The 57,671-nt window shown below is 63.5% G+C and carries 49 protein-coding genes (1 of these 49 cut by a window edge); 18 read left to right on the top strand and 31 right to left on the bottom strand.

The annotated features are described in order from the left end of the window. Positions 1 to 59: 59 nt before the first annotated feature. The 6 genes from DV709_RS16850 (at position 60) to DV709_RS16825 (ending at position 9,114) form a co-directional block, all read left to right on the top strand. Positions 60 to 2,939: a bacterio-opsin activator domain-containing protein gene (locus tag DV709_RS16850; RefSeq protein WP_117595602.1), complete on the top strand. Its 2,880-nt coding sequence runs from the start codon at positions 60 to 62 to the stop codon at positions 2,937 to 2,939. 109 nt (positions 2,940 to 3,048) lie between these two features. Further along, positions 3,049 to 3,192 (top strand): rubrerythrin-like domain-containing protein, encoded by a 144-nt coding sequence (locus tag DV709_RS16845; protein WP_117595634.1) that lies wholly within the window; start codon positions 3,049 to 3,051, stop codon positions 3,190 to 3,192. 2 nt (positions 3,193 to 3,194) lie between these two features. Beyond that, on the top strand, positions 3,195 to 4,496 hold the full coding sequence (gene gdhB / locus DV709_RS16840) for a glutamate dehydrogenase GdhB (RefSeq protein ID WP_117595601.1): 1,302 nt from the start codon (positions 3,195 to 3,197) through the stop codon (positions 4,494 to 4,496). A gap of 224 nt (positions 4,497 to 4,720) precedes the next feature. Then, the gene (locus DV709_RS16835) at positions 4,721 to 6,802 is read left to right on the top strand and encodes a hypothetical protein (RefSeq protein ID WP_117595600.1); all 2,082 of its coding nucleotides are present in this window, start codon (positions 4,721 to 4,723) and stop codon (positions 6,800 to 6,802) included. Between the two features lie 162 nt (positions 6,803 to 6,964). Then, complete coding sequence (locus tag DV709_RS16830; protein ID WP_117595599.1) at positions 6,965 to 8,113, top strand: multicopper oxidase domain-containing protein; 1,149 nt, start codon at positions 6,965 to 6,967, stop codon at positions 8,111 to 8,113. Between the two features lie 5 nt (positions 8,114 to 8,118). Then, on the top strand, positions 8,119 to 9,114 hold the full coding sequence (locus DV709_RS16825; protein WP_117595598.1) for a halocyanin domain-containing protein: 996 nt from the start codon (positions 8,119 to 8,121) through the stop codon (positions 9,112 to 9,114). Positions 9,115 to 9,131: 17 nt separating this feature from the next. On the opposite strand, the gene DV709_RS16820 is transcribed toward DV709_RS16825, so the two are convergent. The 5 genes from DV709_RS16820 to DV709_RS16800 form a co-directional block, all read right to left on the bottom strand. Beyond that, entirely contained in the window at positions 9,132 to 9,596 is a 465-nt protein-coding gene (locus DV709_RS16820; RefSeq protein WP_117595597.1) for a nucleoside deaminase, read from the bottom strand. A 538-nt stretch (positions 9,597 to 10,134) separates the two neighbouring features. Then, positions 10,135 to 11,391: an orc1/cdc6 family replication initiation protein gene (locus tag DV709_RS16815; RefSeq protein WP_117595596.1), complete on the bottom strand. Its 1,257-nt coding sequence runs from the start codon at positions 11,389 to 11,391 to the stop codon at positions 10,135 to 10,137. Positions 11,392 to 12,283: 892 nt separating this feature from the next. Then, positions 12,284 to 12,691, bottom strand: a complete 408-nt coding sequence (locus tag DV709_RS16810) for a hypothetical protein (protein ID WP_117595595.1) — start codon at positions 12,689 to 12,691, stop codon at positions 12,284 to 12,286. Continuing rightward, the gene (locus tag DV709_RS16805) at positions 12,688 to 13,563 is read right to left on the bottom strand and encodes a ParA family protein (protein ID WP_117595594.1); all 876 of its coding nucleotides are present in this window, start codon (positions 13,561 to 13,563) and stop codon (positions 12,688 to 12,690) included. The genes DV709_RS16810 and DV709_RS16805 overlap by 4 nt, the downstream gene beginning before the upstream one ends. 649 nt (positions 13,564 to 14,212) lie before the next feature. Further along, positions 14,213 to 15,505 (bottom strand): tyrosine-type recombinase/integrase, encoded by a 1,293-nt coding sequence (locus DV709_RS16800; protein WP_117595593.1) that lies wholly within the window; start codon positions 15,503 to 15,505, stop codon positions 14,213 to 14,215. A gap of 335 nt (positions 15,506 to 15,840) precedes the next feature. On the opposite strand from DV709_RS16800, the gene DV709_RS16795 reads away from it, so the two are divergent. The 3 genes from DV709_RS16795 to DV709_RS16785 all read left to right on the top strand — a co-directional run bounded on the left by DV709_RS16795 (position 15,841) and on the right by DV709_RS16785 (position 18,255). Beyond that, on the top strand, positions 15,841 to 16,143 hold the full coding sequence (locus DV709_RS16795; protein WP_117595592.1) for a hypothetical protein: 303 nt from the start codon (positions 15,841 to 15,843) through the stop codon (positions 16,141 to 16,143). Then, positions 16,144 to 16,656 (top strand): hypothetical protein, encoded by a 513-nt coding sequence (locus DV709_RS16790; RefSeq protein ID WP_117595591.1) that lies wholly within the window; start codon positions 16,144 to 16,146, stop codon positions 16,654 to 16,656. Positions 16,657 to 16,869: 213 nt separating this feature from the next. After that, on the top strand, positions 16,870 to 18,255 hold the full coding sequence (locus tag DV709_RS16785) for a M20/M25/M40 family metallo-hydrolase (RefSeq protein WP_117595590.1): 1,386 nt from the start codon (positions 16,870 to 16,872) through the stop codon (positions 18,253 to 18,255). Between the two features lie 525 nt (positions 18,256 to 18,780). Here the strand turns inward: DV709_RS16785 and DV709_RS16780 are convergent. Next, complete coding sequence (locus DV709_RS16780; protein WP_117595589.1) at positions 18,781 to 19,575, bottom strand: cyclase family protein; 795 nt, start codon at positions 19,573 to 19,575, stop codon at positions 18,781 to 18,783. Next, entirely contained in the window at positions 19,572 to 20,450 is an 879-nt protein-coding gene (locus DV709_RS16775; RefSeq protein WP_157972770.1) for an NAD(P)-dependent oxidoreductase, read from the bottom strand. The genes DV709_RS16780 and DV709_RS16775 overlap by 4 nt, the downstream gene beginning before the upstream one ends. Positions 20,451 to 20,554: 104 nt before the next feature. Between DV709_RS16775 and DV709_RS16770 the strand changes: the two genes are divergently transcribed. Then, entirely contained in the window at positions 20,555 to 21,541 is a 987-nt protein-coding gene (locus DV709_RS16770) for an NAD(P)-dependent oxidoreductase (RefSeq protein ID WP_394338699.1), read from the top strand. 40 nt (positions 21,542 to 21,581) lie between these two features. Then, positions 21,582 to 22,469, top strand: a complete 888-nt coding sequence (locus tag DV709_RS16765; protein ID WP_117595586.1) for a dihydrodipicolinate synthase family protein — start codon at positions 21,582 to 21,584, stop codon at positions 22,467 to 22,469. 258 nt (positions 22,470 to 22,727) lie between these two features. Here DV709_RS16765 and DV709_RS16760 read toward each other — a convergent pair whose 3' ends face one another. From DV709_RS16760 to DV709_RS16720, 9 genes are all read right to left on the bottom strand, one after another. After that, the gene (locus tag DV709_RS16760) at positions 22,728 to 23,336 is read right to left on the bottom strand and encodes a DJ-1/PfpI family protein (protein ID WP_117595585.1); all 609 of its coding nucleotides are present in this window, start codon (positions 23,334 to 23,336) and stop codon (positions 22,728 to 22,730) included. A gap of 84 nt (positions 23,337 to 23,420) precedes the next feature. After that, positions 23,421 to 25,448 carry a TRAP transporter permease gene (locus DV709_RS16755; protein WP_117595633.1) on the bottom strand — a complete coding sequence of 676 codons (2,028 nt, stop codon included), beginning with the start codon at positions 25,446 to 25,448 and terminating at the stop codon, positions 23,421 to 23,423. Positions 25,449 to 25,665: 217 nt separating this feature from the next. Then, positions 25,666 to 26,760: a TAXI family TRAP transporter solute-binding subunit gene (locus DV709_RS16750; protein ID WP_117595584.1), complete on the bottom strand. Its 1,095-nt coding sequence runs from the start codon at positions 26,758 to 26,760 to the stop codon at positions 25,666 to 25,668. A gap of 118 nt (positions 26,761 to 26,878) precedes the next feature. Further along, positions 26,879 to 28,366, bottom strand: coding sequence for an acetyl-CoA hydrolase/transferase C-terminal domain-containing protein (locus DV709_RS16745; RefSeq protein WP_117595583.1), 1,488 nt, complete (start codon positions 28,364 to 28,366; stop codon positions 26,879 to 26,881). Continuing rightward, positions 28,359 to 28,943: a MaoC family dehydratase gene (locus DV709_RS16740; RefSeq protein ID WP_117595582.1), complete on the bottom strand. Its 585-nt coding sequence runs from the start codon at positions 28,941 to 28,943 to the stop codon at positions 28,359 to 28,361. The genes DV709_RS16745 and DV709_RS16740 overlap by 8 nt, the downstream gene beginning before the upstream one ends. A gap of 69 nt (positions 28,944 to 29,012) precedes the next feature. Beyond that, positions 29,013 to 30,215: an acyl-CoA dehydrogenase family protein gene (locus DV709_RS16735; RefSeq protein WP_117595581.1), complete on the bottom strand. Its 1,203-nt coding sequence runs from the start codon at positions 30,213 to 30,215 to the stop codon at positions 29,013 to 29,015. A 109-nt stretch (positions 30,216 to 30,324) separates the two neighbouring features. Continuing rightward, positions 30,325 to 31,131: an SDR family oxidoreductase gene (locus DV709_RS16730; RefSeq protein ID WP_117595580.1), complete on the bottom strand. Its 807-nt coding sequence runs from the start codon at positions 31,129 to 31,131 to the stop codon at positions 30,325 to 30,327. A 2-nt stretch (positions 31,132 to 31,133) separates the two neighbouring features. Then, entirely contained in the window at positions 31,134 to 31,568 is a 435-nt protein-coding gene (locus tag DV709_RS16725; protein ID WP_117595579.1) for a universal stress protein, read from the bottom strand. Positions 31,569 to 31,726: 158 nt separating this feature from the next. Then, the gene (locus DV709_RS16720) at positions 31,727 to 33,067 is read right to left on the bottom strand and encodes an MmgE/PrpD family protein (protein WP_157972769.1); all 1,341 of its coding nucleotides are present in this window, start codon (positions 33,065 to 33,067) and stop codon (positions 31,727 to 31,729) included. 107 nt (positions 33,068 to 33,174) lie between these two features. Between DV709_RS16720 and DV709_RS16715 the strand changes: the two genes are divergently transcribed. Beyond that, entirely contained in the window at positions 33,175 to 33,942 is a 768-nt protein-coding gene (locus tag DV709_RS16715) for an IclR family transcriptional regulator (RefSeq protein WP_117595577.1), read from the top strand. 771 nt (positions 33,943 to 34,713) lie between these two features. Here DV709_RS16715 and purB read toward each other — a convergent pair. The 3 genes from purB to DV709_RS16700 all read right to left on the bottom strand — a co-directional run bounded on the left by purB (position 34,714) and on the right by DV709_RS16700 (position 38,198). After that, entirely contained in the window at positions 34,714 to 36,048 is a 1,335-nt protein-coding gene (gene purB / locus DV709_RS16710; protein ID WP_117595576.1) for an adenylosuccinate lyase, read from the bottom strand. A gap of 475 nt (positions 36,049 to 36,523) precedes the next feature. Further along, positions 36,524 to 37,699 carry an aminotransferase class I/II-fold pyridoxal phosphate-dependent enzyme gene (locus tag DV709_RS16705; protein ID WP_117595575.1) on the bottom strand — a complete coding sequence of 392 codons (1,176 nt, stop codon included), beginning with the start codon at positions 37,697 to 37,699 and terminating at the stop codon, positions 36,524 to 36,526. A gap of 52 nt (positions 37,700 to 37,751) precedes the next feature. Beyond that, complete coding sequence (locus DV709_RS16700; protein WP_117595574.1) at positions 37,752 to 38,198, bottom strand: universal stress protein; 447 nt, start codon at positions 38,196 to 38,198, stop codon at positions 37,752 to 37,754. 111 nt (positions 38,199 to 38,309) lie between these two features. Between DV709_RS16700 and DV709_RS16695 the strand changes: the two genes are divergently transcribed. Beyond that, complete coding sequence (locus DV709_RS16695; protein ID WP_117595573.1) at positions 38,310 to 39,281, top strand: asparaginase; 972 nt, start codon at positions 38,310 to 38,312, stop codon at positions 39,279 to 39,281. 70 nt (positions 39,282 to 39,351) lie between these two features. Continuing rightward, entirely contained in the window at positions 39,352 to 40,035 is a 684-nt protein-coding gene (locus tag DV709_RS16690; protein WP_117595572.1) for a 4-carboxy-4-hydroxy-2-oxoadipate aldolase/oxaloacetate decarboxylase, read from the top strand. Positions 40,036 to 40,140: 105 nt separating this feature from the next. Here the strand turns inward: DV709_RS16690 and DV709_RS16685 are convergent, their stop codons facing one another. From DV709_RS16685 to DV709_RS16645, 9 genes are all read right to left on the bottom strand, one after another. Further along, positions 40,141 to 40,914 carry a fumarylacetoacetate hydrolase family protein gene (locus DV709_RS16685; RefSeq protein WP_117595571.1) on the bottom strand — a complete coding sequence of 258 codons (774 nt, stop codon included), beginning with the start codon at positions 40,912 to 40,914 and terminating at the stop codon, positions 40,141 to 40,143. A gap of 243 nt (positions 40,915 to 41,157) precedes the next feature. After that, positions 41,158 to 42,948, bottom strand: coding sequence for an ABC transporter substrate-binding protein (locus DV709_RS16680; protein WP_157972768.1), 1,791 nt, complete (start codon positions 42,946 to 42,948; stop codon positions 41,158 to 41,160). A gap of 151 nt (positions 42,949 to 43,099) precedes the next feature. Next, positions 43,100 to 44,098, bottom strand: coding sequence for an ABC transporter permease (locus DV709_RS16675; RefSeq protein WP_117595569.1), 999 nt, complete (start codon positions 44,096 to 44,098; stop codon positions 43,100 to 43,102). Positions 44,099 to 44,201: 103 nt separating this feature from the next. Then, positions 44,202 to 45,224 carry an ABC transporter ATP-binding protein gene (locus tag DV709_RS16670; RefSeq protein WP_117595568.1) on the bottom strand — a complete coding sequence of 341 codons (1,023 nt, stop codon included), beginning with the start codon at positions 45,222 to 45,224 and terminating at the stop codon, positions 44,202 to 44,204. Beyond that, positions 45,217 to 46,263: an ABC transporter ATP-binding protein gene (locus DV709_RS16665; protein ID WP_117595567.1), complete on the bottom strand. Its 1,047-nt coding sequence runs from the start codon at positions 46,261 to 46,263 to the stop codon at positions 45,217 to 45,219. The genes DV709_RS16670 and DV709_RS16665 overlap by 8 nt, the downstream gene beginning before the upstream one ends. A gap of 1 nt (position 46,264) precedes the next feature. Further along, positions 46,265 to 47,170: an ABC transporter permease gene (locus DV709_RS16660; RefSeq protein ID WP_117595566.1), complete on the bottom strand. Its 906-nt coding sequence runs from the start codon at positions 47,168 to 47,170 to the stop codon at positions 46,265 to 46,267. Between the two features lie 280 nt (positions 47,171 to 47,450). Continuing rightward, on the bottom strand, positions 47,451 to 48,116 hold the full coding sequence (locus tag DV709_RS16655; RefSeq protein ID WP_117595565.1) for a thioredoxin family protein: 666 nt from the start codon (positions 48,114 to 48,116) through the stop codon (positions 47,451 to 47,453). Positions 48,117 to 48,245: 129 nt separating this feature from the next. Beyond that, positions 48,246 to 49,040, bottom strand: a complete 795-nt coding sequence (locus DV709_RS16650; protein ID WP_117595564.1) for a fumarylacetoacetate hydrolase family protein — start codon at positions 49,038 to 49,040, stop codon at positions 48,246 to 48,248. A gap of 79 nt (positions 49,041 to 49,119) precedes the next feature. Next, positions 49,120 to 50,046 carry a bile acid:sodium symporter gene (locus tag DV709_RS16645; RefSeq protein WP_157972767.1) on the bottom strand — a complete coding sequence of 309 codons (927 nt, stop codon included), beginning with the start codon at positions 50,044 to 50,046 and terminating at the stop codon, positions 49,120 to 49,122. Between the two features lie 378 nt (positions 50,047 to 50,424). Between DV709_RS16645 and DV709_RS16640 the strand changes: the two genes are divergently transcribed. From DV709_RS16640 to DV709_RS16625, 4 genes are all read left to right on the top strand, one after another. Then, on the top strand, positions 50,425 to 51,168 hold the full coding sequence (locus DV709_RS16640; protein WP_117595562.1) for an IclR family transcriptional regulator: 744 nt from the start codon (positions 50,425 to 50,427) through the stop codon (positions 51,166 to 51,168). 540 nt (positions 51,169 to 51,708) lie between these two features. After that, positions 51,709 to 52,440 carry a sugar phosphate isomerase/epimerase family protein gene (locus DV709_RS16635; protein ID WP_117595561.1) on the top strand — a complete coding sequence of 244 codons (732 nt, stop codon included), beginning with the start codon at positions 51,709 to 51,711 and terminating at the stop codon, positions 52,438 to 52,440. Positions 52,441 to 52,553: 113 nt separating this feature from the next. Continuing rightward, positions 52,554 to 53,306, top strand: coding sequence for a ThuA domain-containing protein (locus DV709_RS16630; protein ID WP_117595560.1), 753 nt, complete (start codon positions 52,554 to 52,556; stop codon positions 53,304 to 53,306). A gap of 255 nt (positions 53,307 to 53,561) precedes the next feature. Beyond that, complete coding sequence (locus DV709_RS16625; RefSeq protein ID WP_117595559.1) at positions 53,562 to 55,502, top strand: archaea-specific SMC-related protein; 1,941 nt, start codon at positions 53,562 to 53,564, stop codon at positions 55,500 to 55,502. A gap of 78 nt (positions 55,503 to 55,580) precedes the next feature. On the opposite strand, the gene rdfA is transcribed toward DV709_RS16625, so the two are convergent. From rdfA to DV709_RS16610, 3 genes are all read right to left on the bottom strand, one after another. After that, positions 55,581 to 56,222 carry a rod-determining factor RdfA gene (gene rdfA / locus DV709_RS16620; RefSeq protein WP_117595558.1) on the bottom strand — a complete coding sequence of 214 codons (642 nt, stop codon included), beginning with the start codon at positions 56,220 to 56,222 and terminating at the stop codon, positions 55,581 to 55,583. Positions 56,223 to 56,554: 332 nt separating this feature from the next. Continuing rightward, positions 56,555 to 57,319, bottom strand: a complete 765-nt coding sequence (locus tag DV709_RS16615; RefSeq protein ID WP_198665762.1) for an IclR family transcriptional regulator — start codon at positions 57,317 to 57,319, stop codon at positions 56,555 to 56,557. Positions 57,320 to 57,522: 203 nt separating this feature from the next. Beyond that, positions 57,523 to 57,671 carry the 3' end of an SDR family NAD(P)-dependent oxidoreductase gene (locus DV709_RS16610; protein ID WP_117595556.1) on the bottom strand. The gene runs 694 nt beyond the window's last position, so the window shows 149 of its 843 coding nt (coding positions 695–843); its start codon lies off the right edge, out of view; it ends in the stop codon at positions 57,523 to 57,525.

Raw genomic sequence — 57,671 nt, 5'->3', positions numbered from 1 at the left:
CCAGCACGGCAGCGAACCCGGAGCGACAGCGGAGTCCACCGGCGCTCAGAGGTCTCCTGATGGAACCATCAGCGACTGTCCTCGACTCTTCGACCGTGCTGCTCGTCGGGGCGAGCGAGTGGACGACGCGATTCGCCGCGGTGTTGGGGAACCGGACCGATGCGACCGTCCGGAGGACAGAGACCGGAGCGGCAGCGCTCGACGCTTTCCGAGACGAGCCCGCCGACTGCATCGTCACCGAGTACGAACTCGACGGGACGACCGGCATCGAGTTACTCAGGGCGATTCGTGACGAGACCGCTGCGCTCCCCGTGTTGATCGCGACGGACGCCGGAAGCGAGGCCGTCGCCAGCGAAGCCATCGGGGCCGGAGCGAGCGATTACGTCGCCCTGGAGGAACCGACCGAACGGACGCTGGACGAACTGCTGGAGCGCACCGAGCGAACGGTTCGGTCCGCACAGCGGACGTCGACCCACCGAGAGCGCGCCAGGCAGTTCGACGCGATCTTCAACGACTCGCGGACCGCGACGTGGGTGCTCGATCCGGCGGGGTCGCTCACCCGAGCGAACCGGACGGCGCGCGAGATGGTCGACGAAGACGTCGACTCCCTCGTCGGCGAACCGTTCTGGACGCTCCCGTGGTGGTCGCGGTCCAGCGAAACGGAGACGGAGGTGCGACAGATCGTCGGAAAGGCGCTCGAAGGGACGTTCGGCAACGCCGTCGTCCCGCAGCCGTCGCACATCGAGAACCCGCGGGTCGTCGACCTCTCGGTGCGCCCGGTCGAGAACGAGCGCGGTGAGCTCGTCTCGGTTGTCGTCGAGGGCGTCGATATCACGGAGCGGGTCGACCTCGAACAGAGCCTCCGTCAGTCCGAGGAGCTCCACCGCGTCACGCTCAACAACATGACCGACACCGTGCTCATGACGGACGAAGCCGGCGAGTACACCTACGTCTGTCCCAACGTCCACTTCATCTTCGGGTACACGGCCGCGGAGATCCGCGAGCTGGGGACTATCGACGAACTCCTCGGCGAGGACCTCTTCGACCGCGACGAGCTCGCAGAGGAGGGCGTACTCAAGAACATCGAGTGCACGGCGACCGACAAAGCCGGACGTGAACACACGCTCCTCGTAAACGTCCGTGAGGTCTCGATTCAGGACGGAACTCTCCTCTTTAGCTGCCGGGATATCACGAAACGCAAGCAGCGCGAGGAGGCGCTGGCGACGCTTCACCAGACCGCTCGGGAGTTTCTGTACGTCGAAACCCACCGGGAGATCGCCCAGCACGTCGTCGACAACACGCCCGGCGTGCTCGACCTCGACGCGAGCGCCGTCTACCTGTTCGACGCCGACAGCAACGACCTCCGGCCGGCGGCGCACTCGGCGACGATGCGGGCGCTGAACGGCCCACTCCCGACCGTCCACGCCGACGGCGAGACGCTCCCGAGTCACAGTTTCGTCGAGGACGAGGTACTGTTCTTCGACGACGTCCACGAGGCCGACCGACTCGAAAACAGAGCGACCGACCTCCGAAGTGCGGCCTACATCCCGCTCGGCGACCACGGGGTGTTCGTCGCGGGGTCGAACCAGGTCGGCGTCTTCGACGACGTGACGCGGGAACTGGCCGATCTCCTCGCGGTGACGGCCGAGGCCGCGCTCGACCGCGTCACCCGAGAGTCGCGGCTGCGCGAGCAGGACCGGACGCTCCAGGAGCAGAACGAGCAACTGACGGCCCTGAACCGCATCAACGAGACGATTCGGGAGATAGACCAGGCGCTCGTCCAGGCGGAAACGCGGGCGGAGATCGACCACACCGTCTGTGAACTGCTGACCGGTGACGACCGGCTTCGGTTCGCCTGGATCGGGTCGGTCGACCCGACGACCGAGACGGTCGAACCGCGAGCGTGGGCGGGCACCGAGCGCGGGTACCTCGACAGCCAGTCGTTCGCCGTCGCAGAGGCGGACACCGAACCGGCCGGACGGACCGCGGCCACCGGCGAGGTGACGTTGGTGGCTAACGTCGCGGCCGGCCTCCGCGACGAACCGTGGAGAAAAGACGCGCTCTCCCGTGACTACCTCTCCGTACTGAGCATCCCGCTCGTGTACAACGACCTCGTGCACGGCGTGTTGACGGTCTACGGGCCGACGCAGGACGCGTTCGACGACACCTCGAAGGCCGTGCTGGGTGAGCTCGGTGAGACCATCGCGTCCGCGCTCAGCGCCATCGAACGGAAGAACGCGCTGCTCACGACGTCGATGACGCGGGTGGAGTTCGCCGTCGACGACCCCTCGTTCGTCCTCTCCCGGCTCGCCCGAGAGGCGGACTGTACGCTCTCGTATCAGGGCGGCGTCCAGCAGTCCTCGGAGGGCAGTTACGTGTTCGTCACCGTCGAGGACGCGTCCGTAGCGGCCGTCGCGGACGCGGCATCGCAGTTGGTCGCCATCGACGACGTGCAACAGATCAGCGCCGACACCGAGGGCGGCGTCTTACGGCTACGGCTCACGCAGCCGTTTCTCGCCTTGGAGTTAGCCGACCACGGCGCGATTTTCCGAGAGGCGACCGCTGGCCCGAGCAGTACGGCGCTCGTCGTCGACATCCCGGACAGCATCGACGTTCGAACCATCACGCAGCTCGTCCGGGAGACGTTCTCGACGGTCGAACTCCGGTCCAAGCAGACGCTCGACCAGTCGATAGAGCGCGACCTCTACTCGAAGTTCCTCGAAAAGTTGACCGAGCGACAGCTCGAAGTGATACAGACGGCGTACTACAGCGGCTTCTTCGAGTCACCGCGCGAGAGTACGGGCGAGGAGGTCGCAGAGACGCTCGGAATCAGTCCACCCGCGTTCTCCAAACACGCGCGGACCGTCCAACGTAAACTGTTCGCCACGCTCTTCGAGGGGAGCGACCTCTCTGCCGCGACGTCGTCGGGGGTTAAATAACGAACCCCGGTAGTCGACGGCAGTTCGGTATTCAACTACCGCGTATTCCCTTATACAATTATTACACCCTTGTAGAGTGCCCCGGACGGTCCAGCACTCGGACCCAATCATGAGAGATGTCGAAACCCAACCCGGTCAGGAGAACTCCTACGAGTGCTTCGAGTGCGGTAACATCACCATCGCGGAGGTCAACCCCGGTAGGTGTCCCGATTGTAGCGGGTCGATGCGAAACCGACGGATGCCGGTCGAGTAGCTATGGCATCGACCCCCGACAGCAGCCACGACGGAGCCGATGACGCTCCGGTAGAGCCGTCTGAATCGGAGTCGGCGCTCGAAACGGCTCGTCGACAGCTGCATCACGCCGCCGGTCACCTGGATGTCGACCCTAACATCGTCGAACGGCTCAGATACCCGAAGAAGATTCACGAGGTGACAATCCCCATCGAACGGGACGACGGAACGGTCGAAGTGTTCACCGGCTACCGAGCACAGCACGACAGCGTCAGAGGACCGTTCAAGGGCGGTCTGCGCTACCACCCCGACGTGACCCGAGACGAGTGTGTCGGCCTCTCGATGTGGATGACCTGGAAGTGCGCCGTGATGGACCTCCCGTTCGGGGGTGCCAAGGGCGGAATCGCCGTCAACCCGAAGGGACTGAGTGCCGACGAGAAAGAGCGATTGACCCGTCGGTTCGCAGAGGAACTCCGCGACGTCATCGGGCCGAACCAGGACATTCCCGCGCCGGACATGGGGACGGACCCGCAGACGATGGCGTGGTTGATGGACGCGTACTCGATGCAGGAGGGCGAGACGACGCCCGGCGTCGTCACCGGCAAGCCGCCGGTCGTCGGCGGTAGCGAAGGCCGCGAAGAAGCGCCCGGACGAAGCGTCGCTATCGTCACGAAACTGGTCTGTGAGTACTACGACCGACCGCTCGAAGAGACGACGGTCGCGGTCCAGGGCTACGGCAGCGTCGGCGCGAACGCGGCCCGGCTGCTCGACGACTGGGGGGCGACGGTCGTCGCCGTCAGCGACGTGAACGGGGCGATGTACGACCCGTCTGGAATCGACACGGCCGCCGTGCCGTCGCACGACGAGGAACCGGAGGCCGTCACGAAGTACGCCGACACCGTCATCTCGAACGACGACTTGCTCACGCTCGACGTCGACGTGCTCGTTCCGGCGGCGCTGGGGAACGTGATAACGAGAGAGAACGCCGAAGACATCGCCGCGGAGTTCGTCGTCGAAGGGGCGAACGGGCCGACGACGTCCGCGGCCGACTCGATTCTCGAAGAGCGCGGCGTCGCGGTGATTCCCGACATCCTCGCCAACGCCGGCGGCGTCACCGTGAGCTACTTCGAGTGGCTCCAGGACATCAATCGACGAGCATGGCCGCTCGAACGGGTGAACGACGAGCTCGAAGCGGAGATGCTGAAAGCGTGGAACGCAGTTCAAACCGAATACGAACGCCGGGACGTTACCTGGCGCGACGCAGCCTACATCGTCGCACTCTCTCGCATCGCGGAAGCGCACGAGATGCGCGGACTCTGGCCGTAGTCCGAGTTTCACTTTTCCACCGTCAGACAGGACACTACGGGTAGCTTCGAATTCAACGGGAGAGACTGACCAGAGAAGTAAACGACCGCTACGACCACTCTCGAACACTCGCCTAGTCGTGCGCGACAGTCAGAGATAGGGAAGACTTATAGAGCAAATCCGCAGATGCAAAGCCATGTCCAGCGCAGGCGCGGCCGGTCGCAGTAACGAAGCGGTGAGTGTCCGTGACTGACGACCCGCGCATCAGTGTCGACCGACGGACTGTGCTCGGCGCACTCGCCGGCGTCAGTGCAGTTGGCGTCGCCGGGTGTTCGACGCTCGACCGGGAGGACGACGGTCAGACAACCGAGGTGGACCCAGAACCCGCCCGGGAGTTGGCGGAGCGGTTCGCTCCGACGGTGTACTTCGACGTGAACGAACCGTGGTTCCCGACGGACCCGCGCCCCTATGCGACCGAACGTGACGGTGAGACCATCGTCGACGGGTTCGACGCCTTCGACGGGTACCACGAGCGGTACACCGGAGAGACTCCACCGAATCCGACCGTCTTCTACAACACCGTCGAGTACGAGAGTTCGTCGCTCACGGTCGTCCAGTACTGGTTTTACTCGGCGTTCGACCAGTTCACGACGAACTTTCACTGGCACGACTGGGAGGTGCTGCACGTCTTCGTCGACACCGAAACCGACGAACCGCAACTGTACGTCGCCAGTTCTCACTCTCGGAAGGTGCCCAACAACGAGTTCCTCGACCCGGACCCGCAGGTGGTTCCACGAATCCTCTCGGAGCTCGGCTCGCACTCGAGCACGCTCTCGGTCAACGACGTTCCCGACCGGTTCCAGCGGGTCACCGTCGAGGGGTTGACCGCGGATATCACGAACGCGCCGATCGAGAGTATCGAGGACCTCGCAGACGTTACGCTCCCGCTCGCGTACGGATTACCGCGCGACGAAGGGTCGCGGTTGCCGTACGTCGTCCCGGAGTACGAGGACGCGCCGATATACGAGCACGAGCGATTGCCGTCCGTCACGGCAGACTCACTGGTCGACTCCGAGTTGACGATCCGGTCGTACGATGCGTTGACGTCGCCACCGACGGACCTGCCGACCCGGGAGACGGGTCTCGTCTTCGGACGCCGCGACCGAGACGCCGGCGCGGACGTCGAGTACGAACTCGTACCGACCTCCGAAATCGAGCACATCACGGATTTCACCGGGCCGCAGTTGAGTTTCGAGTTCGCCGTTCCCGAGGTGGTCGAGGACGCGCTCGCCGCCCACATCACGACGACGGGAGCGCCGTGGAATCAGCCCCGATACGAGAACCCGGCGACCGACATCACCGACCCCAGCCATCGGGCAGCGTTAGCTGACCGCTACGACGCTATCGGCGACCCGGCGCCCGTTCACACGGTAGCGACACGTGTCACCGAGACGGTCACGACCGCCGACGCGCCCGAGAACGAGGGACTGACGACGACGGAGACGTCGGTCGAGTCGCTCGCTCTCTTAGAGAGCGACCTCGAAGCCGTTCCGACGTTCGGTGGTGTCGCGGTGATACGAGACGTGCCGGCCGGCGAGCACCGGTTGACGGTCAACGGTGCCGGGCGGGCACCGTACAGCGAACGGGTGACCGTTTCTGACGACGAGCGAGTGACCGCAGCGGGCGTCGACGGTGAGATACCACTGATCGCACACGAGCACGCGACGAAGTTAGAAGTTCTCGGCGAGGACGCCGCCGTCGATCTCGCGACGGTGACCGTCGAAGACGACTTCGCCGGTCGGCTCTACGAGTCGTCGGTAGACGGAAACGAGGCGGTCTACGTCCACGTCGGCGGGGCGTACACGACGGAGGTTCGAGACCGAGACGACGCCGTCGGCGCATACCGTGTCAATCCGTCGTCCGACGAGACGTCGGGCGTTCGCATCGAACGCCCCGAGACGGGCAAAGCACCGCTCGCGGAGTTCGTCGCGGAGATCGCCGAGGAGACCCGAGCCGCAGTGGCGGCGCGGGGCACCGGAGAAGACGAGGAGACTGACCACGGCTCGTCGAACGCAGTGCAAGGACTCGAACGCTCGCTTATGGCCGTCGTCGAAGCCGCAGAACGGGCCGCCGAGCGAGCGCGAGCGAAGGAACGGGGAAATACGGATAGACAGCTCGAGGTCGTCGTCGAGCGGCTTCAGCGAGCAGAAACTCGGCTCGCCGAAGCGAAAGACGACCTCTCGAAACCGCTCACGAACGCCACCGAAAACAGACTCGGACAGGCGAACCGGCGCACCGAGCAGGCGCAGAACTCCGAGAAGCTGTAGGCAGCCCACGAATTCGGTCGTAGGTGACTGATAGGGGAGGTCAGCGCCTCCCGAAGCGGGGATGCGGCGATATCCGACGCGTCAGCCACCACAGTGGCCGATTCCTAACTCTTGGGAATCAGAACCTCTTATTATCTCACTTAGTTCCCAACGACTACTTGTATGTCCCAAGTAGGCGCACCAGGACGCGGCATCTCCCGTCGACAGTTTCTCGCTGCGACCGGTTCGACCGGTCTGCTCGCGACTGCCGGCTGCACGTCGATGTCGTCACCCTCTGCTTCGGTCGTCGATTCGGCCGGAGAGGGCCCTACTGCGGCCGTCTCCGACCTGCCGCAGACGGGTCGTCCGGAGGTCGTCGACCTCGACGAGCGGAACCACGAGGTCACCATCCGTTCGGTGATGGCGCAGCACGCAATCCACCCCGGCGACACGATGGGCGGGCCGGTCAACCTCCCCGTCGTCTGGGCGTTCCAGGCCGACGACGGGACCCCGAGCGTTCCCGGTCCCATCCTCCGGACGACGGAGGGCCACGACCTGAAGATCACGCTCGACAACACCGAGATGCAGGTCCCTCACACCCTGCACTTCCACGGGGTTCGAAAGACGTGGGAGAACGACGGCGTCCCGACCACGACCGGCGTCACGGTGAACCCCGGTGAGAGCCACACTTACACTATCCCCGCGAACGTTCCGGGGACTCACCTGTACCACTGTCACTACCAGACGCCGATGCACATGGACATGGGGATGTACGGCATCCTCCGCGTCGACCCCGAAGGGTACGAGGAGGCCGACAAGGAGTACTTCATGACGGCCAAGGAGTGGGACAGTCGCCTCTCGCGTCAACACGGGGGCGAGAACGCCAGCTACGACCTCACCAACCGCCGGGCGGACGCGTTCACGCTCAACGGGAAGTCCGCGCCCGCGACCTTCCATCCCGAGACGGGCTCGCCCATCATCGTCGAGGCGGGCGACACGGTGCGCATCCACTGGGTCAACGCCGGGTTCATGAGCCACCCGCTGCACACGCACAACCACCGCTTCCGCGTCGTCGAGAAAGACGGCAGTCAGATGCCCGAGCCCCTGCAGTTCGAGCAGGACGTGGTGAACATCGCGCCCGCCGAGCGCTACACCGTCGAGTTCGAAGCCGACGCCGACCCCGGCATCTACTTGATGCACTGTCACAAGGTCGACCACGTTCGCAACGGTTCGTCGTACCCCGGCGGAATGCTCAACGCTATCGTCTACAAGGAAGCGATGGACACGGACATCTTCCGGGACCTGATGGAGTACGCGGGGTACGAGGGGTGAGTGCGATGAGTACCACCACGCGCCGACGGTTCCTCGCTGCGACGGCCGGCGTGACCCTCGGTGCCGGCCTCGCCTCGTCACCCGCCGCGGCACAGAGCGACGACGAGACCGACCTCTCGTCGTGGTTCGCCAACTCGGACGGCGTCCCCGAACTCGCAGACGCTCGCGGACAGTCGTCGGTCGAAATCTCGGTCGGCGCAGAGGGTAACGGCGGCGCGTACGCGTTCGATCCCGCCGCGGTTCGCGTCGACCCCGGAACGACCGTCGTGTGGACGTGGACCGGGGCGGGCGGGACCCACAACGTCGTCGCCGAGGACGGCTCGTTCGAGTCCGAGTACTACGATTCGAGCGGGGAGACCTTCGAGACGACGCTCGATTCCGACGGCGTCGTCCGCTACGTCTGTGCGCCCCACGAGGCGATGGGAATGAAGGGAGCGCTCGTCGTCGGCGATGCGGCCGTTTCGCTCGGCGAAAGCGAGACGACCGGGACGACCGAAACGAACAGCGCGACGGAAACAGCGTCTGCACCCGGCGAGACGTACGACGGGTGGTTGGCGGACACCGACAACTACGACGGAGTAGTCGACCGACGCGGTGAGTCGGAAGTGCTCGTCGAGGTCGGCGCGCAGGGAAACGGCGGCCAGTACGCCTTCGACCCGCCCGCGATACACGTCGACCCCGGGACGACCGTCGTCTGGGAGTGGGTCGGCGACCTACGGTACGACGTCGCGGACCCGGAACTGGGCTTCGAGAGCGAACAGGTCGCCGGCTCGGGTCACCGCTTCGCCGTCGAGTTCGACGGTCACGGACTGAGCACCTACGAATGTACCGAGTACGGCGAACAGGGAATGCGAGGGGTGGTCGTCGTCGGCGCGGGCCCGACGAAGGAGCTGTCCACGCTGGGCTACACCGTCGTCGGCGGCGGAGCGCTCCTGTTCGGGGGGCCGCTCGCGTACGGCGTTCGTGAACACTTCCGGAACGCTACGACGAGCGTCGATTGACGGCCGGGAGCGGTACTCTACCAGTCGAACTCCCGATGAATCTCCCTCCCTTCGTCGTTCAACACCGGTCCGACGACCTCGGTCGTCCCATCCAGAATCTCGGCCGAGCGAACCGACGGTCCGCTCCCGGTGAACTCCGAGATCTCGTCGCCGCCGACGCTGTAAACGACGCGTCCGAATCCCGCCGATGTCATCCCGCCGGCGCACATCGGACACGGTTCCGTGCTGGTGTACATCACCATCTCGGCGCGTTCCGCGGAGTCGTACTCTCGACACGCCCGGTAGGCGAGGTGGAGCTCGGGGTGCCGGCGGATGTCGTTCTCCGTGACGACGCGGTTCGAGTCCGCCTCGACGATGTCGTCGTCGCGGACGAGCACGCTGCCGAACGGTCGGTCTCCGCGGCCTGCGGCCTCGCGAGCGAGGGCGAACGCCTCTCGAATGTGCGATTCGTGGTCGAAGTCGTCGAAGTTCGGGGAAGACACGTTCGGAGGAACGCGATGGCCCGACTAAGCTATTGTTCTTAGGGGGTAGGTTCGGGTGATATCGGGTCCGCAGAAGACGACGAACCGGAGCCGTTCGTCCCGAACCGTTCGTCCGGGGCGAAGCGCCGACGCACGTCCGAAGATGACGACCGCCCACGGCACGAACACCCCACTATTTCCGGAGCTATCGCGCTTCCTCGACGCCTTCGTGCGGCTCCGAATTCCCGCGTCTCCATCGCTCTCGTCTTTAGGTGGGTCGTCGACGGAACTCGTCGGGCCGGGAGTCTGCGACTCGCAAGTGTTGCCACTCCACCGTTTCCGAAGCTTTCCGGTCTCGTCGGGCGTCCGCCGACCCCGCCGCGTCCCCTCGGTATCTACCGACCGGTTCGAACGGGAGCTTTCCCTGTTGACCGGTGTGAACTGGAACTTCCCACTGGCCGGTGTGAACCGGAACCCCTCCCGTAGTCGGTGAGACTCCGCCGTTTCCGGAGCTTTAGCCGAGCGAGAAGTGACGTGAGGGCGTCTCGAGCGGTGTCGTTCAGTAATCTGAGATGTCGGACTGAAGCACGTTGTTCTGACTGGCGTCCGATTCGATCGATTCGGCGATCTCTTCGAACCGAGAGATAGAGAGGAGCACGTTGAGCACCGCGTCCAACGGAACGTTGAGTTCGTATTCGTGATACCGACCCGCGGAGAGTCCCTCGTTTCGTTCGTAGACGTTTATGAGGCCGAGCATGTTCAAATCCGAGAGGTGGTCGCGGACGCGTCGTCCACTCACGCTGTCGGCGTCGAGTTCGTTACAGATCGTGACGTACTGTTCGTAGAGGTCGCGGGAGCGAACCGGTACTTCGTCGCGTGCTTCGTGATACGCGAGCGTACAGAGGACGACGTGGCCCTGCGTCGTGAGTTCCTGCATCCCCTCGTAGAGTTGGTTCTTCTCGAGTTCGTCCTGTGCGCCGCGGACGTGGTCGTCTGTCACCGTGTCGACGTCTTCCGCTTGGGCGAGTTCGCCCGCTTCTCGAAGGAGACGAATCGCCTGGCGGGCAGAGCCGGTGTCCTGTGCGGAGAGCGCTGCACACAGTGGGACGACGTCGCTTTCGAGGACGCCGTCGTGGAACGCTTTCTCCGCGCGGGGTTGGAGAATCGAGCGGAGTTGATTCGCGTCGTACGGTGGAAAGAGGATTTCTTTCTCTGCCAACGTGTCTTTGACCTTCGGAGAGAGACCTTCTCTGAACTGGAAGTCGTTGCTGATACCGACGATGACCGGTTGGACGTTCTCGACGTAGCCGTTCGAGCGGGCGCGGGGGAGTCCGTAGAGGATGTCGTCGGAGTCACCGATGTTGTCGATCTCGTCGAGGACGATGACGACGGTGTCGCCGAACGAGTCGAGTTCTTCGTAGAGGATGTCGAAAACCCGCTGTTGTGAGTACCCGGTCGTGCTGATACGGTCTTTTCCCTTCTCCAATCTTAGCTCGTTCACGAGCGAGACGGCCACTTGGTACGACGAGGAGAGGTTTTCGCAACCGACCCACACCGTCGAGAGGTCGATATCGTCGTACTTCTCGGCGTCGTGTTCGAGATGCGAGAGCATGAACTTCGTCGCGACCGTCTTCCCCGTCCCCGTCTTTCCGTACAGAAAGATATTCGAGGTGGGTCGGTTGTCTATGATCGGTTGCAGTGCTCGCTGGTACTTCGCGAGCTCCTTGTCCCGCTCACGGATATCTTCCGGCTCGTACGAGTCGTCCAACGGCTCGGCGTCGGCGAACACGAGTCGGTCTCTCTCGAACATCCCCATGTGAGAACGCCACATAGGGTGACACGATAAAACCACCGCTTCCGGAGCGTCCGAAGCGTCCGGAGCCCGAGGATATTAGTACTCGAGGGCGACCACCACTTCCGGAGAGCGCGTTCTTTATATGACCCTCTCACTCCACTGTTTCCGAAGCTATCTCTATATCACGTACCCCCCCGCCGGCACGTAGTAGTGTAATTAGGGAAGAGTTAAGTCGGTCCGAAGAAAACCAAATCCGTATTGCAGTAAGAAGAATATATAAAATTTCTATTATTATCTGGAAGAGACAACTTTCGAGGAATCTCCAGCAGATTTCCGGACGAGACGCGGCAACGACTTCCGCATCCTCGAGAGGGCCCCTCTCTTTTTGTGGATAGCTTCGGAAACAGTGGAGTCAGGGTGTCGGTGACTCGGCCGCGACTGATAGCTCCGGAAATAGTGGTGTGTTACCCGCTTCGAGATGGACCGGAACGGTGTACATCCTCGTGGAGTCCTCCACAATCGGTAATATATCTTCCCCCGAACAGACCGTCTTTTCCGTAGCAAGCCAAATTCGATGATATCACGGATAGGAGTGGTACAGCGGCGAATAACTCCGGAACGAGTGGAGTGGGTAGCTCGTGTGGTAGCTCTCGACAGGACGTGAGGAGTCGAAACTCGCGGTTTCCTCCTACGTCATCAGAACGTTTTGAGGTTTGATTGCTGACCCTCGAGATCAGATTGGCTAACAAGATGGTACGCGTCCTGTTAACGGCTAAAGTCGTGGGTTTCCGCCTCACGTCTGTGTGATTCGAGCCGGCGAAGTGGCGGGAACTGTGTCGTAGGCGCGAGTAGCGAGAACTGTGTCTAGGCACATCACTCGATGTGCAACTCCACCGGTAGTTCACTGCTGCAGCTAGTCGTCGAACGTCATCCCGTAACCCCACTCTTCGAGGTGGGTTTCGGCTTCGTCGAGGTGTTCGAGTCCGACCCGCACCAGGGCTTCTCGTAGGTCGGTTAGGGAAACATCGTCGTTGAACCGTTCTTCCATCTCACGAAGTGCGTCGCGCTCGGCGTTCTTCGTCTCGGGCTGAAGGAAGAGCGGAACGCGGGTTCGGCCATCTTGGACACCGTCGCGTCGAAATTTGTACGGTATCTGGATCGTCCGCTGTCGAGACTGCTGGCGTTCGACTGTTGTTTCAGTCTCTCTTTCGGTTCCGGCCTCCTCTCTCGATATAGCGTCTGATGATTTGTCATCTCGAGATTCGGGCTCGACGTCGTCGGCGAAGGGGTCTTCGCCAGCTCCCTCTTTCATCCCCGTCATGGCAGTGGCACCTCGTGCGTGAGGTCACCCGGTTCTGGAGGGTTCGGCGCTTCGATACCCACCGTTTCCTCCAGATGGCGTGCGAGTCGGTCAAACTGCGCGAGCGTCTCCAGTTCGTACTCGCGGTGGCGGTCGCGGTGCTCACGGACGTAGGTAAACGCGGAACACTGCTGCATCCAGCAACCCTCCATCAACGACGCCCGCTCGCCGACGACCTCCGGAATCGCGTAGTCGATCTCGTCGAGAACGGTGCGCTGGTCTCGGGTATCTTTGAACGCGACTGGAACGGCGGCGAGCACACCGACGTCGATGCCGAGCTGATCTTCGAAGCCGGCGACGAGTGCTTCCAATCCTTCGACCGCCGCCCGTCCCTTCGCACTCGGTTCGACGGGGATGACGAGCGACCGAGTAGCGTGAATCGCGTTGTATAGATGCGGCCCCTCCGTCGCGGGTGGGTCGCAGATGAGAACGTCGTACTCGTCGGGAACGTTCGCCTCACTGAGAACGCGGAGCAGTTGCGCGTGTACCCCGAACGCTTCACCCATCGCCTCCGATTGGTCTTTCTCTCGCTGGAGGTACTCGGCAAGATCCGAGAGCATGTTGTGTTCGGGAACGATGTCGACACCTTCGACCGTCCGAACCAGGTCGTCGAACTCGCCTTTCGGACGACGGATCATGTGACGAACGAGGTTGTCAACCGGTTCGGTTCGTTGGTCGTCGACGCCGAAGAGTCGAGAGAGGTCACCGTCTTGGGGGTCGAGTGGGACGACGAGTGGCTTGAGTCCCGCACGCGCGTGTGCGACCGCCAAGTTCGCTGCGGTCGTGGTTTTGCCCACCCCGCCAGCCTCACTGTACGTCGAGTACGCTAACATGTACCCTTCATGAGTGGCACCCCTCTTGAAAGTACGTCAGACACACCAATGAGTGAACATCATGGATGAATGCACTGAATGTATCTAATGAACATATCTACTGAACAAACATGCCGATCTGCTCTCTGAATGGGGTGACTTGAGGGCACTTTTCGACGGTTAAAAGGAATCTATGCTCGAGACTACCCGGTTCATATTCACCACTAGAGAGCCTCTATCTGCTGTTTTGGCCGACCAACACACTGAACAGAACAAATGAATGCGGTCGTTGAATACTCTTGGTGAACACATTTGGTGAACATCTGCTCCGAACATTCTCTGAATCCACCTCACGAACGTACATCCTGTCGGCATATGATGCGAACAATGTATCTTGGTCCTGGATACTCGGGATGAACACACTTCATGAACACATTTCATGACTACACCTCCTGAACACACTTCATGAATCCATGCCTTGGGCCTGTTTTATGAATACACTCGATGGCCGCACCTCATGCCAACCACTACTACACGAACTCTGTGAATGTGTCGTATGAATCCAGCACATGAACGTACTCTACGTACCCCACGAACGACACGACTAGAGGTATCGGATGGACTCAACTCGGACCGCGAACCGACTTCGCCGGATGGCGGCCAAACTCTCTCACTGATTTTCGAACGCCGCAGCTAACTGTTCGCGCATGTACTCGCGTCGAAGGTGGCGCGTTCGGGAGTCCGAGAGGTAGTTCTGGAGGACGACTTCGGCGCTCGAACTCCCTTGCTCGGCGGCGATCTCGTCGAGACTTCCGAGCACTACGTCGAGCGATGCGGAGTAGGCGTCGTACCAGAATCGACGACCCATCTTTGGGGCGGGCGAGACGCCGTCGATTTCGTCGGGCAACCCTGCACGCTCGGCCAGATCGGTGAATCGGTTCCAGACCGTCCATCGCGAGATGTGTCTGCGAGACGCGTGTGGGGACGGGAACAAGTAGCCGTTCCAGTTTTCGCTGTCAGCTCCAGCCGCGAGACGACGGTCGAGTTCCGCTCGACCGTACAACAGCGACACCTCTCCGGGGCCGTTCTTTCGCTGTCGAAAGTCGATGTAGGGGATGTCGTCGTCGGGAACGTCCAAGACGAACTGGTCGACGTGTAGCTTAGCGACTTCGTTCGGACGGAGTCCCCACGCACAGAGAGCGAGCACGAGCAAGCGTTCTTCGTGGTCGTCGGCAGCGCTGTAGAGCGCTTTCACGTGCGCACTCGACAGACAGGGTGTGTCCGTATTCTCACCGCTGTCCGACCGTGACCAGTCGAACTCGTCGTCGAGTCCGTCCGCCGGGTTTACTTTCGCCCACTTCCGGCGGATGAGGTGTGCGTACCAGTTCGAGACGGCGAGGTGGACTCGACGCTTGGTCTGCGGACTGTCGAGTTCGGCGTGGAGTCGGTCGAACGCCGCCCAGCAGGCATCCACCGCTTTGTACACGGGAACGTCGCTCTCGCGGGCGATCGGCGTCACTAGGTCGTCAGTATCGTTTTCGGCTCGATACGCCTCGATATACCGATTGAGTCGGTAACGAAGCGTCTCGACCGACGATTCGGCGAGCCCTTTTCGCTCACGACGCGACGAGAGAAACGACTCGACGGCTTCGAGCGTTTGCTCGTCTTCTGTTGCCCACTCGTACACTGCCGTCGACGATTCGAGTCCCAGGGTTTCGGTCCAAAACTGTGTGAACGTCCTGTCGTGGTACTCTCGGAGCGCGTACAGCAGTGGTCGGAGTCCATGTGACCGAAGCCACTGATGGGTTGGTTTCTCGTGCTGCGGATCTAGCCCGTCCGCCTCCAGTAACGGGGAAACGACCGTCCAGTAAACCTCGACGAGTTCGTCGAGGTCGAGAAGCGTCCACGAGATGTCGTCGACGTCCTCCCAGTCGCGTCCGGCAGCGCTGAGACTCTCACTCACGAACGTGTTCCTCCTGTCGTTGGTGTTGAACGATCAAATTTCGGGGTAGCAGCCTCGCTGTGTCGAGGTTACGTTCTGAGACGGACATTTTCGGGTGGTACGCGTATTCAGACAACTGGCGTATATATTTTGGGAACTAACAGACTCTTACGGTCTGTGTGAACACCGATTGGATGGGCCATTTTCGATGTCTGATTCATATATCCTATGTCGCTATATTGAAATCGGGTACTGGCCTAGGCTGTGAGGTCCCGCAGTTTCGGAGGATAGCCTCGTTTCAGAACAACCCGTACACACGAAAACGACTAAGTGAGTTGGCTCACAATGTACACATCATGAGCACCGACAAGAAGCGCGTGCAGTTTCGGGCCCCAAATCGGCTTATCGACCGAGCCGACGCGCTGGCCGCAGTCCTCGGGGAAGACCGTACAGACGTCCTCGTGACCGCGCTTCGGGAGTACCTCCAAGACGCCGCTCACGACGACGCACTCACTCAGGAGATCGCCGCCGCCTACTACGACGACGAGATCACTTTCGAACAACTCAGAGCGCTCGTCGGCGCCGAAGAGGCGGCAAACTTCCGGGTGTTGAAACAGCAACTGGACGAGGCCTTCGTCGACGAGGTCGCCGACGCATAGATGTCGCGGCTCGTCGCAGACGCCTCCGCCCTCGTGAGTCTCGGAGTCGTTACTGACGACGACCCCGATCCACTCTCACTCTGTCTATCCCGGTACGAGGTCGTCGTCCCAACGGCGGTCGTCGAAGAACTCCGAGAGATCGCCTCGTACGATGACGTCCACGGACGCGCCGCGTCCGCCGTGCTCGACCGAGCCGATTCGTTCACGACACGGGTGGCCGACCTCGATGCCGAGTTTCCGCTCGATGACGGTGAAAACGCGGCCGTCACCCTCGCGAACGACCTCGATGCTACGCTCTTCCTCTGCGACGAGTTCAACCAACTCGGCTTGGTCCACGCCTCACTCGCTGATACCCGACTCGTCACGACACCGACGCTGCTCTCGGTTCTCGTTCGAACTGGACAGCTATCAGCGGCCGATGCACGGCGACTTCTCGACGAGGTGAGCGACGTCCGTAGCTGGGACGCGAACAGCTACGTGCAACGAGCGAGCTCGTTGCTCGAAGAGTCCTGACGACGAGGCTGTCGTCCCCCTGGATTCTCCTTCCCGGCGCTGGTCGATTACCGAGTGTGACCGCTTCACCCCTCCACTACCTTCGACATGCGAGTTCCCTCTGAGATGACGACGAACTGTCTCCTCTCTACGCCCCGTCGAACTGAGTCGCCACCGGCCAAGAAACTTTGATAACCCTGCTCGTTCTCCCCGGAGGTAGTGTGGTAATCTCCCATGGCTGACGCTCCCGACGACTACGTCGACGAACGGTTCGACGACTTCCTCGAAGACCTCCTCGGACTCCTCGAACAGCCCTCCATCAGTGCGACCGGCGAGGGTGTCGCAGAGTGCACCGACCTCGCGGAGCGACTCTGTCGCGAGTACGGGTTCGACGAGACCGAGACGGTCGAGACTGACGGCCAGCCTGCGATCATCGCGCACGCCGAAGCCGACGAGTCGGCGGACGACCGGCCGACTCTCCTGCTGTACGGCCACTACGACGTCCAGCCAGTGGACCCCGACGAGTGGACCTCGCCGCCGTTCGAACCGACCGTCCGCGAGGGACCGGACGGCCGCGAGCGTATCTACGCGCGGGGCGCGGGCGACAACAAGGGCCAGTGGTTCGCCCACCTCTGTGCGGTTCGAGCGCTCCGCGAGACGACCGGTCTCCCCGTAAACGTGACCCTCCTTCTCGAAGGCGAGGAGGAGAGTGGAAGCCCCCACCTCGACCAGGTCGTCGAGGAACGCGCCGACGAACTCGCCGCCGACCTGACGTACGTGGCCGACGGCCCCATCGACGCCTCGGGACGTCCGCACGTCCTGATGGGCGCCCGCGGGATGCTCTACGTCCAGCTCGACGCGACGGGGCCGAACCGCGACCTCCACTCGGGCAACTACGGCGGCCCGGTTCCGAACCCCGCCTGGGAACTCAACCGCATCCTCTCCTCGATGAAGGACGACGACGGTCGGGTCACGATCGACGGCTTCTACGACGACGTGCGACCCATCACCGACCTCGACCGCGAGGCGCTCGACGCGATGCCGTTCGACGCCGAGGCCGTCGAAGCCGACCTCGACATCGGAGGGTTCGCTAACGGTCCCGGCGACTCCTATCTCGAAAAACTGTTGTACTATCCGACGCTCAACATCGCGGGGTTCGCGAGCGGCTACGGCGGCGAGGGGACTAAGACTATCGTCCCCTCGACCGCGAAGCTGAAGATGGACATGCGACTGGTCGCCGACCAGGACCCCGACGAGGTCTACGAGAAGTTCTGCAGCCACGTCGAAAACCACGCGTCCGGGACCGTCGACGTGGAGGTGTCGAAGTTCGGAACGATGTCGCCCCAGCGGACGCCCCTCGACCATCCCGCACGGAAGCCGATTCTGGACGCGGTCGCCGAGGGCTGGAACACCGAACCCATCCTCAAGCCGACGCTCGGCGGGTCGCTTCCGACGGCGGCGTTCGCTCGCCACCTGGAGACGCCCGTCGTCGTCGTCCCGTACGCCAACAGCGACGAGAACAACCACTCACCCGACGAGAACCTCGCCCTCGACTGCTTCGAGAGCGGCGTTCGGACGACCGCGGCCCTCCTCGACAGACTCGTCGACTACGGGGTGTGACGTGCCGCGGGTCACCTGACCCGCGGACGAGTGCCGACCACCGCTCGCTCGTCAGAGGTGGTTGGCGGAGATGGCCACGGAAGCTGGGGCGCTTTCAAAGTTCGAGGGAGTCGGTTGGCGTCGTCTGTGCGGACGATGTGGAGCGCTTGGAGTAGTATAGGTCCTCGGTACCGTCACACGCACAATTATCATGTCGTCGACAATTAACGTCTATACGACACGACGAAAGAACACAGATGGCGACCGAACAGAACCGAAAACACTCACCCGACGGTCGGTTCTCGCGTCGGGGCCGTGTTCGGTGCGACCGCGGTCGCGGGCTGTCTCAGCGACGGCGGCGGAAACGGATACAGCGCGGCGATAATCTCCAGTCCCGCTGGCTTCGGGCAGTCTGGCTAGCTCCGGGCCGGTCCGACAGTCTGAGTCGCATCTCTGCGACCGATTCCGGAGCGAAACAGGAAACCTACGTCGCCACCTCGGCCGCGGAAAGGAGTTCGCCGAGGAACCCATCGCTTCGGTCGAGTGTCACCGACGCCGGGCGACGAACCGCACCGGTGCGCCGTCGCCGTCGCGAATCTTCACCGGGAACCCCTGCACTTCGAGTCGCTTCCCCACGTGAGTGTCGAGGTTAGTCAGGTTCTCGGCGACGAGTACTCCCTCGGCCAGCAGCGTCCGGTGGACGGGAAACGCCATCCACCCTTCCGGCCGCCGCGGCGGCGGAATATCCGGCGTCAACGTGTCCGTCGCAACCATCTTCACCCCCCGTTCGACCAGCCACTCCGCGAGGTCGACCGAGAGCCACGGATGGGACACGTACTCCGGCGTCCCGTACTTCTCCTGCCACCCGGTGTACAACAGCACGATGTCGTTCTCCCGAACGGTCCCGTCGGCCTGCTCTACGTCCTCGACGGTTATCTCCCGCGCATCGTCGGTCGAAACGTCGAGGAAGACGCCGTCACCGGCGAAGCGGTCGAGCGGCAACTCGTCTATCGTCGCGCCGCCCTCGACGAAGTGTCGCGGTGCGTCGACGTGGGTTCCGACGTGCGTCGCGGCCGTGTACTGCTGAACGTTGATTCGGTCCTCCGCGACGTCTCTCACCGTCTCGAACGCCGGTGCCGGAACCGCCGGCGGGTGCGGCATGTCGTCGGAGAACGGTTGTGAGAGGTCGACCCAGCCATTGTCCGCCGTAGCCGACTCGTACTCGCTCTCTGTAGCCGGTTCGCACCCGTTATTCGCTGTCGACTCGCGCCCGCTCTCCGTAGCCGCCGAGCACCTGCTCTTCGTTGTCGACGCGCGTTCGCCACTCGTCTCGTCGGTCATCGCTCCGTTCTCAGCGCCTCGTACAGTTTCACGATGGCCGAAGCGTCCAACTCGCCGTACCCCATCGCCTCCCCGATGCGGTAGAGGCCGCTGGCTCCGCCCAACAGAAGGGGAACGTCGTTGTCGGCAGCGAACGATTCGGCCAGCGAGACGTCCTTGCGCATCAGCGACAGGGTGAACTCGGAGTCGTACTCGTCGGGGATGACGAACCGTTCCATATCCCGGTCGAGCGCGTAGGACGCGCCGGACGAGTCGGCGAGCGTCCGTGTGAACGTCTTGTCGTCGATACCCGCCGCTCGCGCCATCGACAGCGCCTCGAAGAGGACCAACTGATTCAGGCCGAGCACGTAGTTGTTCACTACCTTGAGCGTCACGCCCACGCCGGTCGGCCCGACGTGGTGAATCGTCTCGCTGATCGTCTCCAGCACGGGTCGAACCCGTTCGACCGTCTCGTCGGATCCGCCGACGAGGACGGTGAGCGTCCCTCTCTCGGCGTTTCGCGCGCCGCCGCTAACGGGGGCGTCAAGGAACTCGACGTCGGCGGCCTCGCAGGCGTCGGCGACGCGCTCGGACGCCGCGGGAGAGACGGTGCTCGTGTCGACGAGCACGTCTCCCGCATCCAATCCGCGCAACACCCCGTCGTCGCTCAGCGTCGCGGCGTGCAGCGCTCCGTCGCCGGGGAGCGAGAGGAAGACGATATCCGCACGTTCCCCGACGGCCGCCGCGGAATCCGCTCCCGACGCGCCCTGCTGTTCGAGCGCCTCCACCCGCGCGGGGTCGATGTCGAAGACGACGACACTGTACGCGTCGGCCAGCACCTCGGCTATCTGTCCGCCGATGTTTCCCAGCCCGACGATACCGACGGTTTCCGGCATCGTCACTCGCCGGCCCGTCGGTCGCCGTCCGTCGTCGTACGAAGCGTTTCGCTACGGTAATCGCTCATGTGTAGTGGTACACGTTGTCACGTGTCCGATAATGAATCTTCGCGTCACGGAGTTCCGTACCGCTACGTCCGACGAGCATCCGTCGGAACGCAGGTCGCGGAAATTCGAGGCGTGGGGAGTTAAGACGGTCGAGCGAGGTTAGTCGACGTATGGTAGCCGTAGGAGTCGTCGGACTCGGCCAGATGGGCGGTCCGATAGCCGAACACCTCGTAGCGGAGCACAGCGTGACCGCGTTCGACCTCGACCGCAGCGCCGTGGAACGACTGGAGGCGCACGGAGCGACCCCCGCCGACACCGCCGCCGACGCCGCCGCCGGTGCCGACGTGGTGTTTCTCTCGCTTCCGACGCCCGACGTCGTCGAGACGGTCGTCGAGGAGGCCGCGGAGGCGTTCGATTCGGGCTCGGTTCTCGTCGACCTCTCGACGTCGACGCCGTCGACGACCGAACGCGTCGCCGCGCTGCTCGACGACCGCGACGTCGACGTACTCGGCGCGCCGGTCAGCGGCGGACCCTCCGGGGCCCGCGCGGGGTCGCTCTCGGTCATGGTCGGTGGCGACGAGGCGGTCTACGAGGCGTGTCTCCCGCTGTTCGAGTCGTTCGCGGCCGACGTGCTCCACGTCGGCGAACGGCCGGGTCACGGTCACGCCGTGAAACTGCTCAACAACTATCTGTCGTTCGCAGGGTTCCTGGCGACCTCCGAGGCGGTCGCGCTCGGCCGCGCGGCCGGACTCGACGGCGAGACGCTCGTGGACGCGTTCAGCGCCGGGAGCGGTCGCAACAGCGCGACGGAGGAGAAGTTCCCGAACTACGTGCTCACCGGCGAGTACGACATGGGCTTCCCGCTCGAACTGATGGAGAAGGACATCCGCCTGTTCGCGGAGTTCGCGGAGGCCCACGACGCGTCCGCGCTCCTGGGCGGCGTCGTCCGGAACCTGGTCGGTTACGCTCGGGTCCGGCAGGGCGGCGAGGCGGACATGACCCGCGCCTACGAGTTCGTCGAGCAGCAGATGATGCGGAGGTAGTTTTTTACCCTCTATCGGTAATCGTTCGCACGAGACAACCATGACAGAACCGATCACGGGTGTCGTCGCACCAGTGGTAACGCCGATAAACGAACACGGTGACCTCGCTGTCGACCGAGTCGCCGACAGCGTGGCGTTCACGCTGGAGTGCGGGTGTCACGCCGTCGTCGCCTCCGGAACCGGAGTCCAAGAGACCGCCGCGCTCGCACCCGAGGAACGGAAGACGCTGATAAGCGAGACTGTCGACGCCGTCGACGGGCGAAAACCGGTGCTCGCGGGCGTCTCCTACCCCGCTCAGTCGGTCGTCGCCGACTTAGTCTCTCACGCCGAGGACGCGGGCGTCGACGGACTGCTCGCTATGCCGCCGTGGGGGATGCCGCCGAGTCACGACGCTATCGTCCGCTACTACGAGGCCATCGCCGCCGAGACGGAGCTCCCGATTCTCGTCTACAACAACCCCGCCGTGACGGTCGACATGGCGAAAGAGACGATGCTGGCGGTCGCCCGAATCGACGGCGTCGAGTACGTCAAGGAGAGTTCGCGGGACTGGCAGAAAGTCGGGTGGCTCCTCGAACGCATCCACCACGCGGGACACGCCGAGGTGTTCACGACGATGGACGTTCTCCTCCCGACGCTGCAGGCCGGCGGGTCGGGCGCGGTCATCCCCGCTCCGGCGACGGTTCCCGCGATGCGGGTCTACGAAGCGTACCGCGACGGCGACCTGGAGACGGCGGTCCGCGCCCAGCGTAGTTTCGGCACGTTCCCCCCGGACGAGGTGACGACGGGGCTCACCGCCGTCTGTAAGGCCGCGACGCGTCTCTCGGGGGTCGACGTCGGTCCGCCGCGGCCGCCGTACGACGACGTCGGTGACGACGGCCTGGCGGCCATCGACGCGTGGCTCGACGAACAGGACGTCCCGACGCTGTAGCACCGACTCCTACACCGCTTCGTAGCGCCGTTCACAGCAGCGTAGCGCCGTTCACAGCAGCGTAGCGCCGTTCACAGCAGCGACTCGTCGTACCATCTCTCGACGCTGACTCGTTTTATCGTCTCTCGACAGCGACTCGCCGTACCGACGACAAAGCGGTTCGGTAAGCCGCTCTCTCTACAAATCTCGATTGGGACGAGCTCCGGTGGTCGGAGACGCGCTCTCGGCCCCAGACGCGTCGAATTCGCCGAGTTCGATTCAGGCCGGGTCGGCCGCGTGGACCGGTCCCCGCGGGTCGTACTCCATCTGTTCGGCGACGGCGTCGGCGATCTCGTCGCCGAACTCGCGGCGAACGACGTGAAACGCCAGGTCGAGCCCCGAGGTGACGCCGCCGGCGGTCACTACGTCCCCGTCGTCGACGACCCGAGCGTCGACGATTTCAGCGCCCGATTCCCGGAGGTCGGATACGGCGCTGGCGTGGGTGATAGCCGGCCGTCCGTCGGTGATTCCGGCCCGGGCGAGCAGCATTCCGCCGGTACAGACTCCCGCGACGGCGACGCCGTCGTCGTAGAGTTCCGCAATCGCTTCCGGAACGACGCCTCGCTCGGCCTCCGCCCACGCGCCCGTCTCGCCGCGACTCGCCCACTGACCGCCCGGTACGAGCACCATGTCCGGAGCGAGGTCCGAGAGTCGGCGGTCGACACCGATGCGAACGCCGTGGCTGGCGGTCACCTCCTCGACGTCGTCTATCGTACACAGCGTTACCGTCACGTCCGCGCCCGCGGCGCGGGCGTTGTCGAAAACCTCGTACGGCGCGATGGCGTCGAGTTCGTCGACGCCCTCGAAGAGGACGATTGCGATATCCATGCGTACCACTACCGCGGCACGGACAAAACAGTTCCCACGCGGGAACGGAAAAGAGAACGGCCGACCGACGACTCGGGGCGTCGGCTACTCTCGCTTCGCTCCGCCCGCCTGCGGTCGTCCGTCACCGGAGAACCCGAGCGAACTTCGGAGAACGCCGACGGGGTCCGGCCGGCCGGCGATCGCTTGGACGATGTACATCGCGACGACGACGCCCAGCGCGAACAGCTGTATCGTCCGCGAGGGATGAACCATCGTGACGAAGCCGAGTACGGCGTACGCGAGACGGGCGGGTAGCGAGATAGTCCTCGCGAACGCGAACGGGTAGTTGATGCCGTGAATCATCGCAATCGCGCCCAGCATCGCGAACGCCCCCGAGGTCAACGCCAGCGAATCGAACGTACCGGAGACGACTTCGGGGTGGTAGATGAAGGTGAACGGCAGGATGAAAAGCGGTGCCGAGAGCTTGATCGCCTCCCAGCAGCTCTTCCAGAAGTCCGCGCCCGCGATACCGCAGGCCACCGCGACACAGGTCGCAATCGGCGGGGTGAGTCCCGCCAGAATCGCCGCGTAGAACACGAAGAAGTGCGCCGCCAGCTCCGGCAGGAAGAACTGGTTGATGAGCGTCGGCGCGATGAGCAGCGCGACGATGGTGTACGACGCCGTCGTCGGCATCCCCAGCCCGAGGATGATACAGATAATCATCGCCAGGATGGCGGCGAGCCAGAGTTGGCCGCCCGCCAACTGCATCAGCGTCAGTGAGATGGATGTCGGCACTCCGGTCGCGGTGAGTATGTCGACGACGCCGTTGATCGCGCCGAGGATAATCGCAACCGGCGCGAGTACGACGACGCCCTCGCGCGCGCCGTCTAACGTCTCCCAGACGCTCCGGCGGGCCGACTGACTCGTCGTCTCGTCGCTGACACCTGCGCTCGCCTGCAGCAGCGGAATCAGCGTGCCGGTGGCCAGCATCGCCGTCGCCGTCCACAGCGCCGCCGTCATCACGGTCACCTGCACGATTCCGAGCTGGTAGATGAGGACGGCGAGCGGGATGCCGTACTTGATGGTCTCGGTCAGGAACTCCGAGCGCGGCATCGGATCGGCGATGAGCTTCTCGGGGTCGGTGTCGTCGAGCTGCGGCACCGAGACGTAGTGGACCGCGATGAAGATGGTCACGACGAGCACCGCCGCCGGAATCAGGCCGGCGACGATGACGTCGGCGTACGTGATGCCCGTGATGAGAGAGGCCATGATGAACGCGGCCGCGCCCATCACCGGCGGGAGTACCTGTCCGGAGGTAGATGCAACGGCTTCGATCGCACCGGAGGTCTCGGGTTTCATCCCGTTTCGCTTCATCAGCGGGATGGTGAACGACCCGGTCATTCCGGCGTTCGCCGTCTGGCTCCCGTTGACGGAGCCGATTATCGCGGAGGCCAACACCGCCGTCTGGGCGATACCGGAGTCGATGTACCGCGCCGAACGGAACGCCAACCGCATGATGAGGTCGAACGCGCCGTACGACTTGAGGAACCCCGCGTACAGGAGGAACAGCGCGATCCACGCCGCGACGAGTTGCGTCAGGAAGCCGAAGAAGCCGTCGACGCTGAGTACGAGGATGCGCATGAGTCGGTCCCAGCCGATACCGCCGTGTGCGAGCGGTCCGGGCGCGAACATCCCCCAGCGACCGTAGGCGATCCCCAACAGGATGATTGAGAGGAACGTGATTCCGAACGACCGCCACGTGAGGTAGATTATCACGAGCGTGAAGATCGCCGCCATGTAGATTTCGTACTGGAACGCGCGACCCTGTCGGGTGACGTACAGCTCCTGGAAGTTCATTATGACGTACACGCAGGTGACTGCGACGATGAGCGCACAGAGAGTCAGCAACGCCGCCTCGGATCGGTTCCCCGGCCCGTAGGCGCGTTTGAGGTCGTCTACGAGGTGGTCTCGGCCGCCGCCGGCGAGATCCATCAACTCGGTGAGGATGAACAGTTCGAGGATGGCTCCGAAGAAGATGACCCCGTACTGCGCACGCGGCATCATCTGACTCCACGCGTACCAGATGACGATGCCCCAGAAGACGACGGAGAGCAAGATGAGCACGTTGCGCATCGACACGAGTTCCGCGTCGCCCGGACTCTCCGTGTCGAATCCCTGGTTTGCACCTGATTCGACGTCGTCGGCTGTCTCGCTCACGTCTACTCACTCCCTCCGGTAGCCGTTACGTGTGACCGCTCTCGTTGCCGCCTAAACTTCTGCATGATTAATGATCAAGTTGCTGCGTATAGTAAGTTGTGTGTGAATTGTTGAAGCGTTCGCCCGCCGGCGGTTACTCGTTCGTCGACCCTTCGGTCCACTCGTCGTTCCAGGCGTTGTTATCCTTCCAGTACTGGGCGACGCCCGGGTGGATTTCGAGGTCCGGCATGACCGCGGAGGTCATCGATTCGATGCCCGAGTGGTCGATCGCCGTCGGGTCGGCCTGTCGAATCGCCTCGTGGTGTTCCGCGGAGAGACGCGCGACCTCGCGGGCCGCGCTGGCGGGGACGTCCGGACCGAACGCCCACTGCCCGGCGAGAACCCACGACGTCGTCGTCTCGGTGACGTTGTTGACCTCCTGTTCCCACTCGTACGGGTACTCCTCCCAGTCGTTGAGAAGCGCACCGGGGACGTTCTCGATCGCCTGACGGAAGTTGTCGTCGACTTCCATGAGATAGAGGCGACCGTTACTGCGGACGTCGACCTCCTGCACCCAACTGGAGAGGTTGACGCCGTTGGCACCGTACACACAGAGCGCGTCCACGCGGTCCTCTTCGACGGCACCCGGGATGTCGGTCGTGTCGACGTTGAGTATCTCGTTCGGTTCCCAGAGACCGGCTTCCTTGATGACCTCCTCCGTGAGCAGCCGAGTACCGAAGCCCGGTTGTATCGGGTAGATGGTGTAGCCGCCGTCCTGGAGGTCGGCGGTCGACTGGATGTCCGACCCCTCCATCGCCACCCAGTGCATTTCGAGGTTAGTGAACACGAACCCTTGCATCGGAAGCGAGTCGACCGCGTCCTCCGCGAACGGACCGCTCTCGCTCATCGCTTTCGCCAACGAGTTGTTGTCCACCCCGAGCGTGTCGAAGTTTCCGCCGTCGAACTCGTAGAGGTTCGCGGTCCACCCGTCCGTCACCTGGACGGTGATGGAGAGGCTGTCGCTGTGTTGGCTCGCGGCGCGTGCGAGCGCCTGCGCGGCCTGCTGCGTCGACGTGCCGGACCCCGCCCCTGCGATGACCATCTGATACTGGTCGCCGCCGCTACCGCCGCCACCGCTGCTGTTGTTGCCGCCGCCACCGCTCGAGTCGGAACAACCGGCCAATCCGATCGTTCCGAGCGTCGCCAATCCTTTTAAAACATCCCGACGCCGATTGCTATCGTCTGACATAGACGTTTGACAATAATCATTATGGTACATAAGTATAACGCCACCTGTAAACCTTACTCCACCTCCCCGGAAAGCGCCGCGAACGGCGACCTCGACTCGCTACCGTCGCCGGTGAATCTCAGCGGAACTCGGTGTCGGCAGCGACCGGGACGTGACCGTCGTTTTCGTGTGCCTGCTCGCGGTACTCCCGGAGGTCGTCGCGGAAGTCGGGGTGAGCGACGTCGATGAGCGCGTCCATCCGTTCGCTCGGACTCGCCCCTCGGAGGTCGGCGACGCCGTACTCCGTGACGACGACCGAGTGGTCGTGTTCGGTGTGGTCGACGTGGGGAACCGTCGGGACGATCCGCGAGATGTCCCCGCCGGCGGCAGTCGAGGGGAGCGCGATGACCCCGAGGCGGCAGTTACGGTTGAAATCGCCGCCGCCGCCGATGCCGTTGACGATACGCGTCCCGCCGATGTGGGTCGCGTTCGCGTTCCCGTAGAGGTCGACGTCGACGGCGCTGTTGACGCCGACGACGCCGAACTGGTCGATGAGCGCGGGGTTGTTCGACACGTCGGCCGGCCGGAGGACGACGTCCTCGGCGTACCGCTCGATGTCGTCGAACAGTCGCTCTTGGCCTTCGAGCGAGAGCGCGAGCGAGGTCGCACTCGCCCCCGAGAGCATCCCCTCGTCGATGGCGTCGAGCAGCCCGTCCTGGAACACTTCGCCGAAGTAGATCACCTCGCGGTCGCCGAAGTCGATCTCCGAGAGCGCACCCATGAGCGCGTTGCCGAGGCTCCCGACGCCGAACTGGAGGCAGATCTGCTCTCGGAGCGTCGGGTTCCGCTCTAGTTCCGCCTCCAGAAACGTCCGGAGGTTGTCGGCGATACTGTCGTCGGCCTCGGTCGGTTCCCGGAAGTCGTACGGGTCGTCCGGACGGTCGGTCTCGACGACCGCGACGAGCTTCTCGGGGTCGAACTCGAGTTTCGGCGACCCGACACGTTCGACCGGTTCCTCCAGCGGAATCGGGTCGCGGTTCGGCGGGAGGTCGCGGAGATACACGTCGTGGACGTGTTCGAGCAGCCGAGGCTGCGTGGCGTTGACCTCGACGACGAGACGGTCGGCGGCGGCGACGAACGACGGCGTGTGACCGATCGACGTCGAGGGGACGAGCCAGTCTTCGCCGACGGCGACGGCTTCGACGACCGCGACTCCGGGGTCGCCGAAGTCGCCCAGTCGAACTTCGTCGCCGAACCGCGAGATGTGACGGTCGTGGAACTCGACCTCGCGGTCGTTTATCGCCGATCGGGAGACGTTTCGCGTCTGAAACGGATACCGACGGGCCATCTGACCGGCCTCGACCAGCGCGTCGTCTATCTCGCCGCCGACGCCCCCGCCCGAGATGACCGTCAGCGACAGGTCGCGGTCGTCGTCGGCCAGCGCTTCGGGAACCCGCTTCGGATAGCCGACGCCGCCGAAGCCGCTCACCAGAACGACGTCCTCCGGTTCGACGACCTCGGCGGCCGTCGCAGCGTCCGTGACGGGGAGTCCGTCGGCGATGCGGTCGTCGCCCCCGTCCCGGATTCGGTCGTCGCCGTCTCCGACTCGGTCGTCGGCCTCAGTCATCCGCCTCTCCGTCGGTCGGCTGTGTGCCGATTCCCTCGGGCCACCCCGGCGGCTGTGCGGCGGTCGGCTGGGCGTACTCGCGCTTCAGCACCATCGGGGTGCGCTCCATCGACAGCACTTTCGTCCCCTCCTCGTTGTACGCTCGAAGTTCGGTGGTGACGATGCCGACGTGGTCCCGCGAGGAGCTCTCGCGCTTCTCCAGCACTTCGCTCTCGGCGAAGATGGTGTCGCCGTGGAACACCGGCGCGTGGTGTCGAATCCGGTCGTAGCCGAGGTTCGCGGTGGCGTTGACCGAGATGTCGATGACGCTCATCCCGACGGCGAGCGCGATGACGAACGTGCCGTCGACGAGTCGCTCGCCGAACTCGGTCTCGGCGGCGTACGCCTCGTTGAAGTGCATCGGGTTGAGGTTCATCGTCACGTTCGTCATCCAGACGTTGTCCGTCTCGGTGACGGTGCGTCCGAAGGGGTGTTTGTACACGTCGCCCACCTCGAAGTCCTCGTAATACCGGCCTTGCCATCCCTCTACGAGTCGGGTCTCCGTCGTTTCGTCCGTCGCGTTGTCGTTGTCGCTCATTGTCGTGTGGTGTTTCCTGTGGTCTCGTGCGGTGTTCGTCGTCTCGCGTCTCGTCGCTCGGTTTCGCTCTCAGAACGACCGGGGGAGGTCGAGCACGTTCTCCCCGAGGTAGTTCAGCGCCAGTTCCTGCGTGATGGGAACTAAGCGCGTGAGTCGCGCCTCGCGCAGGTATCGTTCGACGTCGTACTCGCGGGCGACGCCCCGTCCGCCGTGGGCCTGCACGGCGGCGTCGGCGGCCTCGAACGTCGCGTCCGCGGCGAGGTACTTCGCGGCGTTCGCCCGCGCCCCGACGGCTTTCCGGTCGTCGTCCGTTCGTTTCGCCGCGTCGAAGGTGAACTGCTTTGCGGCCTGCACGCGGGCGAACGCCGCGGCCAGCGGGTGTTGGACCGCCTGATTCTTCCCGATGGGGCGGTCGAACACCTCGCGCTCGTTCGCGTAGTCGACGCCCTTCTCGATAGCGAGTTCGCCGAGTCCGATCGCCTCGGCGGCGATGACCAACCGCTCCTCGTTGAGCCCGTCGAGAACTTGGTAGAACCCCTCGTCCTCGACGCCGATTAGCTGGTCGGCTGGGATGCGGAGGTCGTCGTAGGTGACGCGGAAGGAGCTGACGACGCCGCTGACGGTCTTCTCTATCTCCTCTAACTGGATGCTCCCCTCGTCGATTCCCCGCTCGATGTCGACGAGGAACAGCGAGACGCCCTTCGTCTTCTTCTCGACCTCGTCGTAGGGCGTCGTTCGTGCGGCCAACACGAGGTAGTCGCTCACGTCGATTCGGGATGTCCAGAGCTTCTCGCCGTTGACGACGTACTCGTCGCCCTCGCGCTCGGCGCGAGTCGTCATCGCGGTCGACTCCGACCCGGCCGTCGGTTCGGTGAGGCTGAAACACTGGATCCACGCCTCGCCGCTGGCGACGCGCGGGAGCAAATCCTCCTTGAGTTCGTCGCTGCCGTACTTGACGAGCGGTGCCGAGTTGTAGATGGCCGCGTGGACCGTCTGTGCGCCGCTGAAGCCGGCGCCGCTTCTGGCGATCTCGTACATCATCGCCACCGTCTCTTCGGTTCCGTAGCCTTTGCCGCCGTACTCCTCCGGGAGGAGGATTCCGAGCCAGCCGTCCTCGGCGAGAGCGTCGACGAACTCGTGGGGATACTCCCCTTCGGCGTCCCGTTCGCGCCAGTAGGCGTCGTCGAACTCGCGGCACACCGACCGAATCTCTTCCCGAACGGCCTGCTGTCTGGGAGACAGCGCCAGTTCACTGGCGAAATAGCCTGACATCAGTTACCATATACTCGAAGGGGACATTAAGCGTATTGGGGTTCCCGAACGATTGACCGGTTACGACTTCCCTTCCGACGAACGGCTCGGCGGACGGCGGACCGGGGAGCTACGGCGACATGCCGTCGAGCCAGCCGCCGTCGAGTGCGAGCGTCTCGCCGGTGACGAAGTCGGCCGCCGGCGACGCGAGGAAGGCCACGGCTCGGCCGAACGACTCCGGTTCCCCGAGTTTCCGGACCGGAAGCTCCTCGGCCCGGCGCTCCCTCGCCGCTTCGACGGAGATATCCTCTCGGTCGGCCAGGAGCTCTATCTTGTCCTCGAGGCGGTCGGTGACGATCCCGCGGGGACAGGCGCAGTTGACCCGAACGCCTCGCGGTCCGTACTCCTCGGCGAGACTCTTCGAGAGTGCGTAGATTCCCGGTCGGAACGCCGCTTGGAGCACGTCGCCGGCCATCGGCTCCGCGGCCGTCGCCGAGACGATGTTCACGACCGACGCCTCCCCGTCCCCCTCGACGAGGTGCGGGAGCGCGGCCCGGAGCGCGACGACGGTGCTTCGGACGACGAGTTCGTACGTCCGGTCCAACGTCTCGATATCCGTCTCGTCGATGGGTTGGACCGGCGGGCCGCCGTGGTTCGTCACCAGTACGTCGAGACCGCCGAGGTCGGTCGCCGCGGCCTCGACCGTCTGTTCGACGTCGGTCGGGTCGGTGAGGTCGCACGCGTACGTTCGGACGTCGTCGTCGTCGACGCCCGCCGCCTCGACGATGTAGTCTTTCGCGTCCGCGAGGTTGTCGGGGTCCCGGGAGGCGACCGCCACCTGCGCGCCCTCCCGGGCGAGTTCCGCCGCGGCGGCCCGACCGAGTCCCTTGCTGGCGGCGAACAGTAGCGCCCGCTTGTCGGTGAGTTCCAGATCCATCGTCAGTTGGCGACGAGAACCGGGCGGTCCCCTTCGAGGATGATACCCTGCGTGACGCTTCCGAAAACGGCCTTCCCGACCGGCGTCCGCCTCGAGTTCCCGATGAGAATCACGTCGGCGTCGATCTCCTCGGCCACGTCCTGGATGGCCTGTTTGGGTTCGCCGACCGTCGTCAACACGTCCGCTTCCACGCCGTCGTCGGCCAACCTCGCCCCGGCGCGTTCGACCGTATCGGGGGCGTCCCGAAGCGACTCGATGTTCTCGTTTATCGACTCGATCACCGTCTTCCCCGCCTCGTCCGCCGGGGAATCTATCTCCTCGTAAACGTAGAGCACCGTGACTTCGACGTCGGCGCGGTCGAACAGCCTGTCGAGCGTGGCGAGCTGTCCGTCGAGTCGTTCCGGTTCGGCGTCGACTGGCATGATAACACGCTTCATACGTGACGCTCGAGTCGACTCCTAATCAAGGTTTTCACTACTTCGTGACAGACTGTCCCCCGAACCCGAACTCTGTCGGAGGTGCCGCGCCACGTGGGAACGAGTTTCGGGGCGAACGGCGAACCGTGCGAGACGCCGTTTCGGCGTCCCGTCCCGGTTCAGTGGTCGACCCGGACCGCCGAGGCGACATCCTCCTGCGCCGGGAGCGTCGAGAGCACGTCGTACAGCCGGTCGACGTCCGTTTCCGACAGGACGGTGCCGGCGCACTCCTCGAACTTCGCCCGGAGCTCGTCGTCCGTGAGGGGGTCGTCGTGAGTCCCCGGCGGGTTCTCCTGGTGGCGCTCGTACGTTCCGTCCTCGGTGACGATACGGACTGACGCCTCGTGGGAGTCGTACGCCATGTCCTCGTCGACGACGAACTCGACGCGTTCGCGGACCGCCTGAACCGCCGGATTTTCGATGGCGTCGTCGCGGAACGTCGAGAGACTGACCCTCTCGCGGACGAGCGCGCTGGCGACGGCGTACTGCATCGAGAACTTCGCTTCGAGACCAGTGTCTGGGTCGGCGTGGTGGAGCGCGTCGCCCGCGCCCGCCGATGCGGTGACAGTCACCTGCTCGATCGTCTCGGGGTCGACACCTTCCTCGACGAGCGCCTGCGCTGCAGCGATAGCGGCGTGTGTGAAGTAACAGCAGGGGTACGCTTTGATGTGGATACCCCGCTCCTGCAACGCCTCGTAGTCGGGCTCGGCGAACTGCTCGGGTCCGCCTTCTCCGTAGAGGTCCCAGAACCCCCGCTCGCCGCTTATCGCCGCCGCGTCTGCGGTGAACCCGTCGGCCGCGAGGCGGGCCGCGGTCACGCCGGACCGAGAGCAGAGTCCGGCGTGCAGCGGCTTGGTCATCGACCCGAAGTTCCGCTTGAGTCCCGACGGCATCGACGCGGCGATGTTGAGCGCCTGCGACACCTCGACCTCGTCCAACCCGAGGAGATGCGCCGCCGCCGCCGCCGCGCCGAACGTTCCGAACGTCGCCGTGGCGTGCCATCCGGCCTCGTAGTGGTCGGGACTGACGGGGTCGGCGACGGCGCACTCCGCCTCGAATCCGGCCGCGTACGCCGCAACGAGGTCCCGTCCGCTCGCGCCTGTCTCCTCGGCGAGCGCGAGGAGGGCAGGAACGAGCGTGACGCTCGGATGGCCGCTCATCGCCCACGCGAGGTCGTCGTAGTCGAGCGCGTGACTCGCCGTCCCGGTTCGGAGCGCGACCGAGTCCGGCGGCGCGTCCGCGTCGATGCCGAGCAGCGTCGCCGCGTCGGCGGCCGTCGGCTCGATACCGCTCGATTCGGTCGCTTTCCTTCCCGCCCCTTCGGTCGACCCCGCGAGCATCACGCCCACCGTATCGACGAACGCTCGGGTTATCGTCTCGATGCTCTCTCCAGAGAGGTCGTCGTACGTCAGCTCCGCGACGAAGTTCCCCAGACTCGCTTCTGGTGGCGTCGTCTCCATACTGGCTACTGTTCGACAGTCCCTGATAAACGTTTGTTCGGAACGGTTTCGACACGGCGTTCCGCGATACCGAACAGTATTTGTTCGTGGATGCGCATCGCTAGACCATGACATCGAGAAGCGAACACGGGGGTGTGCAAGCGGTCAGAACGATGTTCGACATCATCGAGTACGTCGCGGACCGAGACGGAGCGACGATCACCGAGATAGCCACCGACCTCGGGTACGCGAAAAGTACCGTCCATCGTCACATCTCGACGTTAAAGGAGTTGAAATACGTCGCCGAGACGCCCGACGGCTACCAGGCAGGGTTGCGGTTCCTGGAGATCGGGCACTCCGCCAGACAGCGCCAGCAAGGACACGGCATGGTCAAAGAGAAAGTCGAGGACATCGCCAATGAGACGGGCGAACGCGCGCAGTTCATCGTCGAAGAGCACGGCGAGGGCGTGTACATCCACCGAGCGTTCGGCGAGCGCGCCGTTCGGACCGACCCCGGAATCGGGAGTCGCATTCCGCTTCACGCCACCTCCGCCGGCAAGGCTATCCTCGCGAGTATGGACGAACAGCGGAGCACCGAACTCATCGAGGCGCTCGAATTCGACCCGATCACCGAGTCCACGATCACGGAGTCGGAACGGCTGTACGACGAACTGGAGACGATCCGCGAACGGGGTTACAGCTTCAACCGCCAGGAGAATCTCAAGGGGCTTCACGCCGTCGGCGTCCCCGTGTTGGGACCCGACGGGGACGTCATCGGCGCGCTCAGCGTTTCGGGTCCCTCCCACCGCATGCAGGGAGAGTGGTTCGAGGAGGACCTCCCGAAACTGCTCCTGGGCACCGCTAACGAACTCGAACTCAACATCGCTTACTCGTAGCTGTTCGACAATACGGAACGCACGTTCGCGTCCGGACCCCGAAACCCCTCTCTCCGACTCTACGCTAAAAATACTGACACACGGTAACATCTGCGGTTCGCTTTTCTGTACGTGCGATTTTCTCTTTCGTCAGGTGTGGTATGTCAACACCCGGTCCCGCTCGATAACTACTCACGCTGCACGTAGTCAATCGGAATCACACCCCGTCGTAGCGGGGATTGCGATCGTTTCCGCCGTATTTCCGTGTGCTCGACTCTGTCTGTGACGGGGTCGGGCCGAGACGTTCTGCGTTCCGTAGAATCGAACAGCGTCTTCGACAGACGTTCGAATCGAACCGGTGGCAACCGGCGGAACAGTCGGTGCGATTCCTCCACCGCGAGGGGGCCCGATTTGACGTACTACGCGGAGAGAATAACGAATATAACGTTGTTATTCTACCGTCTACCGAGTTCAGTTACCGACTCCCGGTCGTCGAATCGGTCCACTCGGGTTCGCGGATTCGACGATGTCGGTGCGGAGAGATTCGACCGCGTCCGAGTTCTCGGAACGGAGCGTGTCGTTCTCTCGCGTGGGGCTCTCTCGCAAATTCCGCGCGTCCCGACTATCTCAGAAAACTGTTCCGCATACGCGAACGGCAAGCTTCACGGCGGTCCGTCGGGAGTTGACGACGGCACCGACGGCGACGCACCCCACGTGACAGCGAGTACGCCGTCCGCCTCGACAGGCGCGAGCGAGCACCCGTGGGGCGCTCGCAGAGAGCACCGCAGCTGCTCACTCTCGGAGCGTTCGGTCGACGAACTCCGCGGAGAGCCCGACGTAGTTCGTCGGGTCCGCCGCCGCTTCGAGTTCTTCGTCCGTCATCGCGTCCGTCACTCGCTCGTCGTCACGCAGACACGCCAGCAGGTCTCGGTCGCTCTGGATGGCGCGCATCGCGTTCTCGTGGACGACGTCGTGAGCCGTCTGGCGGCCGATCTTCGACGCGAGCGCCATCATTATCGCCTCCGATGCGACGAGTGACCCGTGGTGAGCGAGATTCTCCCGCATCCCGTCCGGGTGTACGTCGAGGTCCGTGAGCACGGTCTTGCAGTTTTCGAGCACCCGGCCGAAGTAGAGCCCCGAGTCGGGAATCACCGCGAACTCGACGTACCACGTCGTGAAATCGCGCTCGTCGTACGTCTCGGTCGCCTCCAGCATCGCCGTCGCGTTCGCTCGCAGGAGTTTCGCCAGTGCCCCGGTGAACTCCGAACGAACCGGGTTTCGCTTGTGCGGCATCGTGCTGCTGCCGACTTCGCCCTCCGGAATGCTCTCGGAGACCTCGCCGAACTCCGGGCGGTTGAGCAGCAGAATCTGGTGCGCGATTTTCGAGAGGCCGCTGCCGATCTGTGCGAGCACCGAGAGGAACTCCGCGAACCGGTCGCGGGCGGCGAACCACGGCGTGTCCGGGACGACGAGGTCGAGTTCGGCCGCGAGATTCTCCTGGACTTCCTCGCCGCCCCGTTCGAGCGACGCGAGCGTGCCCGTCGCGCCGAAGAACTCGACGACGAACGCCCGTTCGGCGGCGGCGTCCAGTCGGTCGATGTGTCGTTCGACCTCTTCGAGCCAGACGGCTGCTTTCAGTCCGAACGTGGTGGGAAGCGCGTGGACGAAGTGCGTCCGTCCTATCATCGGCGTGTCGCGGTGTTCGCTGGCGAGGTCGCGGAGCGTCGCGCGGATCTCGAGGAGGTCGCTGCGGTAGCGCTCGTAGGCGTCGCGCAGTTGGAGGACGACCGCGGTGTCGGAGATGTCCTGGCTCGTCGCCCCCCAGTGGATGTACTCGCCTGCGTCGCCGAACGAGTCCTTCCAGGCGTCGATGATGCTCATCGTGAACAGGCCGATCTCCTCGACGTTCGCCGCGACGCGTTCCATGTCGAGGTACTCCAGCGATGCCCGTTCGGTGATCTCGGTCGCTGCCGACTCGGGGACGATACCGACGTCTGCCTGCGCGCGTGCGAGCGCGGCCTCGACTTCGAGAAACCGTTCGAGGTAACCTACGTCGCCGAATATCTCCCGCATCTCCGGTGTGCCGAACGCGTCTCGAAAGAGCACGCTCGTCTGGTGAAACTGCATCGTGACCGAACTGTTCGCGCCCTCGGTAATCAACGTTCGTGTGCGTTCGGTTGTGAGTGCTCCGTGCGGTGGTCTGTCTGGATTCGAGGTGCGTCGCCTACTCGATTCGAACGACCTCGGTGAGAACCGGTCGGAGGTACTCGGTGAAGCAGTCAGATCTCTCCGTCATCGGGAAGTGACCCAGCCCCTCCATGAGCGTGAACTGTGCACTCGGCATTCATTCGGTAACCCACTGCGCGGCGGTCGGTCTCGCTCCTCGAATCGCACGGTCGCCCGACGAACTACATCTTGCCCAGTAGTAACTCGACACCCTAAATATCTTGAGACAGCATAAATATTTGGTTTACAATTTTATATTAATATCATGGAATAAACTCAGACTTCTGAACTGAATGGGTCACTCTCCGACTCCGTAACCGAGTACGCGTCGATAGCTACCCGTCGACGGACGCGAACGGAACGCTCTCGAAACGGGTCAGGCCAGTTCGTCGCGGACGAACCGCTCGATTCGGTCGAATCCTTCCTCTAACTCTGCGAGGCTGCTCGCGAAACTCACCCGGATGGAGCCCTGTCCGCCGGCACCGAACCCCTCGCCCGGAACGGTTACGACGCCGTGCTCTTCGAGGAGTCGCTCGGCTATCTCGAAGCTCGTCCCCTCCAGCGCGCTCACGTCGAGGAAGGCGTAGAACCCGCCGTCGGGAGCGGGACAGGAGACCGAGGGAATCGAGTCGACGCGCTCTCTGACGTAGTCCCGTCGCTCCCGAAACGCCTCGAACATCGCCTCGGCCTCGTCCTGCGGTCCCGTGAGCGCAGCTACGGCACCGTGCTGTGAGAGGCTCGACGGACACGACGACGTGCCGGGGTGGAGCTTGATGGCCCCTCTCGCCAGGTGTTCGGGAGCGACGAGCCAGCCGAGGCGCCACCCGGTCATCGCATACTGCTTCGAACAGGCGTTGATGACGACGACGTTGTTGGCGTCGAGGTCGGCGGCGAGACTCCGTCCGTCGCCCCCGAAGTCGAGGCTCGCGTACACTTCGTCGAGGACGACGACCGCGTCGTGGGCGGCCGCCGCGTCGACGACGGCTTCGACCGCCTCGGGGTCGTACACCTGGCTCGTCGGATTCGACGGCGAGTTCAGGATGACGCAGGCGGTGTCGTCTCCGATGGCGTCGACGACGCGGTCGACGTCGAGGTCGAAATCGTCGGCCGCCGAGAGCCCCACCTCGACGGGCGTCGCCCCCGCGAGCTGAATCTGGAGGCGGTACTGCGGCCACGCCGGCGTCGGAAGGACGACCTCGTCACCGCGCTCGGCGGTGGTCAGTAGCGTGAGGTACAGCGCCTCCGTCGCACCCGCGGCCGCGACCACCTGGTTCGGGTCGACCGCCAGGTCGTGGTCGCGTTCCATCTTCTCGGCGATGGCCTCGCGGAGCGCGGGGATTCCCGCGTTGTGCGTGTAGTGGGTTGCGCCGCCCCGAGCCGCCTCCGCCGCCGCCTCGACGATGTGTTCGGGCGTGTCGAAGTCGGGTTCCCCGATCTCCAGCCGGACGAGGTCGCCCGACCGCTGCTCGGCGAGGTCGTACATCGTCCGGATCATCGTCTCGTCGACCCTGTCGACGCGTCGTGCGAGTGGAACTGTGCTTCGTTCTATCATACCACCTCTGTATCGTGCCGTATATTAAACGTGTGCACCCGATTCGCACCGATCAATCGGTCATCGCGGTGACGACCGGACAGTCGGCACCGAGCAGGACCTCTTGGGTGGTACTACCGAAGAGCGCCTTTCCGACCGGCGACCGACGCCGTCCGCCGACGACGACGAACCTCGCGTCGAGGAGGTCGGCCTCCGCCAGAATCTGGTCGGTCGGGTCACCGACGCGCCCGCGCGTCTCGACGACAGTCTCGTCGAACTGGTCGAGTCGATTCTTCACGACGCGCCGTGCGTACCGCGCCGCGCTGTCCTCCTCCTGTTCGAACGAGACGTCCGAGAAGTCGGCGACGCTCTCTATCGCTTCCTTGTGCGCCTCGAAGTCCTCGTCGGGTACGACGTGCAGGACTACGAGCGGTTCTCCGTAGGCGGTAGCCAACTCGTACGCGACGGAGACGACTCTGTCGGAGCTAGTCTCTTCGCCGATGGTTGCGAGTATCGACACGTCCAGATGCTCCCGTCCGGACTATAAATATGTTACCGCGCAGAGCCCCGAGTTCTCTCGACTACTGCCCGGAGGCGAGAGATTAAGTGGAGTCGCGGTCCACTCTCGCGAATGTCCGTACGGATTGTCTCGACCGGCGGAACGATCGCATCGACGGAAGACGACGGCGCCGACGCGAATCCCGACCTCACCGGGGACGACCTCGTTGCGGCCGTCCCGGCGCTCGACGGCCTGACGACCGTCGAAACCGAGGACTTCGCCACGGTTCCGAGCCCGTACCTCTCCTTCGAGGACCTGCTCGATCTCGTCGATCTGTTGCGCGAACTCGACGCCGACCCGGAAGTCGACGGCGTCGTCGTCACGCAGGGGACCGACAACCTCGAAGAGACGTCGTACTTCGTCGACTGCTGCTACGACGGTGAGACGCCGGTCGCGTTCACAGGCGCGATGCGTACGCCGTCGCATGCCAGCCCGGACGGTCCCGCAAACCTCCTCGCCGGCGTCCGGACCGTTCTCGACGACTCGGCCCGCGACCGGGGCGTGTTGGTCGTGTTCAACGACCGAGTCCACGCCGCACGGGAGGTCGTGAAGGCGCACTCGATGAACGTCGATACGTTCCGAACCCCGGAGTTCGGGCCGCTCGCGACGGTCGACGAGGACCGGCTCGTGTGGCGACGACGCGCCGAGAACCCGGACCCGACGTTCTCTCCCACTGCGTCCGCGCTCCCCGACGAAGTTCTCACCTGCGTGGCGACGCTCGACATGAGCGACTCGGTCCTCGAACTCGGGACGGAGGCCGACGCAGTGTGTCTCGCGGCGATGGGTGCCGGTCACGTGCCGCCGAAGATTCTCTCGGCTCTCGAAACGCTGCGCGACGAGGACGTCCCGGTCGTCGCGACGACTCGGTGTCCGGAGGGCCGACTCGCCCGCCGAACGTACGGATTCCGGGGGAGCGAGCGGACTCTACAGGAACTCGGCTGCTACTACTCCGATCTGAACCTTCAAAAGACGCGGGTAAAAGCCGTGCTCGCGCTCGCGGAGGACCGACTCTCGGACGCGTTCGACCGGCCGACCCCGAACTGAGCGCCGCTGCGCTCCGTTTCGGCCGCCGCCGCCGATACTTTATTCACAGCGCTCTCCGTTCTGACTGCGCATGGAGATCGTCCGAGATGTCGAGCGACCCGATTCGGCGATAATCGACTCGTTTCGGGATGTGAGCGCCGCAGACGCCCACGAGGCGATGGGCAAATCGAACGCGATGACTCCCCGAATCGCCCCTATCGACGCCGCCCACCGGCTCTGCGGCCCGGCGTGTACAGTTCGAGTCCCGCCGGGCGACAACCTGATGGTACACGTCGGGTCGCAGGTCGCCGAACCGGGAGACGTCCTCGTGATCGCCGCCGAGACGACGCGGGCGGTCACCTGGGGCGAACTGTTGACGCTCAACGCCGTCGAGCGCGGAATTCAGGGGGTCGTCACCGCGGGCAACGTGAGGGACGTGTCCGCCCTCTCGGAACTGGAGTTCCCCGTCTTCGCCGCGGCGGTGTCGCAGGCGGGCGCCGTCAAGGAGACGCCGGGGTCGGTCAACGTCCCCGTCACGGTCGGCGACGTGGTAGTCAACCCCGGAGACATCGTCGTCGGCGACGCCGACGGGGTCACCGTCGTCCCGAAAGACGACGCCGAGGCGGTACTCGACCGGGCCACCGAGCTCGCCGACCGGGAGGCTCGGACGCGCGAACGACTCGCAAACGGCGAGTCGCTCTACGAGATCGGCGGCTACGGCGAACGAATCGAATCGCTCGGCGGCCCGGTGCTGGGCTCCGACTCCGGCGACTGACCGTCGGCGGCCGCTACCGGACCGTCGCGGGTTCGGAGGTGAGTATCCGTCCGAACGCGACCGGAAGCACCGAAAAAAAAAATCCGTTCTGATGGGCCCGAAGCGCTACTGGCCGGGCATGAAGTCGTTGGACGTGTCGCCGCTGAACTCCTTGGCGACGAAGTTGTTGACGAGCGTACCGACGCCGTCGATCTCGACTTCGACGGTGTCGCCGTCGCTGATCGGGCCGACTCCCTCGGGCGTCCCGGTCGCGATCACGTCGCCCGCCTCGAGCGTCACGAGCTTCGTAATCTCCTCGATGAGTTCGGGAACGCCGAAGATCATGTCGTCGATAGTCGACGACTGCTTCACCTCGCCGTTCTGTCGGAGTTCGATCGACGCGTCGTCGGCGAGCGCCTCCGGCGGTGCCAGCACCGGGCCGACGGGGGCGGAGTTGTCGAACGCCTTCCCTCTGACCCAGTTCTGTTCCTCTCGCTGGTCGTCGCGATTCGAGAGGTCGTTTACGACCGTGTAGCCGGCGATGACTTCGTCGACGTTCTCGCGAGAGACGTTGCGGCACTGTTCGCCGATGACGACGCCGAGTTCCGCCTCGTAGTCGATTCGCTCTTTGTCCTTCGGCAGTGCGATGGTGTCGCCGTGGCCGGCGAGCGTGTTCGGCGTCTTCAGGAACAGAAGCGGCCGTTCGGGTATCTCCGAGTCGGTCTCCTCCGCGTGCAGTCGGTAGTTCAAGCCCACGCAGACGATCTTCGTCGGATTCGTCGGCGGGAGAATCGATACGTCTTCGACGTCGAACCGCTGAGAGGCGAACTCGACGCCGCCGTCGACCCACTCACCGGTCCGCGTACTGCCTGCGGGATCGATAAATCGAACTTGTCGCATGACGTATGTTAATTGAGCACACGACACATAAATCATGCGGAACGTCGCACACCGACGACACGAACCGGTTCGATGCTGGCGCCCCGAGTCGTTCACCTGTACGGGTACATCGAGCCGTTTATCTGCACAGGTACATCGAGTCGCTCACCTGCACAGATACATCGGGTCGTTCACCCCTACGATGTTCGACTTCGCCGAACGTCGTGTCGACGGGCTCGTCTGTCGATACTCACCGAAACGAGTTCACTCGAGACAGGAGAACTCGCTCGGGTCGGGCGTCTCGCCCTGTGGCCAAGCCTCTAACTCCGCATCCGGCGGGTAGTGCAGGTTACCGTTGTTGTCCCAGCCCCATCCGGCGTCTTCGAGCAGCTGCCGCGCTCGCTCGGTGTTCGCCGTCTCGTCGGCGATTTTCGTGAGCACGTCCGCGTTGTGCCACGGGTGAGCGTTCGAGTTGAAGGTGCCCTGCGTTACCACCTCGGATTCGCCGAACGCGTACGTCTCGTTCAGGCTCCGTCTGTCGATGAGGTTCGACAGCGCCATCCGGAACTCGCGGAACATCCCGGGGGCGAACGACTGCTGGGGCATCACACCGAACGGAAGGTGCGACTTCCCGGTGATGATCTGGACGTTGTCGCCCATGCTCTCCCGCAGTTGACTGCCGGCCTCCGGGTGCAGCGCGACGGCGACGTTGAGTTCGCCGTTCTCGAACGCTCGGGTGACGCCGTCGGTGCTCTCGTAGAGCTGGAAGACGATGCCCGTCTGTACGTCGTAGACGGGATGGCTGTCGTGCGGCTCCAGCGCCATGTTCTGCTGGTTGTTGTACGCCGTGATCCGGTACGGCCCGGCACCGATCATCGGGTCCTCGAAGTCGGTCGGGTTGTCCTCGATGCCCGCGTCGACGTAGGGGCCCTTCGGGAGCACACCGTAGATGGCGAGGCTCGCCGTCAGTAGCGTCGGCGCCGGTTCGTCGGTCACGAAGTTGACGGTGCTGTCGTCGACGATTTCGACGGTGAGGCTCTCCGGGAGCGACGTCCACGAGTAGTTGCCGGCGTGGTACTGCTCGGCGAGGAACTCGTACGTCCACTTGACGTCTTCCGGTGTAACCGGGTCGCCGTTGTGGAACGTCGCCTCTCGGAGGTTGAACGTCGTCGACGTCCCGTCGTCGGACGTCTCCCAGTCTTCGGCGAGCACGGGAGTGAGCTCGTAGTTCGCGTCGTACGCTAGCAACGGCGAGTGAGTGAGACTCGTGTAGAGTCCTATCGAGTCGCCGTCGGCAACGGTCGGGTAGAAGCTACTCGTGAGGTGTTCCGACGGTAAGTTCGCGACGATGGTGTCGGTGCCGCCGGTGGTCGTGACCCCCGCCTCGACTAACGCCGCCCAGTGGGTGTCCGAGAACCCCGCCGACCCCGCTTCGACCGCGTTGACCTGGTCCGTGTTGATGGCAGCCGTCGTCGGCCGTTCGATGGTCGTGATGAACGCGACGTCCTCCGAGAACTGAGCCATCGCGTCGTCGACGATCGACTGTCGTTCGTCAGGATCGCCCGCCGTCTGTTGGGCCTTGGCGTGTTCGGTGAACTCACAGCTGGCGTAGTTTGCGGGGTTGTACTGCCCGTTCGCCCCCGCGAAGTCGATGCTGTAGTTGGTCAGCAGCTCGTTCGGATCGAGGCGTCCGGGTGACGGCCCGTGGCTGTTGACCGCGAAGTGGAAGCCGCGCGTGTCGTCGGACACCGCAGTGATCCCCTCGCCGGTCGTCATCGGCATCGTCTCGATCTGGACGCCGATCTCACCGATGTTCGCCTCTATCTGCGAGATAGTCTCCTCGAAGAGCACCGTCGGCGGTCCCTGGTCCGACCAGTACTGGAACGTGAGCGTCGGCACCCGCTCGCCCAAATCCCCGTTGCCTCCGCCGCTCCCGTTGTTCTCGTTGGTACCGCTGCAGCCAGCGAGACCTGCAGCCGATGCGACGCCGACCGTTTGTAACAATCGCCGTCGGCTGACTCTCGTCTCTGGTCCGCTCTTGCCACATGTTGGCATAAGCCAACCTTCTCTCGAGGGGTTAAAAAGATATTGGTACTGGTAATACATCCTGAATGATTGGTGCGATTCGGGTCCTCGTTCGATTTCACGAACGGAAGCCGAAAACGAAGCGGTCGTCGACGCGACTCCGTGGGCGGCGCGCCGAGAGTTACTCGGCGTCGCCTTCGACCGATACCCGGGGGTCGATCACGCCGTAGAACAGGTCGACGAAGAAGTTCCCGAGGATGACCCACACCGCGGCGACGAGGAAGACGAACTGGATCACCGGGAAATCTCTCGCGAGCACCGAGTCGACGAGCAGCCGACCGATGCCCGGCCAGTTGAAGACGACCTCGACCAGCACGAGTCCGCTGATGGCGTTCGCCAGCGAGATGGGGTAGAGCGTCACGACCGGCAGACAGGCGTGGCGGTAGAGCTTCCGAAGGAGTTTCGCCCGGGGAAGCCCCTTCAGCCGGTGGTAGTGCAGGAAGTCCTGGTCGCTTATCTCGACGACGCTGTTGCGCATGATCAGCGCGGGATACTGCATGAAGTACAGCGTAATCGTCGCGAACGGCAGCGCGTAGTGCTGCCAGAACTCCGGCAGGAAGAACATCTCGTAGAACGGCTGGTCCTGGATGGCGATGGACGTCTGCGGCGAGAGCATCCCCGACGTGGGGAAGAGGCCGAGCGTCTCGGAGAACGCCGCTATCAGCAGGATGCCGAGGAAGAACTCGGGAATCGAGTGAAAGACCGACACCGAGACGATGCTCGACTTCTCGAACAGCCCGCCGCGGTACCGACCGATGACCGCGCCCAGCACCGACCCGATGATGTACGTCGCCGTAATCGCCGGCGCGACGAGAATGAGCGAGTTCAGAATTCGGGGCTTCACCAGCGTCCACACGTCGGTTCCGTGGCGGAAGGAGATGCCGGCATCTGCGGTTAACAGATTGGTGATATACGCCAAGTACTGCTGGTGGAGCGGTTGATTGAGTCCCCACTTGGTCTGTAACCGCTCGACCTGTTCGGGGCTCATCCCCTGTTGCACCAACAGCGAGGTGTAGTCGCCGGGCATCGCCCGGAAGAAGACGAACAGGGCCGTCGCCACGAGGAAGATCAGCACCGCCGTGACGAGCGTCCGCTTGACGAAGTACTGGAGACGACTCACGCGCCCTCACCTCCCGATTTCGTATCGGCGGACCAGTGCGGAACTGCGTCTGTCAGGCTGTCTCCAGCGGGTGTTGCTCCCGCTCTCTCTGTGGTTTCTGTGTTCATTGTGCTCCCTCCAGGAGCTGTTCGTTGTAGAGGTGACACGCAACCGTGCGGTTCACGTCACCCCCGAGTTCGATGTCGCGGGGTTTCTCGTCGCAGACGTCCATCCGCTGCGGACACCGATTCTTGAACCGACAGCCGGTCGGCATGTTTATCGGGTCGCCCGGTTCGCCGTCGACGTCCGGTCGGTCGCGGACGTAGTGCGGGTCGGGCACCGGGATGGACTTGATCAGCGCTTCGGTGTACGGATGCTTCGGGTCGACGATGAGTTCCTTGGTGGGCGCCTGCTCGACGACCCGCCCGAGGTACATCACGTTGATCATGTCACAGATGTAGGACACCGTCGACAGGTCGTGCGAGATGTACAACATCGAGACGCCGAACTCGTCGGTGAGTCGGTTTAGCAGGTTCAGAATCTCCGCCTGCGTGGAGACGTCGAGCATCGACGCCGGCTCGTCGGCCAGGATGACGTCCGGTTCGGTGATCAGTCCGCGCGCGATGGAGACCCGCTGCTTCTCTCCGCCCGATAGCTGGCTCGGGAACCGAGTGAGGTACTTCTCGGGCGGCGTCAGACCGACGGCCTCGAGCATCTCGGCGATTCGAGCCTCGTCGTATTCGATACCGTGTATCTCGAGCGGTTCGGCCAGCGTCCGTCGGACGGTGAACTTCGGGTCCAGCGAGTTGAACGGGTCCTGGAACACGAGTTGGACCTGCCGACGGAAATCCTTCCAGTCGGCTTTGTCGAACTCCGAGACGGGCCGACCGTGGAAGTACATCTCCCCGCCGGACGGTTGGTAGATGCCGATGAGCGTCCGAAGCAGCGTCGTCTTTCCACAGCCGCTCTCGCCGATGACACCCTGCACCTGATTTTTCTCCAGTTTCATGCTCACGCCGTCGACAGCGCGAACGTAGTCGGGAGTGCCCCCGGTGATCCGGTTTACTGCCGTGTTGAGCAACCCGCCCGACGTTTTGAAATGCTTCTCCAACGACCGAAGTTCCAACACCGGTGGCGATTCACTCATGGGCTTCCTCCAGAATGTTCGTCGCGTTCCTCGACGTGGACAGGTGCTCGGCCGCGAGCGTCTCCATCTCGTCGGCGTGCACGCACCACGCGCGGTGGTCGTCGCCGCCGCCGACGTCGACGGGTTCCGGCGCACCGTCGTAACACTCGGCGGTCGCCCACGGACATCGGTCGGCGAACGTGCAGTAGTCCGGCACTTCGGTCAACTGTGGGGGGTGCCCCTCGATGACCGCCAGTTCCCGGTCCGGGTAGCGGATGTCCGGGAACGCGTTCTGCAGGAGGATGGAGTAGGGATGTCGCGGACGGTCGAACACGTCGATGACGCTCCCGGATTCGGCCATCTGACCGCCGTGCATCACCGCCATCGTGTCACAGTTTTCGAACACGATGGAGATGTCGTGGGTAATCATCAGCATGCTCACGTCCCAGTCGTCTTTGAGCGCGTTGATGTAGTCGAGAATCTGGTCCTGCATGATGACGTCGAGCGCCGTCGTCGGCTCGTCGGCGATGATGAGACTCGGCTGCAGGAACAGCGAGAACGCGATTATCGTCCGCTGTTGCATCCCGCCGGAGAACTGGTGGGGGTAGTTGTGGATGCGCGATTCGGGAATCCCGACCACGTCGAACAGCTCTCTGAGGCGGTCGACGGCCTCCCGTTTCGACAGGTCCGTGTGGTACTTGGCCATCTCGATGGCCTGGTCGCTCAGCTTCATCACGGGGTCTAAGCTGTTCATCGACGACTGGGGGATGACCGATATCTCCTTCCAGCGAATCTCCTTGTTGAACTGTTTCTCACTGAAGTCCTGAATCTCCTTGCCTTTGAACTTGATCTTCCCGGAGACGACCTCGCCGTTGTCGTCGAGGCCGCCGACGACCGAGTCCGCGATAGTGCTCTTACCGCAGCCGCTCTCGCCGACGAGTCCGAAGTACTCGTGCTCGCCGATGGTGAACGACGCGTTGTTGACCGCGTGTACGTCGCTGTCTCCCCGCGTCCGGTACTTGATGTTGACGTCTTCGAATTCGAGTATGGGTTCGGTCATGTTAGACTACTACCTCGTCGTTCTCGGTCGACTGTTCGTACCCGCGTCCGAGCAGGTACAGCGAGAGGACGGTCACCGAGATCATGATTCCCGGCGGGAACGACCACCACCACGCTTCCACGACGCTACCCGACTGGTGAGCGTTTCGCAGCATGATACCCCACGTCGGGATGAAGGGGTCGGTCACGCCGATGAACGACAGTCCGGCCTGTTCGAGAATCGCCAGACCGACGCCCATGGCGAAAAACAGCGCCGCCATGTTTGCGATGTTCGGGAGAATGTGCTTTCGGATGATCCAGGAGGTGCTCGCGCCGGACGCCTTCGCCGCCATGATGTACTCGCGCTGTTTGATCTGTAGCACCTGCGATCTGATGACACGGGCGATGAACCGCCAGAGGACGAGTCCGATTATCGCTATCGTCGTGTAGAACCCCGCCCCGAAGAACGTGATGAGGACGATCGCGAAGGGGATGAACGGAATCCCGTACATCAGGTCGACGAACCGCATGAGCACCTCCTCGGACCGTCCACCCACGTACCCCGCGACGACGCCGACGAGCAGCCCTATCGACAGCATGAGCGTTCCAGCGAGCATGCCGGTGATGACTGTCGCCCGAGCGCCGAACAACAGCCGCGAGGCGACGTCTTCACCGCGGTCGTTCGTCCCCAGCGGGTGTTCGAGCGAGGGCGAGACGTACCGTTTCAGGTCTCCGTCGGCGGTTCGCTGCTGGGCGCTGTAGTCGTACGGTGCGAGCATGGGACCGAGGAGGCCGAGCAGCAAGACGAAGAGGAGTCCGAAGAAGGCGAATCGGGTCATCCGCTCTCGGAGCAACTTTCTCAGTGTGTTCGAGAGCACGATTCCGTAATCACTGCCTCGAACGCTGTCTATCTTGTTTGCGATACTCATGGGTGAGGTGCCCAGTCCGTATCGTGTTTTCTCGAGTACCCGACTGATATGGTAGTGTGCATTTTATCTAATCTCCCTAATGTGACGGTTGTTCCCAAATCACCTACTTTAATAAGATTTTCGGAGAGGTAGATATCCTCCGTTATAGGTCTCTAACCGCCGGTACGACGGTAGCGAAGCGCTGTCGATGACTCCGCAGTCGCTGCAGTCACCGCGGCACCGCCTCCGACCCCGCCGTATCGTCGACGTTCGAGAGTCCACGCGGAGACCGAAAGTGGCCTTACTGTTGGACGCGCCGGAGTTCGGTTTCGATGGCGCTGTCGCTCTGGTCGCCGTAGAGTCGGACGTCGACGTCGCCGTCTCGGAAGAACAGCAGCGCCGGCCCCGCGGTCACGTGGTACTCTCGGGCGAGGAACTCCTGATAGTCGGGACCGTACACCGCGAACAACTGCATTCCACGAGGCTCTTCGAACAGGGATTCGAGCCGCGATTTCAGCGAATCGCACGGCGGGCAGTCGTCAAGCCAGACGTACACGGCGAGGGGTGAGTACACTCTCGATAGCGCGGGCAGGTGGTCGGCTGGAACCGGTATCGCACCGTCGGGGACGCCGGCTTCGAGCGTCGAGTTCGGCCGGAAGAGCCGCAGAACTGGCAGTACGGAGAGCAACTCGGCCGCGGTCGACGTCTCCCGCTTGTCGGCCAGTGCGCAGAGTTCGGCGACCGACCGCGGGTCCTTTCGTCCGAGTTCGACAAAGGCGTCGACGAGCGTCTCGTCGCCGAGTCGGGTCGAAACCTCTCGAACGAGGTCGTCGGACGGCGACTCCTCGAACGCGGTCAGGTACTCCTCGACCGCCGAGACGAACGACTCGGAGACGGAGACGGTGTCGTCTCGAACGACCAACACGCCACTCGAAAACAGCGACTCGTTACCCGTGGGGCCACTCATATCCGTAGCGAAGCGTCGACTCGGATATAATACTATTGTTTATGACGATCGTAACGTTCCGGGCCGTCGAGACGAATGCCGCCTCGACGCAGCGCGATTCGCAGTGATGTGACTGTCTGTCGAAGCAGATTACGCCTCGACGTAGTGCTCCAACCGACCGACTCCCTCGACCTCGATCTCCACGTGGTCGCCGTCGCTCAGCGGCCCGACGCCGACGGTCGTCCCCATCGCGACGATGTCACCCGGTTCCAACGTCAGGAAGCGGGTCACGTCGCTGATCGCCTTCGACACCGGGAAGACGAGTTCGTCGTCGTCGGAGTCCTGGCGCTTCTCACCGTTCAACCAGAGACGTACACGCGGTTCTTCCGGCACTTCGTCCGGCGTCGCGAGAACGGGGCCGATCGGCGCGGAGCCGTCGAACGCCTTCCCCCGGACCCAGTTCCGTTCGAGGTCCTGGTCGTCGCGGTTGGAGATGTCGTTGAGGCACGTGTACCCCGCGACGACGTCCATGTAGTCGTCCTCCGAGACGTTTCGACACTGCTCGCCGATGACGACGCCGAACTCCGCCTCGTAGTCCATTCGGCCCTGTCCGAGTTCGATGTCGCCCTTCTCTCGACCGGCCATCTCCTCCTCGGTCGCCGCCGGCGTCGGGAGCGTCACGGTGTCGCCGTGTCCCGCGACCGCGTTCGGTCCCTTGAGGAAGAAACCGGGTCGCGGCGGCAGATCCTCGGGGATACTCCGCCCGGCCTCTTTGATGTGCTCTATGTAGTTCGCGGCGACGCAGACGATCTTCGACGGTTCGCACGGCGGTAGCACGTCGACCGCTTCGGGGTCGTACGTCTCACCGCCGAACTCGATCTCGTCGTCGTTCCATTCTCCCTCTCGAACCGCTCCCGACTGGTCGACAAATCGTACTTTTCGCATAGGTTCCTCGATTGAATCGGTTATCCGATGCAGTACATATAGGTTCGGGACGTGCCAATTCTCGCAACACCGAACACCGTCACCGCGGCCGCCTCCTCTCGTCCGTTCGAGTCACCGAACTCGTTGGGGCGAGGTCCGCAATGGCGGCGCTGAGCAGTTGTTGGGCGACGTAGTAGGTCACGATCGCAGCGACGGTCATCGAGGCTGGGTAGGAAAACGAGATGAACAGCGCGATTCCGAGGTTCTTCAGCGTGCTCGTGAAGAACAGCGGCACCATCGTCGCGTACTCCAGTCTCACCCCGTACCCGACGAGAACCGAGAGGAACAGCCCGCCGCTCAGAAGCAACAGCGTGACCCCTACCAGCGGGAGAAATTCGGCCGCCTCGACCGAGACGAGGTCGAGGTTCGCTACTCCCGAGTAGATGAGGACCATGATAGCCAACGTCGCTGCTCGGTCTACCCGCTTCGACGAGACGGCACGCTTCGGCACGAGGAGGGTCAGTGCGATACCGCCGCCGACGACGACGACGAGATTGACGAGCATCGTCTCCACTGGCGTCTGCGTCTGCGAGTCGACGAGACTCCGAAAGACCAGCGGCGTCGCGATAGGCGACACCAGCAACGAGACGACGGAGATGAACGTCGACAGTTGGTCGTCGCCGTCGGACAGTCGCGTCCAGATAATCGCGCTGCCGGTCGTCGTCGGAACCGCTAACACGATAGCGATGCCGGTCAACGCCCCGCCGGAGAGGAACCGCGATGCGATTTGCATCCCGCCGACCGGGAGCACGACGTACGATATCGCCAGCGAGAGCGCGAGTACACCCCCGTACGACGCCAAACTGATCTCGCCGAAGCGCAACCCCCGCAACGAACTGTAGACGAGAAAGGCGACGAGCGGAGTGATGAGCGGCTCCGTGTACGGACCTAACCCCGGCAGCGCTACGCCGCTGACGACTGTGACGAGAACTAACAACAGATTGTCGAAGTGGCGAGCGCGTTCCATATCTGGCCTACGGACTCCCCTCCTCGTCTCCTTTGATTGCCATCTTTGGTCTCCGACGGGAGCGGCCATTCTCGGCGGCCACGAATCCCACGACGGTAAACTGAGTCGACTTACGTATCTGTTCCGGTCGTCCCAGTCTTGACAGACTACTGCTGTTTGCACCCACTCACGGTCGCTGCCACCACCCTATCGCACGGTAACTTTCCACGCTGTGGAGCAGGAACGAACCTCGAACTCGTTCCATATTGCTGGTGTACGAGTCCAAATTTGCCGCCTTTTCGCCTGTCTTTCGGCGCGGCTTTATATCGGTACGCCGCCACTCGCGTTCCCTATCCATCGATAGTGAACTTTATATACTGGTTGTCGTTAACACCTGGCATGAAAACAATCGACAAGACGGTGCGAATCCTCGACGCCCTCGTGGAGGCCGAAGGGTCGAGGGTTTCGGAGTTGAGCGACCGGTTGGAGATGCCGACGAGTACCGTCCACGCGCACCTCTCGGCGTTGAAGCGACACGGGTTCGTTCGAAGCGACGGCGACATCTACACGCTCGGACTGCAGTTTCTCTACTACGGCGGTCACATCCTCCACAACAAACGCGAGTACGAACTCGTCCGACCGAGAGTGTCGGCGTTGGCCGAGAGGACCGGTGAGCGCGTGCAGTTCATCGTCGAACACGGCGGGCGGGGAATCTACCTCTACACGAGCGCAGAGGGCGAGAGAGCGGTTCAGGCGGACGTGCGGATGGGAAAAATTGCCGACCTCGCCCCGACTGCCGCAGGCAAAGCGATTCTCGCGTATCTCCCCGAGTCGACGGTCCGAGAGATACTCGACGAACACGGCCTCGAAGCCCACACCGAGAACAGCATCACCGACGAGGACGAACTGTTCGCGGAGTTAGATGCAGTTCGGGAACGGGGGTACTCTATCAACGACGAAGAACGGATTCACAAACAGATCGCCGTCGGAGCGGCGATTCTCGACAGAGCGGGCGGCGTCGTCGGCGGACTCAGCGTTTCGGGGCCCGCACACCGGATGCGTGCGGAGCGATACCAGGACGAAATCGTCGACCTCCTGCTCGGCACGGTCGACGAGATCGAACTCAACATCATCTACCAGTAATTTTCCCCGTTTGACCGGTCGTTCGTCTACTGTTAGCCTTTGTCGAGGTTACAACGACCGAAATAGGCGGATCGCTGGCCGGAATGACCGTATTCTCTCAGTTCACGAAAATACGGTTCCGAGTCCGGCTATTCGGGACTTTAAGTAGGACCTCGTCGTCAGATTAACGCTCGAATCGGTAATCTCCCGCCTGTCGTCTTCCTCTCCCGAGCTACGGCTGTCTGGAGGGGTCGACGCGGTGGCGGTGCGACCGGCGGTTTCGTTCGCTGTCAGTGCACGCTGTGAACTTGGCCGATATCTCCCTCCGAAGCATCTACGGCCGATTCAGAATAACAACAATAAGCATGTTATGACACCCGTGCGAGGGACATCAGTGTCGCCTCCGCGGCCGATACGGCTATTCGTCCCGACGCTTGCTTTCGAGGACATCTTCGACTCCCTCGGTTACGCACCGCTTCCCAATCGAGGAGGGTCTCCTCGACGTGTCGTGTGAATCTCTCGAAGAGCAACGATTTTACGGCTACTCGTCCACGTAGGTCCATGGCACACTCCGCAATCCAGCTGTACACGCTCCGAAACGTCGACGAACCGCTCGAAACGTTACTGAGAGAGGTCGGGGACGCAGGCTACGAGGGCGTCGAGTTCGCCCAACGCGTCCACGAGGCCGACCTCGATGCGGTGACCGCCGCGCTCGACGAGACCGGTCTGGAGACCGTCTCGGCGCACGTCGGCCTCGGCGCTATCGAGGACAATCTCGACGACACCGTCGAGTTCTACCGTGCGCTCGGCTGCGACCGGTTCGTCGTTCCGTGGCTCGACGCCGAACGGTTCGAGAGCGAGGCGGCCGTCCGGGAGACAGCGACTCGGTTGACCGAGGCGGCGGAGACGCTCGCCGACCGCGGTATCGACCTCTGCTATCACAACCACGACCACGAGTACGAACTGGTCGACGGCACTCCCGCCCTCGAGTTGCTCGCGGAGCACTCGGACGCGCCGCTCGGATTCGAGGTCGACCTCGGATGGGTCACGGTCGGCGGCGGCGACCCCGTCTCCTTCTTAGAGCAGTGGGGCGACCGAGTACCGCTCGTTCACGTTTCGGACGCCGAGGCCGACAGAACGCCGAGAGAAGTCGGCGACGGCGTGCTCGACGTCGAACGATGCGCGAAGGCCGTCCGCGAAAGCGATATCGAGTGGGCTATCTACGAACACGACGAACCGGAGGACCCGATGGCTTCGATGCGCGGCGGTGTGGACGTCCTCGAACAGTTCTGACCTCGTCTGTCTCCTCTTCTGGACGTCCGTTTTCGGCGGCGCACTCTCTCGACTACACGCCTCGGGCTTCCCGCATCGACACATCCTTACCGAACGCACGAGACGGATGAAACATGACACGCCCAACAGTCACGGTCTGGAACGAGTTCGTCCACGAGCGCGAAAGCGACGTCGTCGCGGACATCTACCCCGACGGCATCCACGCGGTCATCGCCGACGCGCTCGAAGAACGCGGCTTCGAGACGCGGACGGCGACGCTCGACGAGCCCGAACACGGCCTCTCCGAGGAAGTTCTCGACGACACGGACGTGCTGACGTGGTGGGGTCACGCCGCCCACGACGAGGTCGACGACGAGATCGTCGAACGAGTCAAGGAACGCGTCCTCGACGGGATGGGTCTGCTCGTGCTGCACTCGGCGCACTACTCGAAGATTTTCAAGTCGCTGATGGGCACGACCTGTTCGCTGAAGTGGCGCGAGGCCGCCGAACGCGAACGCCTCTGGATCGTCGAACCGAGCCACCCCATCGTCGCCGGACTCGACGACGACTACCTCGAACTCGAGGAGGCGGAGATGTACGGCGAACGGTTCGACGTGCCCGCCCCCGAAACCCTCGTCTTCAACAGTTGGTTCGAGGGCGGCGAAGTGTTCCGCTCGGGCTGTTGCTACCGCCGCGGCGCGGGGAAGGTGTTCTACTTCCGTCCCGGCCACGAGACCTACCCGGTTTACCACGACGAAAACATCCAGCAGGTGCTCGCGAACGCCTGCGAGTGGGCCGCATCGGGCGAGAACCAGCCGTCACCTACCTACGGCAACGCCGACCCGATAGAGGACATCGACACGAGTGACGACCGAACGGTCCACTGAGCAGGTGGCGTGAGGCGACGTCGGCCACTCGGTCCCCGTCGACGCCGCCCTCGCCGATATCCGCTTCGTCGACGAAACCGCGATGGACGTCTCCGCTTCGGTATCGAACGACGTTCTCCGCGGCCCGCGTCGGCTGTTTTCCCCTCTTCTGGAGCGTCGGCCGTTTTCCCTCTCCTGGAGTGTCGGCGTGCGGACTCGGGAGCCGAGCCGACGTGGCTGAAAATTTTTATATAGCAGCCACACAGAATCATATCTATGTCATCGACAGTTACGAAGGAGGACCCCGCCCGATTCGCGGTGAGGAACGTCGGCGGAATCGACGAAACTTCCGTCGAACTGCCGCCCGGTATCACGGTGCTCGCGGGACGAAACGCGACGAACCGAACCTCGTTCCTGCAAGCGATTATGGCCGCGATGGGAAGCGACCGAGTCTCGCTCAAAGGCGACGCCGAGGAGGGGCACGTCGAACTCGAACTCGGCGACGACCAGTACACTCGAACGCTGATGCGAACCGGCGGCGGAGTGAGCACGAGCGGCGAGCCCTTCCTCGACGAGGCGGAAGTCGCCGACCTCTTCGCGTTCCTCCTCGGGAACAACGAGGCGCGACGGGCGGTCACCCAGAACGTCGACCTCCGAGAGCTCATCATGCGGCCCGTCGACACCGACGCGATTCGTCGCGAGATCTCGGAGCTCGAAACCGAGAAATCGCGACTCGACGACCGTGTGGACGAACTACAGGAACTGAAACGCGACCTTCCCGAACTGGAGTCAGAACGCACGCGTCTGCGTGAGGAACTCGAAGCCAAACGCGAGGAGTTGGCCGACAAGGAAGCCGAGATCGACGACCACGGCTCCGACGTCGACGAGTCGCGGGAGGAGAAACGCGAACTGGAGCAGAAGTTCGACGAGCTCCGCGACCGGCGCGCGGCCCTCGAGACGGTGCGGTCGGACATCGACCTCGAACAGGAGAGCATCGAGTCGCTGACGCGCGAACGGCGCGAACTCGAGGCCGAACTGGAGGAACTCGCCGACGAGGTCGACGACCCCGACGAGGAGGTCGACCGACGGATCGACCAGCTACGCGAGCGCAAACAGCGTCTCAGCAGCGAAGTCAGCGAACTGCAGAACGTGCTGAAGTTCAACGAGGAGATGCTCGAAGACGGTGCCGTCACCGCGACGCTGAGAGCGGAGGACGAGTCGAAAGCGGTCACCGACAAACTCGTCGACGACGACGCCGTCACGTGTTGGACCTGCGGGTCGACCGTCGACAGAGAGAACATCGAGCGGACGCTCGAACAACTGCGCACGCTCCGGAAGGAGAAACTCACCGCGGTCCGCGACATCGAAGACGACCTCAGCGAGCTCCGGACCCGGAAGAAAACGCGCGAGAAACGACGACAACGGGTGGAGTCGCTTCGGGGGAAACTCGGGCGTGTCGAAGACGAACTCGACCGCCGCGAGGAGACGCTTTCGGACAAGCGCGACGAGCGTGACCGACTCGGCGACGAGGTGGCAGCGCTCGAAGAGACGGTCGACGACCTCGAATCGGAGGACTTCAGCGACATCCTCGAACTCCACAAGGAGGCGAACGAACTGGAATTCGAACTCGGTCGACTGGAGTCTTCGCTGGAGTCCGTGGAGGCCGAGATTTCCGAGATCGAAGACGAACTCGCGGCGGAGAGCCGACTGGCCGACGAGCGCGAACGCATCGCCGAGGAGCTCACCGACCTCCGAACCCGAATCGAACAGATCGAGACGCAAGCGATCTCCGAATTCAACGAACACATGGGCGCCGTGCTCGGTATTCTGGAGTACGCGAACATCGAGCGAATCTGGATCGAACGAGTCGAGCGTCGCGTCCGCGAAGGTCGACGAAAAGTCGACAAGGCGACGTTCGAGCTACACATCGTCCGCAGCACCGAGTCGGGGACGACGTACGAAGACACCGTCGACCACCTCAGCGAGTCCGAACAGGAGGTCACGGGACTCATCTTCGCGCTCGCGGGCTACCTCGTCCACGACCTCTACGAGACGGTCCCGTTCATGCTCCTCGACTCGCTGGAGGCTATCGACTCCGACAGAATCGCCCGCCTCGTCGATTACCTCTCCGACTACGCCGAGTTTCTCGTCGTCGCGCTCCTCCCCGAAGACGCGCAGGCGATCGAGAACGAGGACGCTCGCATCTCCGAGATCTGACCAACACTCCCGCAGTCGCTCCCGCTTTTCGCGTACGCCGTTCGGTACGAACTCGTTTCAGTCCGAGTCGAGACAGTTCTACTCGTCCGTCTCTCGTTGGCAGTCGCACCCGCCACGTTCGAGCAGTTCGTCTACCCCGTACTGTGCGCCACACTCCTCACAGAGCACGTTCATCTCGACGAACAGGCGGAACTCCCCGAGCGCGATGTGTTCGTTCGACCGCAACTGATCGAGATTACCTTCGGTCACCGTCGCGGTCCGCGACCGGAGACGCCGGATCGTCGCGGTCGCGTTCTCGACTCTGTCTGCGCCGCTCGTCCCTTCGTATTCGGCACCGCGATACTCTTTGAGATACGAACGTATCGCCTGATACGTGACGAAATCGCGTTCGAGTCTCTCGACGTCCACGCCGTCGCGTTCGAGTCTCACCCGCGCCTCCGTCCGCATCCCGCTGCTCACCTCGTCGTCGGTCAGGAGCCGATACACGTTCTCGACTTCGCCGTCCAGCATCGACGTACCGGTGCTCGCTACGGCCGCTTCGAGCACCCGACGGTTGAAGTAGTCCGCCAAGTCCCGGAGGCTGTACCGTTCTTCGCCCTCGCCCGTCCAGAGTCGTTCGAGTTGTTCGCCGAACTCGGACCCGAGGTCGTACGCTTCGATGACGCGGGCGACCTTGCTGTTCGGCCGTTCGGAGTCGTCGCCCGTCTTTTCGGAGTCCATTTCTACTCGCCATTGGACGGTAAGGGGTTTAACCGTGGGGGTTCTCACAGCAGCAAATAACAGATATACGAATGTTATTGGAGCGACGGTCGCTTCTCCGGGATCGACTCCGCCTCGGTTCCGTTTCCCACTGGGAAACGAACTGACGGGCTCCTCTGCCCTGTCCACCGAGCACCCACGCTCGATGGCTGCCGACAAACGTCCGAAATTCGGAAGCAGGTACTGTGTGCATCGTTCGCACGTATCTTTCTGCGTCACCGGTTCGACGAACTACCCGGGCCGCGACTTCGACGACTACGGCGTGGCTCCATCTCGTTCTCTATCGGGAAACGCTACTGCTGCAGAAGGGTAACCTCGATGGCGTTACCCGTGCTAACAACTAACCCCGCGAGATCTTCTTCGAGTTTCTTCCCGCTCATCTGGTCGATGCTCCCGGAGACACTGATCGCTCCAACGGGTCGACCGGACGCCGTCACGGGTGCGGCGACGCACTGAACTGACGGGAGGTGCTCGCCGCGTTCGAACGCGAGTCCACGGTCGCGGACCGACCGAAGCTCCCGACGAAGCGCCTGTTCGTCGGTGATGGTCTTCTCGGTCAGCGACGGGAGGCCTCGGCGGTCGAGGACCGCCTGCACTTCCTCGTCGGGGAGCTGCGAGAGGATCGCTTTTCCGCCGGCTGTCGCGTGCAGATACACGCGACCGCCGACGGGAGGCAGATAGCTGGACGTCTCGAACTGCTCTCCCGCCCGGTAGGCGTAGATGCCGTAGCCGTGTTCTGCGACCATCAGATTCGTCACGGAGCCGGCGGTCCGAGAGAGGTTCTCTATCGCCGGTTTCGCTATCGAGACCAGTTCCGAACGGCTTCGAACGCGGTTTCCGAGTCCGAGAAATCGAAAACCGAGGCGGTACGTTCCCTCGTCTCTAACGACGTAGTTCAACGATTCGAGCGTCGTCAGATGTTTGTGGACCGAACTCTTCGAGAGCGCTATCTCGTCTGCGAGTTCGGTGACGCCGGCGCTCCCCCGCTGTTCGAGCGCTTCGATGATTCTGAACGTCGTCCGAACCGAACCGACCGGGTAGCGTTCGTCTCTGCTCATACGAGGTGCAGACGGAGGAATCATATATTGTTTCCCACTGAGAAACGGATCTCTGAGCTGGAGACCGGGGTTGGAGTTCGCCGTCTCCATTTCGAGCCGAAAATTCGACGTGTCGAGCGGTCCCGCCGATTACGTTTCCCGATAGCGAACAGTTGGCCAGATTCAGTGAGGCGACACTACGACAGAAAGCGAAGTACTTGGCTCTACAGACGTCGCTTGTAGGACCTGAACGCGTCGTCTTCCATCACGACCGACCGGCCGCCGTCGACGAGGAGGCTCTCGCCGGTGACGAACCCCGCGTCGTCGCTCGCCAGAAACGTCGCGACGCTCGCGACGTCCCCCGGTTGGCCGA

The organism is Haloprofundus halophilus, from assembly GCF_003439925.1.
Classification (GTDB): domain Archaea; phylum Halobacteriota; class Halobacteria; order Halobacteriales; family Haloferacaceae; genus Haloprofundus; species Haloprofundus halophilus.
The sequence above is the reverse complement of the archived record's forward strand: the minus strand, read 5'-3'. Positions and strand labels throughout refer to the sequence as shown.

Coding starts and splice junctions, on each gene's coding strand:
- DV709_RS16850 (WP_117595602.1), top strand. CDS start 60: ATGGAACCATCAGCGACTGTCCTCGACTCTTCGACCGTGCTGCTCGTC.
- DV709_RS16845 (WP_117595634.1), top strand. CDS start 3,049: ATGAGAGATGTCGAAACCCAACCCGGTCAGGAGAACTCCTACGAGTGC.
- gdhB (WP_117595601.1), top strand. CDS start 3,195: ATGGCATCGACCCCCGACAGCAGCCACGACGGAGCCGATGACGCTCCG.
- DV709_RS16830 (WP_117595599.1), top strand. CDS start 6,965: ATGTCCCAAGTAGGCGCACCAGGACGCGGCATCTCCCGTCGACAGTTT.
- DV709_RS16825 (WP_117595598.1), top strand. CDS start 8,119: ATGAGTACCACCACGCGCCGACGGTTCCTCGCTGCGACGGCCGGCGTG.
- DV709_RS16815 (WP_117595596.1), bottom strand. CDS start 11,391: ATGGGGATGTTCGAGAGAGACCGACTCGTGTTCGCCGACGCCGAGCCG.
- DV709_RS16810 (WP_117595595.1), bottom strand. CDS start 12,691: ATGACGGGGATGAAAGAGGGAGCTGGCGAAGACCCCTTCGCCGACGAC.
- DV709_RS16805 (WP_117595594.1), bottom strand. CDS start 13,563: ATGTTAGCGTACTCGACGTACAGTGAGGCTGGCGGGGTGGGCAAAACC.
- DV709_RS16795 (WP_117595592.1), top strand. CDS start 15,841: ATGAGCACCGACAAGAAGCGCGTGCAGTTTCGGGCCCCAAATCGGCTT.
- DV709_RS16790 (WP_117595591.1), top strand. CDS start 16,144: ATGTCGCGGCTCGTCGCAGACGCCTCCGCCCTCGTGAGTCTCGGAGTC.
- DV709_RS16785 (WP_117595590.1), top strand. CDS start 16,870: ATGGCTGACGCTCCCGACGACTACGTCGACGAACGGTTCGACGACTTC.
- DV709_RS16780 (WP_117595589.1), bottom strand. CDS start 19,575: ATGACCGACGAGACGAGTGGCGAACGCGCGTCGACAACGAAGAGCAGG.
- DV709_RS16775 (WP_157972770.1), bottom strand. CDS start 20,450: ATGCCGGAAACCGTCGGTATCGTCGGGCTGGGAAACATCGGCGGACAG.
- DV709_RS16765 (WP_117595586.1), top strand. CDS start 21,582: ATGACAGAACCGATCACGGGTGTCGTCGCACCAGTGGTAACGCCGATA.
- DV709_RS16760 (WP_117595585.1), bottom strand. CDS start 23,336: ATGGATATCGCAATCGTCCTCTTCGAGGGCGTCGACGAACTCGACGCC.
- DV709_RS16755 (WP_117595633.1), bottom strand. CDS start 25,448: ATGCGCAACGTGCTCATCTTGCTCTCCGTCGTCTTCTGGGGCATCGTC.
- DV709_RS16750 (WP_117595584.1), bottom strand. CDS start 26,760: ATGTCAGACGATAGCAATCGGCGTCGGGATGTTTTAAAAGGATTGGCG.
- DV709_RS16745 (WP_117595583.1), bottom strand. CDS start 28,366: ATGACTGAGGCCGACGACCGAGTCGGAGACGGCGACGACCGAATCCGG.
- DV709_RS16740 (WP_117595582.1), bottom strand. CDS start 28,943: ATGAGCGACAACGACAACGCGACGGACGAAACGACGGAGACCCGACTC.
- DV709_RS16735 (WP_117595581.1), bottom strand. CDS start 30,215: ATGTCAGGCTATTTCGCCAGTGAACTGGCGCTGTCTCCCAGACAGCAG.
- DV709_RS16730 (WP_117595580.1), bottom strand. CDS start 31,131: ATGGATCTGGAACTCACCGACAAGCGGGCGCTACTGTTCGCCGCCAGC.
- DV709_RS16725 (WP_117595579.1), bottom strand. CDS start 31,568: ATGAAGCGTGTTATCATGCCAGTCGACGCCGAACCGGAACGACTCGAC.
- DV709_RS16720 (WP_157972769.1), bottom strand. CDS start 33,067: ATGGAGACGACGCCACCAGAAGCGAGTCTGGGGAACTTCGTCGCGGAG.
- DV709_RS16715 (WP_117595577.1), top strand. CDS start 33,175: ATGACATCGAGAAGCGAACACGGGGGTGTGCAAGCGGTCAGAACGATG.
- purB (WP_117595576.1), bottom strand. CDS start 36,048: ATGCAGTTTCACCAGACGAGCGTGCTCTTTCGAGACGCGTTCGGCACA.
- DV709_RS16705 (WP_117595575.1), bottom strand. CDS start 37,699: ATGATAGAACGAAGCACAGTTCCACTCGCACGACGCGTCGACAGGGTC.
- DV709_RS16695 (WP_117595573.1), top strand. CDS start 38,310: ATGTCCGTACGGATTGTCTCGACCGGCGGAACGATCGCATCGACGGAA.
- DV709_RS16690 (WP_117595572.1), top strand. CDS start 39,352: ATGGAGATCGTCCGAGATGTCGAGCGACCCGATTCGGCGATAATCGAC.
- DV709_RS16685 (WP_117595571.1), bottom strand. CDS start 40,914: ATGCGACAAGTTCGATTTATCGATCCCGCAGGCAGTACGCGGACCGGT.
- DV709_RS16680 (WP_157972768.1), bottom strand. CDS start 42,948: ATGCCAACATGTGGCAAGAGCGGACCAGAGACGAGAGTCAGCCGACGG.
- DV709_RS16670 (WP_117595568.1), bottom strand. CDS start 45,224: ATGAGTGAATCGCCACCGGTGTTGGAACTTCGGTCGTTGGAGAAGCAT.
- DV709_RS16665 (WP_117595567.1), bottom strand. CDS start 46,263: ATGACCGAACCCATACTCGAATTCGAAGACGTCAACATCAAGTACCGG.
- DV709_RS16660 (WP_117595566.1), bottom strand. CDS start 47,170: ATGAGTATCGCAAACAAGATAGACAGCGTTCGAGGCAGTGATTACGGA.
- DV709_RS16655 (WP_117595565.1), bottom strand. CDS start 48,116: ATGAGTGGCCCCACGGGTAACGAGTCGCTGTTTTCGAGTGGCGTGTTG.
- DV709_RS16650 (WP_117595564.1), bottom strand. CDS start 49,040: ATGCGAAAAGTACGATTTGTCGACCAGTCGGGAGCGGTTCGAGAGGGA.
- DV709_RS16645 (WP_157972767.1), bottom strand. CDS start 50,046: ATGGAACGCGCTCGCCACTTCGACAATCTGTTGTTAGTTCTCGTCACA.
- DV709_RS16640 (WP_117595562.1), top strand. CDS start 50,425: ATGAAAACAATCGACAAGACGGTGCGAATCCTCGACGCCCTCGTGGAG.
- DV709_RS16635 (WP_117595561.1), top strand. CDS start 51,709: ATGGCACACTCCGCAATCCAGCTGTACACGCTCCGAAACGTCGACGAA.
- DV709_RS16630 (WP_117595560.1), top strand. CDS start 52,554: ATGACACGCCCAACAGTCACGGTCTGGAACGAGTTCGTCCACGAGCGC.
- DV709_RS16625 (WP_117595559.1), top strand. CDS start 53,562: ATGTCATCGACAGTTACGAAGGAGGACCCCGCCCGATTCGCGGTGAGG.
- rdfA (WP_117595558.1), bottom strand. CDS start 56,222: ATGGACTCCGAAAAGACGGGCGACGACTCCGAACGGCCGAACAGCAAG.
- DV709_RS16615 (WP_198665762.1), bottom strand. CDS start 57,319: ATGAGCAGAGACGAACGCTACCCGGTCGGTTCGGTTCGGACGACGTTC.